At 62.9% G+C, this 54,355-nt stretch carries 53 protein-coding genes and 1 riboswitch; of the genes, 16 read left to right on the forward strand and 37 right to left on the reverse strand.

The genetic code is table 11. The features are described from left to right. Positions 1 to 100 precede the first annotated feature (100 nt). The 12 genes from rbfA to KEC16_RS16750 all read right to left on the reverse strand — a co-directional run bounded on the left by rbfA (position 101) and on the right by KEC16_RS16750 (position 12,735). The gene (rbfA, locus tag KEC16_RS16695; protein ID WP_211551031.1) at positions 101 to 538 is read right to left on the reverse strand and encodes a 30S ribosome-binding factor RbfA; all 438 of its coding nucleotides are present in this window, start codon (positions 536 to 538) and stop codon (positions 101 to 103) included. Positions 539 to 571: 33 nt separating this feature from the next. Beyond that, complete coding sequence (infB, locus tag KEC16_RS16700) at positions 572 to 3,247, reverse strand: translation initiation factor IF-2 (RefSeq protein ID WP_211551033.1); 2,676 nt, start codon at positions 3,245 to 3,247, stop codon at positions 572 to 574. Positions 3,248 to 3,312: 65 nt separating this feature from the next. After that, positions 3,313 to 3,909 carry an RNA-binding protein gene (locus KEC16_RS16705; protein ID WP_346344120.1) on the reverse strand — a complete coding sequence of 199 codons (597 nt, stop codon included), beginning with the start codon at positions 3,907 to 3,909 and terminating at the stop codon, positions 3,313 to 3,315. A gap of 15 nt (positions 3,910 to 3,924) precedes the next feature. Continuing rightward, positions 3,925 to 5,433: a transcription termination factor NusA gene (gene nusA / locus KEC16_RS16710; RefSeq protein WP_211551035.1), complete on the reverse strand. Its 1,509-nt coding sequence runs from the start codon at positions 5,431 to 5,433 to the stop codon at positions 3,925 to 3,927. Beyond that, a complete protein-coding gene (rimP, locus tag KEC16_RS16715; protein WP_211551037.1) occupies positions 5,434 to 5,952 on the reverse strand; it encodes a ribosome maturation factor RimP in 519 nt (172 codons plus the stop codon). A gap of 118 nt (positions 5,953 to 6,070) precedes the next feature. After that, a complete protein-coding gene (locus tag KEC16_RS16720; protein ID WP_211551039.1) occupies positions 6,071 to 6,460 on the reverse strand; it encodes an Hpt domain-containing protein in 390 nt (129 codons plus the stop codon). Then, complete coding sequence (locus KEC16_RS16725; RefSeq protein ID WP_211551041.1) at positions 6,457 to 6,876, reverse strand: response regulator; 420 nt, start codon at positions 6,874 to 6,876, stop codon at positions 6,457 to 6,459. Before KEC16_RS16725 ends, KEC16_RS16720 begins: the two co-directional genes overlap by 4 nt. Positions 6,877 to 6,885: 9 nt before the next feature. Further along, the gene (locus tag KEC16_RS16730; protein WP_211551043.1) at positions 6,886 to 7,353 is read right to left on the reverse strand and encodes a cache domain-containing protein; all 468 of its coding nucleotides are present in this window, start codon (positions 7,351 to 7,353) and stop codon (positions 6,886 to 6,888) included. Beyond that, positions 7,350 to 7,727, reverse strand: coding sequence for a response regulator (locus KEC16_RS16735; RefSeq protein WP_211551045.1), 378 nt, complete (start codon positions 7,725 to 7,727; stop codon positions 7,350 to 7,352). Before KEC16_RS16735 ends, KEC16_RS16730 begins: the two co-directional genes overlap by 4 nt. After that, positions 7,724 to 10,258: a sensor histidine kinase gene (locus KEC16_RS16740; protein WP_211551047.1), complete on the reverse strand. Its 2,535-nt coding sequence runs from the start codon at positions 10,256 to 10,258 to the stop codon at positions 7,724 to 7,726. The genes KEC16_RS16735 and KEC16_RS16740 overlap by 4 nt, the downstream gene beginning before the upstream one ends. Before the next feature lie 92 nt (positions 10,259 to 10,350). Further along, a complete protein-coding gene (locus tag KEC16_RS16745; protein ID WP_211551049.1) occupies positions 10,351 to 11,991 on the reverse strand; it encodes an EAL domain-containing protein in 1,641 nt (546 codons plus the stop codon). A gap of 63 nt (positions 11,992 to 12,054) precedes the next feature. Next, positions 12,055 to 12,735 carry a hypothetical protein gene (locus KEC16_RS16750; RefSeq protein ID WP_211551051.1) on the reverse strand — a complete coding sequence of 227 codons (681 nt, stop codon included), beginning with the start codon at positions 12,733 to 12,735 and terminating at the stop codon, positions 12,055 to 12,057. A gap of 206 nt (positions 12,736 to 12,941) precedes the next feature. Between KEC16_RS16750 and KEC16_RS16755 the strand changes: the two genes are divergently transcribed. After that, a complete protein-coding gene (locus KEC16_RS16755) occupies positions 12,942 to 13,274 on the forward strand; it encodes a hypothetical protein (RefSeq protein WP_211551053.1) in 333 nt (110 codons plus the stop codon). Here KEC16_RS16755 and KEC16_RS16760 read toward each other — a convergent pair. Continuing rightward, positions 13,264 to 14,136, reverse strand: coding sequence for a DMT family transporter (locus tag KEC16_RS16760; RefSeq protein WP_211551055.1), 873 nt, complete (start codon positions 14,134 to 14,136; stop codon positions 13,264 to 13,266). The two genes, KEC16_RS16755 and KEC16_RS16760, sit on opposite strands and share 11 nt — an antisense overlap. Positions 14,137 to 14,235: 99 nt before the next feature. On the opposite strand from KEC16_RS16760, the gene gcvA reads away from it, so the two are divergent. Next, a complete protein-coding gene (gcvA, locus tag KEC16_RS16765; protein ID WP_211551057.1) occupies positions 14,236 to 15,126 on the forward strand; it encodes a transcriptional regulator GcvA in 891 nt (296 codons plus the stop codon). Here gcvA and KEC16_RS16770 read toward each other — a convergent pair. From KEC16_RS16770 to purD, 3 genes are read right to left on the reverse strand one after another with little or no spacing between them, the layout of a single operon-like run. Further along, the gene (locus tag KEC16_RS16770; protein WP_346344121.1) at positions 15,123 to 15,863 is read right to left on the reverse strand and encodes a DNA alkylation repair protein; all 741 of its coding nucleotides are present in this window, start codon (positions 15,861 to 15,863) and stop codon (positions 15,123 to 15,125) included. The genes gcvA and KEC16_RS16770 overlap by 4 nt on opposite strands. Beyond that, on the reverse strand, positions 15,860 to 16,306 hold the full coding sequence (locus KEC16_RS16775; protein ID WP_211551059.1) for a hypothetical protein: 447 nt from the start codon (positions 16,304 to 16,306) through the stop codon (positions 15,860 to 15,862). The genes KEC16_RS16770 and KEC16_RS16775 overlap by 4 nt, the downstream gene beginning before the upstream one ends. 40 nt (positions 16,307 to 16,346) lie before the next feature. Further along, positions 16,347 to 17,621 (reverse strand): phosphoribosylamine--glycine ligase, encoded by a 1,275-nt coding sequence (gene purD, locus KEC16_RS16780; RefSeq protein ID WP_211551061.1) that lies wholly within the window; start codon positions 17,619 to 17,621, stop codon positions 16,347 to 16,349. 92 nt (positions 17,622 to 17,713) lie between these two features. Between purD and xseA the strand changes: the two genes are divergently transcribed. Genes xseA through truA form a run of 3 tightly spaced genes read left to right on the forward strand, consistent with a single transcriptional unit; the run spans position 17,714 to position 20,108 of the window. Next, positions 17,714 to 19,207 (forward strand): exodeoxyribonuclease VII large subunit, encoded by a 1,494-nt coding sequence (gene xseA, locus KEC16_RS16785; RefSeq protein ID WP_211551063.1) that lies wholly within the window; start codon positions 17,714 to 17,716, stop codon positions 19,205 to 19,207. Between the two features lie 6 nt (positions 19,208 to 19,213). Then, complete coding sequence (locus tag KEC16_RS16790) at positions 19,214 to 19,366, forward strand: succinate dehydrogenase assembly factor 4 (RefSeq protein WP_346344122.1); 153 nt, start codon at positions 19,214 to 19,216, stop codon at positions 19,364 to 19,366. Positions 19,367 to 19,370: 4 nt separating this feature from the next. Further along, complete coding sequence (truA, locus tag KEC16_RS16795) at positions 19,371 to 20,108, forward strand: tRNA pseudouridine(38-40) synthase TruA (RefSeq protein WP_211551065.1); 738 nt, start codon at positions 19,371 to 19,373, stop codon at positions 20,106 to 20,108. A 39-nt stretch (positions 20,109 to 20,147) separates the two neighbouring features. On the opposite strand, the gene KEC16_RS16800 is transcribed toward truA, so the two are convergent. The 7 genes from KEC16_RS16800 to KEC16_RS16830 all read right to left on the reverse strand — a co-directional run bounded on the left by KEC16_RS16800 (position 20,148) and on the right by KEC16_RS16830 (position 25,987). Next, positions 20,148 to 20,828 (reverse strand): hypothetical protein, encoded by a 681-nt coding sequence (locus KEC16_RS16800; protein WP_211551066.1) that lies wholly within the window; start codon positions 20,826 to 20,828, stop codon positions 20,148 to 20,150. 337 nt (positions 20,829 to 21,165) lie between these two features. Next, on the reverse strand, positions 21,166 to 21,939 hold the full coding sequence (locus tag KEC16_RS16805; protein WP_211551068.1) for a hypothetical protein: 774 nt from the start codon (positions 21,937 to 21,939) through the stop codon (positions 21,166 to 21,168). A gap of 65 nt (positions 21,940 to 22,004) precedes the next feature. Next, positions 22,005 to 22,655 carry an O-methyltransferase gene (locus KEC16_RS16810; protein ID WP_211551070.1) on the reverse strand — a complete coding sequence of 217 codons (651 nt, stop codon included), beginning with the start codon at positions 22,653 to 22,655 and terminating at the stop codon, positions 22,005 to 22,007. Positions 22,656 to 22,665: 10 nt separating this feature from the next. Beyond that, a complete protein-coding gene (locus tag KEC16_RS16815) occupies positions 22,666 to 23,232 on the reverse strand; it encodes a hypothetical protein (protein ID WP_211551072.1) in 567 nt (188 codons plus the stop codon). Beyond that, a complete protein-coding gene (gene dapE / locus KEC16_RS16820; protein ID WP_211551129.1) occupies positions 23,229 to 24,371 on the reverse strand; it encodes a succinyl-diaminopimelate desuccinylase in 1,143 nt (380 codons plus the stop codon). The genes KEC16_RS16815 and dapE overlap by 4 nt, the downstream gene beginning before the upstream one ends. After that, positions 24,371 to 25,213: a 2,3,4,5-tetrahydropyridine-2,6-dicarboxylate N-succinyltransferase gene (dapD, locus tag KEC16_RS16825; RefSeq protein ID WP_211551074.1), complete on the reverse strand. Its 843-nt coding sequence runs from the start codon at positions 25,211 to 25,213 to the stop codon at positions 24,371 to 24,373. The genes dapE and dapD overlap by 1 nt, the downstream gene beginning before the upstream one ends. 63 nt (positions 25,214 to 25,276) lie before the next feature. Next, entirely contained in the window at positions 25,277 to 25,987 is a 711-nt protein-coding gene (locus KEC16_RS16830) for a pyrimidine 5'-nucleotidase (RefSeq protein ID WP_211551076.1), read from the reverse strand. A gap of 115 nt (positions 25,988 to 26,102) precedes the next feature. On the opposite strand from KEC16_RS16830, the gene KEC16_RS16835 reads away from it, so the two are divergent. Further along, positions 26,103 to 27,809, forward strand: coding sequence for a sensor domain-containing diguanylate cyclase (locus KEC16_RS16835; RefSeq protein ID WP_211551078.1), 1,707 nt, complete (start codon positions 26,103 to 26,105; stop codon positions 27,807 to 27,809). A 3-nt stretch (positions 27,810 to 27,812) separates the two neighbouring features. After that, positions 27,813 to 29,087: a DUF2336 domain-containing protein gene (locus tag KEC16_RS16840; RefSeq protein WP_249209273.1), complete on the forward strand. Its 1,275-nt coding sequence runs from the start codon at positions 27,813 to 27,815 to the stop codon at positions 29,085 to 29,087. A gap of 64 nt (positions 29,088 to 29,151) precedes the next feature. Here KEC16_RS16840 and fabI read toward each other — a convergent pair whose 3' ends face one another. Then, positions 29,152 to 29,952 carry an enoyl-ACP reductase FabI gene (gene fabI, locus KEC16_RS16845; RefSeq protein ID WP_211551080.1) on the reverse strand — a complete coding sequence of 267 codons (801 nt, stop codon included), beginning with the start codon at positions 29,950 to 29,952 and terminating at the stop codon, positions 29,152 to 29,154. A 159-nt stretch (positions 29,953 to 30,111) separates the two neighbouring features. Beyond that, positions 30,112 to 30,189, forward strand: a riboswitch (SAM riboswitch). Positions 30,190 to 30,247: 58 nt separating this feature from the next. On the opposite strand from fabI, the gene metZ reads away from it, so the two are divergent. Genes metZ through folE form a run of 3 tightly spaced genes read left to right on the forward strand, consistent with a single transcriptional unit; the run spans position 30,248 to position 32,587 of the window. Continuing rightward, positions 30,248 to 31,441 carry an O-succinylhomoserine sulfhydrylase gene (gene metZ, locus KEC16_RS16850; protein WP_211551082.1) on the forward strand — a complete coding sequence of 398 codons (1,194 nt, stop codon included), beginning with the start codon at positions 30,248 to 30,250 and terminating at the stop codon, positions 31,439 to 31,441. Positions 31,442 to 31,478: 37 nt separating this feature from the next. Then, the gene (apaG, locus tag KEC16_RS16855) at positions 31,479 to 31,871 is read left to right on the forward strand and encodes a Co2+/Mg2+ efflux protein ApaG (protein WP_211551084.1); all 393 of its coding nucleotides are present in this window, start codon (positions 31,479 to 31,481) and stop codon (positions 31,869 to 31,871) included. A 53-nt stretch (positions 31,872 to 31,924) separates the two neighbouring features. Beyond that, positions 31,925 to 32,587, forward strand: coding sequence for a GTP cyclohydrolase I FolE (folE, locus tag KEC16_RS16860; RefSeq protein ID WP_211551086.1), 663 nt, complete (start codon positions 31,925 to 31,927; stop codon positions 32,585 to 32,587). Between the two features lie 55 nt (positions 32,588 to 32,642). Here the strand turns inward: folE and KEC16_RS16865 are convergent, their stop codons facing one another. The 9 genes from KEC16_RS16865 to ffh all read right to left on the reverse strand — a co-directional run bounded on the left by KEC16_RS16865 (position 32,643) and on the right by ffh (position 41,264). Beyond that, positions 32,643 to 34,073, reverse strand: a complete 1,431-nt coding sequence (locus KEC16_RS16865; RefSeq protein WP_211551088.1) for a multicopper oxidase family protein — start codon at positions 34,071 to 34,073, stop codon at positions 32,643 to 32,645. A gap of 127 nt (positions 34,074 to 34,200) precedes the next feature. After that, positions 34,201 to 35,307, reverse strand: coding sequence for a 3-isopropylmalate dehydrogenase (gene leuB, locus KEC16_RS16870; RefSeq protein ID WP_211551090.1), 1,107 nt, complete (start codon positions 35,305 to 35,307; stop codon positions 34,201 to 34,203). A 151-nt stretch (positions 35,308 to 35,458) separates the two neighbouring features. Continuing rightward, a complete protein-coding gene (leuD, locus tag KEC16_RS16875; protein ID WP_211551092.1) occupies positions 35,459 to 36,064 on the reverse strand; it encodes a 3-isopropylmalate dehydratase small subunit in 606 nt (201 codons plus the stop codon). An 11-nt stretch (positions 36,065 to 36,075) separates the two neighbouring features. Next, positions 36,076 to 37,479: a 3-isopropylmalate dehydratase large subunit gene (gene leuC / locus KEC16_RS16880; RefSeq protein WP_211551094.1), complete on the reverse strand. Its 1,404-nt coding sequence runs from the start codon at positions 37,477 to 37,479 to the stop codon at positions 36,076 to 36,078. 169 nt (positions 37,480 to 37,648) lie between these two features. Then, positions 37,649 to 38,143 (reverse strand): 50S ribosomal protein L19, encoded by a 495-nt coding sequence (gene rplS, locus KEC16_RS16885; RefSeq protein ID WP_211551096.1) that lies wholly within the window; start codon positions 38,141 to 38,143, stop codon positions 37,649 to 37,651. Between the two features lie 70 nt (positions 38,144 to 38,213). Further along, the gene (gene trmD / locus KEC16_RS16890) at positions 38,214 to 38,936 is read right to left on the reverse strand and encodes a tRNA (guanosine(37)-N1)-methyltransferase TrmD (RefSeq protein ID WP_211551098.1); all 723 of its coding nucleotides are present in this window, start codon (positions 38,934 to 38,936) and stop codon (positions 38,214 to 38,216) included. Beyond that, positions 38,920 to 39,471, reverse strand: coding sequence for a ribosome maturation factor RimM (gene rimM, locus KEC16_RS16895; RefSeq protein ID WP_211551100.1), 552 nt, complete (start codon positions 39,469 to 39,471; stop codon positions 38,920 to 38,922). The genes trmD and rimM overlap by 17 nt, the downstream gene beginning before the upstream one ends. A gap of 6 nt (positions 39,472 to 39,477) precedes the next feature. Beyond that, a complete protein-coding gene (gene rpsP / locus KEC16_RS16900) occupies positions 39,478 to 39,852 on the reverse strand; it encodes a 30S ribosomal protein S16 (RefSeq protein ID WP_211551102.1) in 375 nt (124 codons plus the stop codon). Positions 39,853 to 39,896: 44 nt separating this feature from the next. Beyond that, entirely contained in the window at positions 39,897 to 41,264 is a 1,368-nt protein-coding gene (gene ffh / locus KEC16_RS16905; protein ID WP_211551103.1) for a signal recognition particle protein, read from the reverse strand. Positions 41,265 to 41,470: 206 nt separating this feature from the next. On the opposite strand from ffh, the gene KEC16_RS16910 reads away from it, so the two are divergent. From KEC16_RS16910 to KEC16_RS16930, 5 genes are all read left to right on the forward strand, one after another. Further along, on the forward strand, positions 41,471 to 42,421 hold the full coding sequence (locus KEC16_RS16910) for a UDP-glucuronic acid decarboxylase family protein (RefSeq protein ID WP_211551105.1): 951 nt from the start codon (positions 41,471 to 41,473) through the stop codon (positions 42,419 to 42,421). A 90-nt stretch (positions 42,422 to 42,511) separates the two neighbouring features. Then, positions 42,512 to 45,031 (forward strand): bifunctional diguanylate cyclase/phosphodiesterase, encoded by a 2,520-nt coding sequence (locus tag KEC16_RS16915; RefSeq protein ID WP_211551108.1) that lies wholly within the window; start codon positions 42,512 to 42,514, stop codon positions 45,029 to 45,031. A 103-nt stretch (positions 45,032 to 45,134) separates the two neighbouring features. After that, positions 45,135 to 45,857 carry a J domain-containing protein gene (locus KEC16_RS16920; protein WP_211551110.1) on the forward strand — a complete coding sequence of 241 codons (723 nt, stop codon included), beginning with the start codon at positions 45,135 to 45,137 and terminating at the stop codon, positions 45,855 to 45,857. A 3-nt stretch (positions 45,858 to 45,860) separates the two neighbouring features. Beyond that, positions 45,861 to 46,403 (forward strand): D-glycero-beta-D-manno-heptose 1,7-bisphosphate 7-phosphatase, encoded by a 543-nt coding sequence (gmhB, locus tag KEC16_RS16925; protein WP_211551112.1) that lies wholly within the window; start codon positions 45,861 to 45,863, stop codon positions 46,401 to 46,403. Then, positions 46,400 to 47,383: a methyltransferase domain-containing protein gene (locus KEC16_RS16930; protein ID WP_211551114.1), complete on the forward strand. Its 984-nt coding sequence runs from the start codon at positions 46,400 to 46,402 to the stop codon at positions 47,381 to 47,383. Before gmhB ends, KEC16_RS16930 begins: the two co-directional genes overlap by 4 nt. An 80-nt stretch (positions 47,384 to 47,463) precedes the next feature. Here KEC16_RS16930 and KEC16_RS16935 read toward each other — a convergent pair whose 3' ends face one another. The 4 genes from KEC16_RS16935 to paaX all read right to left on the reverse strand — a co-directional run bounded on the left by KEC16_RS16935 (position 47,464) and on the right by paaX (position 53,692). Next, positions 47,464 to 49,452, reverse strand: a complete 1,989-nt coding sequence (locus tag KEC16_RS16935; RefSeq protein WP_211551116.1) for a heparinase II/III family protein — start codon at positions 49,450 to 49,452, stop codon at positions 47,464 to 47,466. Continuing rightward, complete coding sequence (locus tag KEC16_RS16940) at positions 49,452 to 51,374, reverse strand: polysaccharide biosynthesis protein (protein WP_346344123.1); 1,923 nt, start codon at positions 51,372 to 51,374, stop codon at positions 49,452 to 49,454. Before KEC16_RS16940 ends, KEC16_RS16935 begins: the two co-directional genes overlap by 1 nt. 47 nt (positions 51,375 to 51,421) lie before the next feature. Continuing rightward, positions 51,422 to 52,678 carry a glycosyltransferase family 4 protein gene (locus KEC16_RS16945; protein ID WP_211551118.1) on the reverse strand — a complete coding sequence of 419 codons (1,257 nt, stop codon included), beginning with the start codon at positions 52,676 to 52,678 and terminating at the stop codon, positions 51,422 to 51,424. Between the two features lie 66 nt (positions 52,679 to 52,744). After that, positions 52,745 to 53,692: a phenylacetic acid degradation operon negative regulatory protein PaaX gene (paaX, locus tag KEC16_RS16950; RefSeq protein ID WP_211551120.1), complete on the reverse strand. Its 948-nt coding sequence runs from the start codon at positions 53,690 to 53,692 to the stop codon at positions 52,745 to 52,747. 400 nt (positions 53,693 to 54,092) lie between these two features. Here paaX and KEC16_RS16955 point away from each other — a divergent pair. Continuing rightward, on the forward strand, positions 54,093 to 54,355 hold a 263-nt coding region (locus KEC16_RS16955), incomplete at its 3' end, for an ABC transporter substrate-binding protein (protein ID WP_211551121.1).

A 54,355-nucleotide genomic window follows, 5' to 3' on the forward strand; every position in this document is an offset into this window, starting at 1 on the left:
CCCTCCGAACTCAGCAGGAGAAGCGAATCACGATGCAGCCTCAGATGAAAGGGTTTTTCCGCAGCCTGTTAAAGCGCATCTTTGCGGTTGTATCAATGGCTTATTCGCCGTCGTCTTCGCCGTCGAAATCATCCACCGCGCGGACGGTATTTTCATTGGCACCCAAATCGCGGCGGACTTCCGGGCTGCGCAGCAAGGCGTCGATGTGGCTGGCCTCGTCGAAGCTGGTATCGGCCTCGAAGAACAGTTCGGGGGCGATGCGCAGATCGACCTGGCGGGCGACTTCATGACGCAGGAACGCCCTGGCCCGCTTCAACCCCTTGACCACCGTCGTCACCTCGCCACCGCCCAAGGGCATGACGAAGACGGTGGCGTTCTTCAAATCGGGGCTGATGCGCACTTCGGTGACGGTGATGGCGCGGCCGGCAAGATCGGGGTCGCGGATTTCTCCGCGCTCGATAATGCTGGCGATGATGTGACGCAGCTCCTCGCCCACGCGCAGCTGGCGTTGGCTCGGTGGCTTTTGGCCTCTGGGCATTGCCTTGTCCTCCGCAGGATGGGACGGCTTCCTTTACAGGACGCCGGCCACTTCCTCGATTTCGAAGCATTCGATGACGTCACCGACACGAATGTCTTCGTAATTGGTGAACGACATGCCGCATTCATAGCCTTCACGGACTTCCTTGACGTCGTCCTTGAAACGCTTGAGCTGCGCCAGATGGCCCTGATGGATGACCACGTTGTCGCGCAGCAGGCGAACGCCGGAGCCACGCTTGACGGTGCCCTCGGTGATCATGCAACCCGCAACCTTGCCGGTCTTGGTGATGTTGAACACTTCGCGGATCGAGGCGTAGCCCAGGAAGTTTTCCTTGAGCGTGGGGGCCAACATGCCCGACAGCATGGTCTTCATGTCGTCGGTGACGTCGTAGATGATGCTGTAATAACGGATGTCGACGCCATCGCGCCGGGCCATGTCGCGGGCCTGCGGGTTGGCGCGGACGTTGAAGCCGATGATGATGCCACCGGTGGCCTTGGCCAGGGTGATATCGGATTCGCTGACCGGACCGACGGCCGAATGCAGCACCCGCATCTTGACCAGATCGTTGCCGATTTTGGCCAAGGCGCCGTTGATGGCTTCGACCGAACCCTGCACGTCGCCCTTGATGACGACCGGCAGCTCCTTGACTTCCCCCGCCTTGATGGCCGAGAACATCTGTTCCAAGGTGCCGCGCGCCGCCAGCTTGGAGCGGGCCTCGCGGTCGACGCGCTGGCGATAACCGGCGATTTCACGGGCGCGGGATTCGTCTTCCACCGCGACGAAATCGTCGCCGGCGGCAGGGGCGCCGTCAAGACCCAGCACTTCCACCGGAGTGGACGGGCCGGCGAATTCGACACGATGTCCCTTGTCGTCGATCAGGGCGCGCACCTTGCCCCATTCGGAACCGGCGACGAAGACGTCGCCGACCTTCAAGGTTCCCTTTTGCACCAGCACGGTGGCCACCGGGCCACGGCCCTTTTCCATCTTGGCTTCGACCACGGTGCCCTGGGCGGTCCGGCCAGGATTGGCCTTGAGGTCCAGCACTTCGGCCTGCAACAGGATCGCTTCTTCCAGCTTTTCCAGGTTCATGCGCTTCTTCGCCGACACTTCCACCGCCAAGACGTCGCCGCCCAGTTCCTCGGTGACCAGATCGTGCTGCAGCAATTCCTGACGGACCCGCTCGGGCGTGGCGCCGGGCTTGTCGATCTTGTTGATGGCGACAATGATCGGCACATTGGCGGCCTTGGCGTGGCGAATGGCTTCCACCGTCTGCGGCATGATGCCGTCATCGGCGGCAACCACCAGCACGACAATATCCGTCACCTTGGCGCCACGGGCGCGCATGGCGGTGAAGGCTTCGTGACCGGGAGTGTCGATGAAGGTGATCTTGTCGCCCGAGCGCATGGTCACCTGATAGGCGCCGATATGCTGGGTGATGCCGCCGGCTTCGCCGGAAACCACGTCGGTTTCGCGCAACGCATCCAACAGCGAGGTCTTGCCGTGATCGACGTGACCCATGATGGTGACCACCGGCGGACGCGAGATCAACACATCGTCTTCGTCCACATCGCCTTCCAGGCCAACCAGGACGTCCGCTTCGGACACGCGCTTGACGTTATGGCCAAACTCGGCGACCACCAGTTCGGCGGTGTCGGGGTCGATGTTTTGGTTGATGGTGGCCATCACGCCCATGCGCATCAGGCACTTGATGACATCGCCGCCACGGGCGGCCATGCGGTTGGCCAGTTCCTGCACGGTGATGGATTCGGGGATGATGACGTCGCGGACCACCTTTTCGGCGCCCTTTTGCATCATCTTCTGACGTTCGCGTTCACGCGCACGCTTGACGGCGGCGAGCGAACGGCCGCGTTCGCCGCGATCATCGTCGGTCAATGCGTCGGTAATGGTCAGCTTGCCGGTACGGCGGCGCTGATCGACCCGCTTGACCGGCGGCGTCTTGTGCAAGGCGGCCTTTTTCTTGGCCCGCTCTTCCTCGTCCTCGATCTCGGCCGCGGTGCGCGGCGCGGTGCCGGCGGGAACGGCCGGCTTGGGCGGCGGCGGCGCGGTCATGCGCGGACCCTGACGCGTCTCGGCCGGAGCCGCCGGCGCCACAGGCGCGGCAGCGACCGGGGCAGCGGCCACGGGGGCGGCGGCCGTGGGGGCGGCAGCGACCGGAGCGGCGGCGGCGACCGGAGCGGCAGCCACCGGGGCGGGCTCGACCACCGGAGCGGCTTCGGCCTCGACCGCCGCGACCTCTTCCGGCTCAGGCTGCGCCGCGGCCGCTTCGGCCTCGGCTGCGGCCATGGCGGCGTCTTCCTCGGCGCGGCGAACGGCTTCTTCCTCGGCGCGGGCACGGGCCTCGGCCTCGGCCTTCATGGCGGTTTCCAGCGCCTTGGCGCGGGCAACCTTTTCGTTGCTGGTCAGGTCGTGGGCACTGGCGGCCTGCTGCGCAGCCTCGACCACCGCCACCGCCTTGGCCAATTCGACCTCAGCTGCGCCATGGGCTTCGTCACGCACTTCGTGCATGGCGCCACCGGCACCGGGGGCGAAGGTACGCTTCTTGCGCACTTCGACTGTCACCACCTTGGAGCGTCCATGCGAGAAGCTTTGACGGACCTGGCCGGTCTCGACGGTCTTCTTCAGCTCAAGCTTGCCCGGAGAGGACAGCTTCAGCGGGGCTTTGCGCTCTTGATCCTTGGAATCGCTCATGTAGTAGACTTCATCTCTTTCGCGGAACGGTCGGGCCGGCGGCCCGCCCTGGGAACAGGCTTATCTCATGGCGTTCTGTCCTGACGGAAGCCGGCCAAAAAAGCCGCCTCCGCCGCCAGCCGACGGGCCAACCCGCCCGGCGCGACACAGACATGAACCGCGTGATCGCGGCCGAACACCGCCCCCAATTCCACCGCGTCGAACTGATCGACCACGGTAACGCCGGGGGCCAGCGCTTTCAACTTTTCTCGCCCATCTTGGGCGGCATCGCCGGCTTGCACCAGCACACCAATTCTGCGGGCCTTGGCTTCCGCCTTGACCTTTTCAAACCCGCACACCGCCTGGGCGGCGCGACGGGCCAAAGCCAGGGCGTCCAAACAGCGCCGGCTCAGCAATTTCTCGATCCGGTCCGCCAAATCCTCGGGCACGGAGACCGCGCGGCGGGCAGCTTTGGCGAAAAGGCGTTTGGATACCGCCGTATTTACCACATCCCGGCGGGGGCTCAACCATATTCCCCGTCCGGGGAGCCGGCCTTCCACATCGGGAACCACTACATTATCAGGCCCGACGACGAACCTCAGCAAATTCTCTTTCGGCCCAACCGTTCCAGTGACGATACACCGACGGTTGGGGCCTTTGCGCAATTCGTCGTCTTCGTCCACGAATTCGTCCAGGATTTATTCCTCGTCGAACCAATGGGCGCGCGCGGCCATGATCACCGCGTTGGCCTGCTCTTCGTTCATTTCGTCCTTGCCGACGATATCGACCAGTTCGTCCGACGCCAAATCGCCCAGATCGTCCAGGGTCTTGATCTCGCGATGCCCCAGCTTGACCAGCATGGCCGGGCTCAGACCTTCCAGCGCCGCCATTTCGTCGGTGACGCCCAGATCCTTGCGCATGGCGTCGTAGCGTTCGTCCTGTTCGGCCAGGAAGGTCCGCGCACGTTGTTGCAATTCAACCGCGACGTCTTCGTCGAAACCTTCGATGCCGGAAAGATCATCCGGCGGCACGAAGGCCACTTCCTCGACCGAGGCGAAACCTTCGGTGACCAGCAGGTGGGCAATCACATCGTCAACGTCCAAGGCATCAATGAACAGCTTGGAGCGCGAGCGGAATTCCTCGTTACGGCGTTCCGATTCCTCGGCCTCGGTCATGATGTCGATGGACCAGCCGGTCAATTGGCTGGCCAGACGCACGTTCTGACCGCGACGGCCGATCGCCAGCGACAATTGGTCGTCGGGGACCACCACTTCCATGGTGTGGGTTTCGTCGTCCAGCACCACCTTGGACACTTCCGCCGGGGCCAGGGCATTGACAACGAAGGTGGCGTATTCGCCCGACCACGGAATGATGTCGATCTTTTCACCCTGCAATTCGGCCACCACCGCCTGGACGCGGGAACCGCGCATGCCGACGCAAGCGCCGACCGGGTCGATGGACGAATCATGGCTGATCACGGCGATCTTGGCGCGTGAGCCGGGATCGCGGGCCACCGCCTTGATTTCGATGATGCCGTCATAGATTTCCGGCACTTCCTGGGCGAACAGCTTGGCCATGAAAATGGGGCTGGTGCGCGACAGGAAAATCTGCGGACCCCGGGGTTCCTGGCGGACGTCGCCGATATAGGCGCGGACGCGGTCGCCGGTGCGGAAGGTTTCGCGCGGGATCAGTTCGTCGCGGCGCAACAGCGCCTCGGCCCGGCCCAAATCGACGATGACGTTGCCGAATTCGACCCGCTTGACCAGACCATTGCTGATCTCGCCGACGCGATCCTTGTATTCGTTGAACTGGCGCTGACGTTCGGCGTCGCGCACCTTTTGCACGATGACCTGCTTGGCGGTCTGGGCGGCGATACGGCCAAAATCGATGGGCGGCAGCGGATCGACCAAAAAGTCGCCGACGACAGCGCCGGGATTCTTTTTCAGGGCGCGCGCCAACAGCAGCTGCGTGGCTTCGTTTTCCACTTCCGCCACCACTTCGAGATAGCGGGCCAGCTGGATCTCGCCGGTCTTGCGATCGATATGGGCACGGATGTCATGCTCGTGACCGTATTTGGAACGACCGGCCTTTTGAATGGCCTGTTCCATGGCTTCCAGCACTTCGTCGCGGTCGATGCCCTTGTCGCGGGCGACGGCGTCGGCGACCTGCAAGAGTTCCGGGCGGGGCAGAGCAGCGATTCGTTCCATCTATTCTTTTCCCTGTTGGTCCGCCTGCGGGCCTTCTTCATCCCGAGTCACGGCGGCGATCAATTCGTCGGTCAGCACCAGCTTGGCGCCTTTCAGATCGGACAACGGCACCAAAACCTCGGCGCCATCAGCGATCAGGCGCACCGCCTCGCCCTCCAGGCCCAGCAGCTTGCCACGGAAACGCTTGCGGCCATCGACGCCGATCAACGCTTCCAGCTTGATCTCAAAGCCGGCCCAGGTCATGAAATCCTTGGCGCGGGTCAACGGCCGGTCGATGCCGGGCGAGCTGACCTCAAGCGCATAAGCGCCCTGAATCGGGTCTTCCACGTCCAGCAACGCCGACACGGACCGGCTGATATCGGCGCAATCATCGACCGTCATATTGCGGCCGTCCTTGCGTTCGGCCATCACTTGAAGGGTCGGGCGGCTGCGCCCCTGGAACATTACCCGCACCATTTCGTAGCCCATGGCTTCCAAAGTGGGGCCGAGCAAAGCTTCCAAACGCTGTTGAAGATCCATTCCCGAACTGTCCTGCGGCCGCAAATGGCCCCTAGAAAAAACAAAAAGTGGGCCAATGGCCCACCCTGCAATCCCAACCTCCAGCAGATGCTTCTTGGCTGGGTAAGCAAGAATGTGTCTAGGGGCGGACTATAGACGAATCAATTTCAAAGGCAAGACCAGAGTGCCCCAGCCGCCCCAGGCTGTCATTGCAGGTCGCCGCGAATTCGGGCCACAGCACGACGATCGCCGCCAAATCGCCGGTCTGGGCCAGTTGTTGCAGATGGGCACACATCTGCCCCAGGCGGAAAAACCCCAGATTGAGGGCAGCCCCTTTCAGGCTGTGAACCGCCCGCTGTGCCGGCTCGACATGACCGCCGGCCAGCGCCATGGCCAATTCGCCGGCCCGGCTGCCGATATCGACGCGAAAGGCGTCGAGAATTTGGCTCAAATCCTCGGGATCAAGGTCTCGGGCCAGTTCCGCCGCCACGGCATCCGCGACCACCGGCGCCTGGCGCCAGGCGGTCATCCGACGGCGATACCCAGCACCTTGGCCAGCGCCGCGGTGATGCTTTCACGCGAAAACGGCTTGGCGACGTAGCCATCGACGCCATGCTTGCGGGCCAAAATCACCGCCTCAGCCTCGGTCTTGACCGTCATCATGATGAATTTGACGGCGGGATAATCGGCCTTGAGCCGGGTCAGCAATTCCAACCCATCCATATTGGGCATCACCCAGTCGCACAGCACCACATCGGGCACCAAATGCTGCGCCTGGATCTTGGCCAAGGCATCGACGCCATCCACCGCCGCCACCACCCGCGTGGCCCCCAGACCGCGCAACAGACCGGCGACCAGCATGCGCGACGACGAGGTGTCCTCGACCACCAAGAGAGATTTGTTGGTCAAGGCCTCGGCGATCAGCTTTTCCAAATCCTGGTTCATGCTCTTCCCCTATGGCCGATACAGCCCGACATAGGCTATCAGATTCTTGCCGGGAACCCGTTTGACGAAGGTCAGTTTGGGCTCGATTCGATTGCTGGCGGGGTTGAGCCAGCGGTATTCCACCCAGCCCTCGCCTTGGTCTTCCGCCACCTTGATGATTTCCTTGACCAACAATTTGCCATCGCTGTCGGTGACATTAAGCACCGACTTTCCTTCATTTCTCGGCACCGGCGGATAAATCACCCAAGCGCCATTCAGATCGATCACATTGACGTAAATTTCGCCGAAACGGAACTCACCCATTGCGTGAAATTGAGGGCGTGCCGCATCGGCTCCCTGCTCGGCCAACAGCGCCGCGGCTTTCAAGGTGATCTCGCGCACGGCCAGCGGATCAGGCTTGTCGGCGGCGCGCCCCAGGCCGGGCAGCAGCAGCAACGGCGCCAACACCAACAGGCGCAGCAACAGACGGGCGCTCATTGGTCCAACCCCACACAGACCAGCATCTCCAACATCGTCGCCTTGGAAATGGGCTTGGTCAGAATGGCATCGAAGCCGCATGCCAGGAATTGCTGGCGTTCGTCCGGCATGGCGTGGGCGGTATAGGCCACCAGCTTGCCGCCTTGACACAGATGTTCGGCGCGGACCGTGCGACAGACATCCTCGCCGCTCAGCCCCGGCATCGAGATGTCCAGCAGCACCAGATCGGCGCAATTCCTGGCCATCCAGGCCAAAGCCTGGGCACCATCCTCGGCCATCTCCACATGCCAGCCGGCCTTGGTCAACAGCCGCCCGGCCAACAGCCGGTTGACCTCGTTGTCATCGACCACCAAGGCCCGTTTGCCCGCGCTCATGACCGATCCACCGGCAGCGTGAAGATGAAGACGCTGCCCCGGCCGACCACCGAGTCCAATTCCATCTTTCCTCCCATCAATTCCACCAGATGCCGGGCCAAGGTCAACCCCAGCCCCGTGCCGCCATGGGACCGGGTCAGGAAGGCGTCGCCCTGATGGAATTTCTCGAAAATCTTGCTTTGCAGATCCTCGGCGATGCCGGGACCGCTGTCGCTGACCCTTAACGCGACAGCATGATCAGCCAACAGCACCGCCGTGTGGACATGCCCCGACGGCGTGAACTTGACGGCGTTGGACAACAGATTGTGCAGCACCTGGCGCACACGGACGGGATCGATCCACAGCGTTGGCGGCAGGTCGTCAGCCAAGCTCACCTGGAAATCCAATCCCTTGGCGACCGCTCCCGATTGGTGGATGGCGGCAACCTCGGCGACCAGGGCGCGCATATCGACCGCCTCGCGCACCAAGCTCATGGCCCCAGCCTCGATCTTGGCCACGTCGAGAATGGTGTTGACCAGATTAAGCAGATGGCGGCCGCTTTTCTCGATCACCTCGGCATTCTCGCGCGCGTCCTCGTCCTCGGCGTCATCCTTGAGCAATTCGGCGAAGCCGATGATGCCATTAAGCGGCGTGCGCAATTCATGGCTCATGGAGGCCAGGAACTCGCTTTTCATCCGGCTGGCTTCTTCCGCCCGCAGCCGCGCCTCTTCCGCCCGTTGGAAGGATTCACCCACCCGGTCCGCCATGTCGTTGAACGACGACGCCAGCACCCCCATCTCGTCGGTGCTTTGCACCGGCAGGCGATAGGCCATGTCGCCATCCTCGAAGCGCCGGATGCCTTGCACCACGGTGGTGATGCGCCGAGTCAGGAACGATGCCATCCAAATGGCGATGACCACCACCACCGCCCCCATCATCACCGTCGAGGCGGTCAATTGCTGGGCCATGGTGCGGACTTGCGCCCCGACCAACGCCAGCACCGCGTCAAGCTGGGTTTGCAAATCGCGGTCATGTTCGGCGACGATGCGATCGGCCGCCTGCTTCGATTCGGTGGCGGCGCGATGGAAGTCATCCACATTGGCGCCGATGGTGACAAAGCCGAAGCCGCGCGGGCTTTGACCGTACTGGCCGGTGCGATAGGGAATGGCCGCCGCCGTGGTCAGCTTCCACAGCCCGCTCCAGAAGATATCGAACGAACCAGAGCCGCCGTTTTGGGTCAGATCCATCCAGCCGATACATTGCGGCGCGTGATTGAGATAACGGCAGTCCAGACCCAAGGTGCCGTCCTTGACCTGTTCGGCCGCCCCTTTCTTGTCCCAGGACTGATTGTCGAAAGGCGGCACCCCGGCCAGATAATCCGCGACCGGCTTGCCGCTGGCTTTCCAGCCATCGTAAAGCGCCTGATCCATCCATGGCGGCGCCGGCTCACCGGTTTCGGGGTCGTAGCCGGTGATGAAATAATGGCGGGGATGGACGATGGAACGGCCCTTGTAATCCCAGATAAAGGCGTAATTTCCCGATGTGGCGTCGGGAATGGGCGAATAACGATCGCCGGCGGGCAAGATGTGGTCGGTGAATTCCATCAAGTGGTTGTGATCCAACGCCAAGGTCACCCAACCGACGATTTTGCCGTCATGCTGTACCGGCGTGGCCCACCGAATGATGCCCTGAAAGCGTTTGCCCACCGGGTTTTCGACCCCGGCATAGCCGGCTTGCTCTGGGGCGAAGGCGATGCCGCGCTTTTGCGCCGCCGCCGGGGTATAGGGGCCGATCACCGGGGATTGCACATAGGCGCCGATGACGTCGGAGACATAAATCTCGCCGGGCTTAAGCGCCTGAAGCGCCGGAAAATAGGTTTCCGCCTTGAGGTAGGTGTTCTCGCGCCGCGAAACATCCCGCAAAAGCGGGCTCAGCTGGTCCGAGGTCACCACCTTGACCTGTTCCTTGCCGTCCAAGCCGACAAAGGTCATTTCCATGAACAGCGGCAGATCGGTCAGCACGCCAACCGTATCGGGATGACGATAGTTGAAATTACGCGCCTGCTCGGGCAGCGACGGCTGCGCCGGCGGCACATCGTAGCGCGGCGTCGCCTCGGGGCCAGGCACCCAGCCACTCCCATCGGGGGCCATCACCCAAGGGTGGGGCCGTTCCACCGCGCGGGTGCGGGCGGCGAGAAACCGCCTATATCCCCCCGCCTCGGGGGCCAGCAGCGCGGCAGAGGCGATATCGCGGTCGCGATCGTACAAAAAGGTGGCGACGGAACGGGCCACATCGGTGGTCATCCGTTCCATGGATTCGCGGGCGGCGGCGTCCAACGCCGTGATGGCGGCATTGGTGGTGGTGTTGGCCACGGCCTCCGCCGTTTCGCGCATTTGCTGGACCATGCCGACGACGCTGCCCGACACCCGTTCGGCCAGCCAGACCTGACCCTGCCAGGCGAACCACGCCAACAGCACCAGGGGAATGACCTTAATCAGGACAAAAATGCCGATCAACTTGGAGCGGATGCCAAGTCCGGAACGGGAAAGCATATCTGAAACCCCATCAGGCCCGAAGGATGGTCTGCACCCGGCAAAGGTGTAGCAAAGTCATGTAAACGCGTTTTGGGCTGGATGTGAAGGAATCACAAACCACCCATAAAACGATCCGCATAGACAAAAGGATCGAATTCCGGCTTGCCAAAATGCCAGCCCTGGCCAAAATCCACCCCGCATTGATAGACGCGGCCGGCCAACCGCTTGTCCTCGACCATTTCGGCGGCGGTCTTGACCCCCATCGAGGCGCACATGCGGGCCATGGAAGCAAGAAGATCGCTGCCTTTCTGACTGGCGGCGGCACGCTTGATCACCGGGCCGTCGAACTTGACCAAATCCACGTCCAGCGCGTTCAGATAATCGAAGCTGGCCGCCCCCGAGCCGAAATCGTCCAGGCAAAAGCGGAAGCCGCGTTGCCGAAAGGTCTGGATGGTGGCGTTGACCTCGGCCAGATGCTCGATCTTCACCGATTCGGTCAGTTCGAACATGATCTTGCGCGGCTGCACCCCCGACCGAGCCAGCAATTTGCGTAATTCGACGACGAATTGCGCCGATGACAACGACAGCCCCGACAGATTGATGGCCACCGCCGGCAATAACCCGCCCTTGCGGGTCATCTCGGCCAGGGTGCGGATGGTGGTGTCGACCACCGCCAGATCCAATTCGGCGACGATGCCCACTTCTTCGGCCAAACAGAACAGGTGATAGGGCGACACCCCCGGACGGGCATCGCGAAAACGGGTCAGGACCTCGAAATGGTGGACCCGCTCCAGCCGCATGTCGCAGACCGGCATGAAGGCCATGTCGAATTCCCGCTTCGCCACCAGCCTGCGAATATACGCGACGTTGTCGATGGTGTCGGAGACCAGCCCCTTGAGCACCTGGCCGAGGCTTTTCTTTTTGTCCAGATGGCCGGTTTCGGAAAACCGCCGAATGGTGTGGGCGATGGCCTTGGCCACCTGATGTTCGGCCAGTCCGGCCCCATCGGCGTCAAGCGTGTGGGAACTGGATTTCAGATCGGCGTTGAACAGGGATTTCGCCGCCGCCTCGATCATATTGCCGATCTCTTCGGTATCGACATCGTCGCGATGCAGATAGGAAAAGCTGTCGGCCGAGACTTGGCCGGCGGAATTGCCGCCGATGGAATGCTTGTTAAGGATATCGCCAACGGCGTTGACCACCCGCTTGCGATCAGACACCCCCAAGGCCTTGTTCAAACTTTCCAGGCCATCCACTTTCAAGACGGTCAGTTGCGGCCGGCCGCCGGCTCGCTTGAACGCCAAGGCGCGGTCGGCGGCCAAGGCGGCATACGAAGCTTCGTCCAGCAGACCGCTGTCGCTGTCGCGCTTGAGTTCGGCCTCGTCCGGACGTTCGGCCTGAAACGCCGGTTCCAGCTTGAGCGCCAGAAAGAAATGGTTGTCGAAATCAGGCACACGGTACCCGGCCAAGGCGACGTTGGGACGGCGGCGTTCGCCGTTCAAGCGCACGACCACGTCGTCAATGCGCCCCTGCGATCGCGCCGCATCCAACATCTCACCGGCTAAAATCCGATCTTCTTCCGCCACCAATTGCAGAAACGGCCGATGTCGCAACGCATCCGGCCCGGTGCCCATCAGAACCTGGGTCGCGCCGGCGGCGAACACCACGTTCATGTCGTCATCGAGTTCCAGCAAAATGTCGGCGCGGCAAAAGGCCAGGGCGACGAAGCGATCTCGCTCGCGGTCGGCCATGATATCCCCGAAATGTTCATCCCTGCCGTATGATGGAACGCAGTGACATCATTGGCAAGGATACTAAACTTTCGCCGTTACCCCTAAAGCAGTGGCGGTGCTGCGCAAGGCCGCCAGCACCATGTCGGCCTGGGCCGAACTGGGACGGGCGCCATCGACATTGACCCGCCCCATGCAGGTCAGCCAGGCCCATTGGCCGGCCGGCGATTCCAGATAGCGCATCAGCCGGTCGAGCACCCGGGACAGCACCGCCCGCGCCCGCGCGTCGGCGAAGAAAATCTCCCAGGCAAGGTCATTGCCGTGCGAGACCAGCATGTCTTGAAAAATCTCCCGCGCGCGCTGATCGTATTGCTTGCCGCGCTCCCCCAGGGCGGCGTCGACGACTTCGAAATAATGGGGGAGAAAACCGCGGGGAAAGGCCGGAACCTCTCCCTCCAGCAAGGTTTCGAAGGGGCGCACCAACAACCGGCGAAAGACGTCGTTGCGGCTGGATGCGTGCCGCACCGCCGGCTTGAAGCTGTGCCGGCATTTCCCTTCCTGCGCCGCCATCGCCCGGCTTAGGGGCGAACCGGCCCCACGCACCAAGGCCAGGATGCGGTAAACCTCATCCAGGGAAATCTGGCCGTCTCGGGCCCGTTCGGACGCCAAGGTGGCGACCAATTCGGAAAAAAGACCCAGCACGTCAAAACAGGCCTGTGGCGAGGCAACCGGCTCCGCCACAGCGACATTTCCTTCGGCCGACATTGGACACCCCCGCATACGGCACATGAGGAAATATCACTAGACCATTATGCATAGACCGCGTCCAGTGACTGATTGTGTCTATTAGCTGATCTCAGTCGCAATCGTTGCCTTGGTCGATTTTGTTGACCGCCGCGCCGAACCGCTGCACACCCTTTGTCCTGACCCGACCATGCCCCGCATGCGTTCACGTTAAGGGAATTTCCGCCATGCTTCGTCTTGCCTTGATCCTTGCCGCCGCCACGTTCGCCCTGCCCGCCCAAGCCCAGGAAAGCGAAATCCTGCGTCTGGCGTGCCGGGCCGCCGATCCGGCCCTATCGCCGCCGTTGACGTTCTCCATCAATGTCACCGCCAAGGACGCGGTCGAGGTCGCCAGCGGCACACATTACGGGGTCACCGTCTATCGCGACGGGCTGGGCCTGTTCGACCCAGCCCAAGGTCCCAGCGCCACGGTCTATCGCATCGACCGCGTCAGCGGCCGTTTCGCCCGCGTCGACCTGCCGGCGCGGTGGAACGGCAGGTGCGATCCCGTCACCCCGTAACCGTAAGCGGACGCCGCGTCGTCACCATGGGGGCGCTGACCGCCGCCAACACCACGGCGGCACCGATTATTTGCACCATGCTGGGCGGCTGGCCGCCGGCGGCGGCGATGGCCATGGTCGAAACCGGCACCAGATTCAGGAACACGGCGGTCCGCCCCGCCCCCAGCCGCGCCAGGCCCATGTTCCAGAACAAATAGGCCAGGGCGCTGCCGCCGATGGCCATGGCCACCAGGGCTTGCGCCGCCATCGGCGACGGCATCCGCACCGGCACGCCGACCACAAGGGCGGCCAGGCTCATCACCACCGCGCCCATGACCATGATCCCGGTGGTGTTGACCAAGCCGCTTTCCGCCGGCATCAACCGCCGGGACAAGACGTTGTAGACGGCCCAACTGAGATTGGCGCCCAACATCAACGCGTCTCCCGCCGACAGGCTGAGCGAAGCGCCGCCGCCCAAGACGACGATTGCGACCCCCGCCAAGGCCACCGGCATGGCCACCATTTGCCGCCGACTGAGCCGCTCGCCCAGAAACAAGGCGGCGAGAAAGGCGGTGGCCAACGGATTGACGGCCATGATCAAGGCGCCGTTCACCGCCGAGGTCATCTGCATGCCCATGAAGAACAACAGGTTGAAACCACCGATTCCGACCAGGCCAAGCATGGCATAGGCACGGAAATGCCGGATCAGCGGCACCGTTTGGCGCTGCCAGGCCACCATCACCCCCATGACCATGGCGGCCAGAACGAAACGGCCGGCCCCGGCCAGCAAGGGCGGCATCTCTTGCACCACCAGCTTGGACAGATTGAAATTGGCGCCCCACAAAATGGCGGCGACGGCGACCAGCGCCATGATGGCCCGCATGATCTTGTCCCTTTCAGAAAAACTTTCGCCTGGAAATCCTGGCTCGGCCGTGTTTCTGATACAAACGAGTGTTTCTGCGCATCGAGATTAGGAATTCTTATGGTCCGCCGCCTGCCGCCCTTGCGTTCGCTGCGCGCCTTTGAAAGCGCCGCCCGCCACCTGTCCTTTGCCCGCGCCGCCGAAGAACTGCACGTCACCCCCGCCGCCATCAGCCAACAGATCAAATTGCTGGAGGACCATCTGGGCCTGGCGCTGTTTCGCCGCGCCGCCGGCGTCACCCTGACCGAGCCGGCCACAGCCGCCCTGCCGCTGCTCAGCGATGCCTTTGACCGCATGGAGCGGGCGGTGGAGCGGCTGCGCATGGGCCGCGAGCATGGGCCTTTGGTGGTGTCGGCCCCCCCTTCTTTTGCCGCCCGCTGGCTGATCCCGCGACTGGAACGCTTTCAGGCGCTGCATCCCGAGGTCGATCTGCGCCTTGCCGCTTCGATCAAATTGGTGGATTTCGACACCGAAGACGTGGATTTAGCCATCCGCTATGGCTCGGGCCATTACGGCCCCTTGCATGTGGAACGGCTGAAAGCCGAAGCGGTGGTCGCCGTCGCCCATCCGCGTCTGGCCGCCAGTCTGCGGGCGCCGGCCGATCTGCTGACCGCCACCTTGCTGCACAACGAAGGCATGAACTGGGATTCCACCTATCCCGACTGGTCGGCCTGGCTCAAGAATGCCGGGGTGAATGTGGATCAGCCGCTGAAATTGCGTCCTTTCGGCGATGCCAATATGCTGATCCAAGCGGCCCTGTCGGGGCTGGGCGCCGCCCTGGTGTGGCAAACCCTGGTCACCCAGGAACAGGCCGATGGCCGTCTTGTCGCCTTGTTCCCGGCCCAGCCGCTGGTCAACGCCTATCATCTGGTCTGCCCGCCCAACCGGCTGAACAGCCCCAAGGTCGCCGCCTTCCGTGACTGGATCATGGCCGAAGCCGGGGGGGCCTAAAGCGAGCGCGCCGCCCGCTTCGCCACATAAGCCGGCACCTCTTCCCGCCAGGATTCCAGCACATGGCGCACCCAATCGGGATGATCCTTGGCGGCGTCGTTCAGCCAGTTGGCGACCGAATCCTGCACATAACGGTGCGTGTCGGCGCGGAGCGGCCCCAACACCGCCAGCCCCGGCGCCGGATCGGCGCGCAAGCAGCGGATATGGGCGCACCAGACGCCGCGCGGCCGCGTCGCCTCGCTGGCGAAACGGCGCAGAAAAGGGCTGGCCTCGGCCGTCCACGGCGCCAGCAGATCCAACGTCGCCAGCGGTTCGGCCACCACATGCGGACGTAAGGCCAGCCACGCCCATTCGCGCACGCCGAAATGCGGATCATCGGCCAAGGGACGGATCCGTTCCAAGCGCTGGGCCAGGGACAGCCCTGTCTCGGCGGCGATGGCGTAAGCGGCCCAACCGCGCACGGTGTCGGAACGGTGCCGGGCCAATTCCGCCACCACCGCGCCGCCCCCAAGCTCAAGGGCCAGTTCGGCCGCCAGCGCCATGCGCCGGGTAATGCCGTCATTCGCGGCCGCCCGCAGCCGGGTCGGATCGGCCGCCGGCAGCACCGCCGGCATCAACGCGGCGAAATCAACCGCCAAGCATTCGGACAAGGTCAGCGTCTCGGCGGTCCCGGCGTTGAGATCCACCAGCACCGCCGGATCGATCCCGGCACGGGAGCGGGCCCCTTTCCGAGTCACGACGCCCGCGCTTCAAGAAACGGATCATCGGCCTTGACCCGATTGCGCAGGGTGACATTGATCCGTCGCGATTCGCGGACATAGATCAAGAAGATGATCCTGATCAGTAAAGAGGGCGACATCCCCAAACCGATGGGGATTTCCATGGTATGGGCCATCCCCTGGAAAGTGATGAAAAGCGTGGCGGCGATGCTCACCGCGGCATAGAGGTAAAACAGCGGCAGGAAAACCCGGAAATTCAACACCAAGGCAAGGCTCAACGCCACGGAAAGGGCAAACATGACAGCCCATGTCAGACCGTCACCGGGAAAAATGCAGGCCACCACCCCCTCGTTCAGGCATACCAGCAGCAAAACCCAGTTCCAGCCGCCAAAGCCGTAAAGGGGATGAGTGCGCGCCTCGTCACGGCTGATTGTCACCCAGTTTATGCGCGGAAACGCCATCTCAGCCCCATCTCCCGCTCCAGCCGAACCGCGCCCCGGCCTATCGCGCCAAAGCCCGCCACGCGATATCGCGTCGGCAGAACCCTTGCGGCCAATCCAACGCGTCCACCGCCTGATAGGCCCGTTCACGCGCCTGCTTGACCGTAGCGCCAATGGCGGTGACGCCCAGCACCCGGCCGCCGGTGGCGATCACTTGGCCGTGGTCGTCCACCGCCGTGCCCGCATGCAAGACGATGACGCCGTCAACGGCGCCGGCTTGGTCCAAACCACCGATCACCGTGTTCTTCTGATAGGAACCGGGATAGCCGCATGCCGCCATCACCACCACCAAGGCGCATTCATCGCGCCAGTCCAGACTGACCTCGGCCAGCCGCCCTTCGGCGGCAGCCAACAGCACCGGCAACAGATCGGATTTCATCCGCGCCATCAGCACCTGACATTCCGGGTCGCCGAAACGGACGTTGAATTCCAGCAATTTCGGACCGGCCTGGGTGAACATCAGCCCGGCGAACAGCACCCCGGTATAGGGCTTGCCCTCGGCCGCCATGGTGCGGATGGCCGGCAGGATGCAAGTTTCCATGACCATGGCTTCGCGTTCCGGCGTCACCACCGGGGCCGGCGAATAAGCGCCCATGCCTCCGGTATTGGGGCCGGTATCGCCATCGCCGACGCGCTTGTGATCTTGCGCCGCCACCAGACCCAGCGCGGTTTTGCCGTCGCACAGGGCGAAAAAGCTGGCTTCCTCGCCATCCAAGAATTCTTCGATGACCAATTCGTCGCCGGCCTCGCCGAACACCTTGGCCCCCATCATGTCGTCAATAGCGGCCAACGCCTCGTCCAGGGTCATGGCCACCACCACGCCCTTGCCGGCGGCCAGACCGTCGGTCTTGACCACGATGGGGGCGCCCTTTTCGCGGACGAAGGCCTTGGCCTTGTCGATATCGGTAAAGCGGCCATACCACGCGGTGGGGATGCCGGCCTTCCAGACGATATCCTTCATGAAGCCCTTCGAGCCTTCCAACTCGGCCGCCGCCTGACTGGGGCCGAACACCTTGATGCCGGCCTCGACCAAACGGTCAGCCAGTCCCAGGCACAGCGGCCCCTCGGGGCCGACCACCACCAGATCGACGGCGTTGGCTTGGGCAAAGGCGACCACATTGTGGACATCCTCGGCCGCGATGGCCACGCATTCGGCCACATCCTTGATGCCGGCATTGCCCGGCGCGCACCACAGCTTGGACAGCAGCGGCGATTGGGCCAGCTTCCAACACAGCGCATGCTCGCGGCCACCGCCGCCGACCACCAAGACCTTCATGGGGCAAACTCCGCCAATTTTCATGTCGGCCGGTTTTAGCACGCCCATGCGGGTTTGCAATCATCGGCACTCTTCGCCATGATCTGGCGGCCATGACCGAACCCCGCGCCGCCACCAACGTCCCCGAATTTTCCGTCGCTGAATTGTCCGGCGCGCTCAAGCGCACGGTCGAGGAAACCTTTGCCCATGTGCGGGTCCGGGGCGAGATATCGGGCTTCAAGCGCCATTCCTCCGGCCATCTGTACTTCGCCCTCAAGGATGCCGATGCCGTGCTCGACGCGGTATGCTGGCGCGGTCAGGCGGCCAAGCTGGGCATCGCCGCCGAAGACGGCATGGAGGTGATCGCCACCGGCCGCTTGACCACCTATCCGGGGCGGTCCAAGTACCAGATGGTGGTCGAGCGCATGGAGCTGGCCGGCCAGGGGGCCTTGCTGAAACTGCTGGAAGACCGCCGCCGCAAACTGGCGGCCGAAGGCTTGTTCGAGCAAGCGCGCAAGCGCCCGATTCCGTTCCTGCCCCAGGTCATCGGCGTCATCACCTCGCCCACCGGGGCGGTGATCCGCGACATTTTGCACCGTCTGGCCGACCGTTTTCCCCGCCGGGTGCTGTTGTGGCCGGTGGCGGTCCAAGGCGACGCCGCCGCCGCCCAGATCGCCGCCGCCATCGCCGGATTCAATGCCCTGCCCGCCCACGGCGTCCCGCGCCCCGACGTCTTGATCGTCGCCCGTGGCGGTGGCTCGGTCGAGGATCTGTGGGCCTTCAACGAAGAAATCGTGGTCCGCGCCGCCGCCGCCTCGGTTATTCCGTTGATCAGCGCCGTCGGCCACGAAACCGACACCACGCTGATCGACTTCGCCGCGGATCTGCGCGCGCCCACCCCCACCGCCGCCGCCGAAAAAGCGGTGCCGGTGCGGGCCGAACTGATCGCCACCGTCGCCGATTGTTCGGCCCGATTGGTCGGCGCCATGGCCCGCGGGCTGGAAGAACGCCGTACCCGCCTGCATCACCTGTCCCGCGCCCTGCCCAATCCACGCCGGGTCATCGACGACGCGACGCTCAAGCTGGATGACCGGGCCGAGCGGCTGAAACTGGCCCTGCCCAATCTGCTGCATCGCCGGCAAGCGGAACTGGACAAGCTGTCGGCGCTGCTGCGCCACCCCCGGGAATTGCTGGCGACCAAATCCCACCAATTGGACAGCTTGTCCACCCGCTTGAACCATGCGCTGAAAAGCGCCTTGCAGGGGGAAAAGGCCCGCTTGGACCGCTCCGGCCTGAAACTGGACCAGACCGGCGGCCGCTTGGCCCCGGCCATGACCCGGCTGCTGGGCGAACAGGCCCGCCGGCTGGAAGGGGCGGCCAAGCTGTTGGAAAGTTATAGCTATAAAAACGTTTTGGCTCGCGGTTTCGCCGTAATCCGCGACGATGCCGGCACCTTGGTGTCCGCTGCCGATGCCGTGGCCGGCGCGGTGTGGAGCATTGAATTCAAGGACGGCAAGACCGAAGTGGCCGTTGGCCATTCCGCCGCCCCCCGCCTCAAGCCCAAAGGCAAGGGCGAGGGCGACGGCCGTCAGGGCAGTTTGCTGTAGGAAGCGATGATGGAAGACGACCTCAAGACCACCGAAACGCCGCCCGCCGAAACCAAGACCGCGGTCAACAAGCCGCCGGAAGAAGTTGGCGGCCCGCAAGGCCCGGAACCAACCCGCTTCGGCGATTGGGAAAAAGCCGGACGTTGTTCGGACTTTTGACGCCATGCCCCGCTACAAGCTTACCATCGAATACCACGGCACCCCCTTTGTCGGCTGGCAACGCCAAGACAACGGAACCACCGTCCAAGCCGAGATCGAGGCGGCGCTGTTTCGCTTCTGCGGGGTGGAAACCGCCATCACGGCCGCCGGCCGCACCGATGCCGGCGTTCATGCCAGCGGCCAGGTCATCCATTTCAACCTGAACCGTGATTTCAGCGCCGACCGGGTTCAAGGCGGGCTGAATTACCACTTAAAGCCGCACCCCATCGCCGTCCGCTCGGCGGAAATCGTCGATGACCAGTTTCATGCTCGTTTTTCCGCCATCGGTCGGTCTTATCTGTACCGCATCATCACCCGCCGAGCCCCGCTGGCCATTGATCGCGACCGCGCTTGGTGGGTGCGGGTGCCGTTGGATGCCGAGGCCATGGCCGAAGGGGCCAAACACCTGCTGGGTCATCACGATTTCACCAGTTTCCGCGCCACCGCCTGCCAAGCCCGCAGCCCCGAGAAAACCCTGGATGTCCTTGACATCACCCGCATGGACGAAGAAATCCGCATCGTCGCCGAGGCGCGCTCGTTCTTGCACCATCAGGTCCGCAACATGGTCGGCACCCTGAAAATGGTGGGCGAGGGCAAGTGGAGCCCCGCACACGTCAAAACGGCGCTGGACGCCCGCAACCGCGCCGCCGCCGGCCCAACGGCCCCGCCTGACGGGCTCTATCTGACCGGCGTGGTCTATTGAGCGAAAAAAGCCCCCGGACCGATTCCGGGGGCTTTCACGCTATTCCATCCACCTGTCGTCGATGACGATGGTCTGGCAATCGTCGGCGTGTTCCTCGCAAGCGGCGGTCGCCGTTTTTTCCGCCGCGGCGGCCGAAGGTTGCCCGCTGCGCCAGCCGTAAGAACCGTCCGATGCCGACACCCAGGCCTTGTGGCCGGGCGCGCTCAGATACTTGCGGAACGCCTCTTTGCCACTGGCGGCCAAGCCGTCGGGGTAACGAACCGACGACGCCGAACCGGCACTGCCCTTCTGATCGCAAAACGCGGTGCACACCTGTTGGGAGCCAACCTTGCCGCCACACATCTGCCAACACCGATTGCTGGTTTGCACGCATTCATTGCGACACGCCGATGTCGTCGATGACGACGAACATTGATAGGTGGTCAGGAAGTGATCTTCGTCATATTTGATCGGCGCATTGTTGCGGCGCTGCTCGCGAACGTATTTGCTGTATTTTGTTCGGGCATCGGCACGGGCGTCGTCTTCGCAGTCGCGCTTGTTGATTTGCGCGGCGTAATCACAATTGCGCACACAGGCGCTTCGCGTATTCTCGCACTGTGTCGTGCACACCCGGCCTTCGGCCGAAGCCGGCGGCGTGTACGAATATTGCGTTTCGTAAACCGGGCCACAGCCGGCAAGCGCCAGCCCAACAAACACCATCAATGCCGCGACAATCCGCATTTCCCCACCCCATCGGCTGACAGCAGCCATTCTTGTGAAAACGTGATCCCGGACGGATCATTCCGGCACGCCCACCCAATGGATGCCGGATAATCCCCCCTGATCCAAGGTAGAATAGCCTTCGTCGCAAGCGCAGAAAAGGCGGAATCGGCGGGCACCGCCGCCGACCACCCTTAAACGAAACTAATGGCTGAATAATGGCCCGACGGCCTTTCGGCGAACGCTAAACCAGTTTCAGCTAAAGCGGAAACTGGTCTAGATTTCAAAAGTGGCCCGTGACGGGCCGCTCCGGCGCCGCTCCGGCTTATCGCATGTCCACGCTTCGCGTGAAAATGCTCTAGCCGAAGAGGTCGAGAATGCTGTTGGTCCGCTTTTTCGCCGCCGCCGCGAAAACGCCGCCCTGTTGATCGTAACGGGCATTCGCCGCCGCCTGGGTGCTGATTGCCTTTTCCACCGAGGCCAAAGCCGAACCGGCAACCGGCGTCGCACTTTGCGCCGTACGAATTTGATCGAAAGCTTCAAGCCCCGGATTCGCACGCGTCGGGGTGATGACGCTTTTGGCCACTTGCAGATTGTAATCGATCTTTTGCGCCTTGCCGGTGGCCAGGGCCACCTGTCCCGCCGCCTGACGCAGGGATTGCGCATCGGTGATGTTCAGCGTGTCCAGGCCCAGCGCTTTGCTGTCCAATTGTTGGCTGGACACTTTGACCCGATCGCCCGAAGCCGAACTGACCGTCACCGCCGACGCCGTCGCCGCCAACAGATTGGCGCTGCCCACCTGGGCGCTTTTGCTGAGGTCATCGACCTGGGTGCGGACTTCGCTCAAGCGCTGGTTCAGCCGCGTGACCTCGTCTTGACTGATGGACGCCCCCGCCTTGGTCGCCTGGGCCAATTCCTGCCGCAAGCCGTCAACCAGGGCCAGCGCCTTGCCGGCATTGGTCGAAGCCTTGTCGATGGTGCTGCTGCTTTGTGCGGCGGTTTGCGCCGTCGCACCAGAGGAACCCGTCGCCGCAGAGGAAGACGCGGCACTGTCCGAGGCGGTAACCCGGCTGACGGTTCCGGCGCTCAGAACCGAATAGGAATCCGTGGCAATGGCCGCAATCCCCGCCATATTGGCCCCCTGGGTTAACTACCTTTGGTCATCATAGCGCAAAAGCCGAGCAAAGTAAAAACCCGTTAATTAACCACCGCCAGGATAAAGCCGTCCCAGCCCTTGCCGCCCACGGTCTGCAAGGCGGTGGCGCTGACGCGGGGTTCTGTCGCCAGCATTTCCGCCAGCCGGCGCACGCCTTGGACCTTGGCCTCGGCTTCGGGGTCCAGCACCTTGCCATCGCGGACCACGTTATCGACGATGATGACCGAACCCGGCCGGGTCAATTTCAACGCCCAGGCGAAGTAATCGGGATTGCTGGGTTTGTCGGCGTCGATGAAGACGAAATCGAACGGCCCGCGCAGAGTAGGCAGGGTGTCGAGCGCCTTGCCTTCGTGCAGCCGCACCACGCCATCCAATCCGGCCATGGCGATGTTGGCACGGGCAACCTTGGCATGGGCGGGATCGGCTTCCAGCGTCACCAATTGGCCATCGGCGGGAAGGGCGCGGGCCAGCCACAGGGTGGAATAAGCCCCCAGCGTGCCGATTTCCAAAATGCGCCGCGCCCCGCACATGCGGGCCATCAGGTGCAACAGCTTGCCTTGATTGGGGGCAACGTTGATCGCCGGCAACCCGGCGGCGGCACTGGCGGCCAAGGCGGCGTCAAGGATCGGATCAGCGGGCATCAGCGCCGCGGCGAAATAGGAATCGACATCCGCCCACAAAGCCTTGCTCATCGTCGTCTCCTTACCAAAGACCGGCCATCACCCGATCGGAAATATTTTCCAGCAACAGCGCCAACAACACATCCATGAAGGTGATGCCGATGGCGGTGCCCAGTCCCACTTCCAAGGCGATATGGGCGATATAGGCACGATAGACCAACAGCAGCACGGTCAGGATCTGAACCAGCAGCATGGCCATCGGCGATTGGGTCAGCACGGTGACCGAGACAATGGGCAGCAGCAGCCCAACCTGCACGACGCTGGCCCAATTATAGGCCGCGCCATAACGCCAATAGCGATGAAAACGGCCCAGGCTGTCGGTGACGAAAATCATCAGCAGCGGAAACGCCGTCCAGTCGATGGCATAGGCGATCAGCTTGACCGCAATCGCCCGGACTCCCGGATTCTCGCCAAAGCCGCCCGACAGGATCTCCAGCGCCATGACACCGGGAAACACCAGGGCGGCGGCCCAGAACGAATGCCAAAAGCCCAGCGGCGAATCATTGATCCATACCAATCCCTGCGGATCGCGGCGGGCCAGCCGCCACGCGCCAAAGATACCGGCATGGATTTCCGTCCAAGGGATCACGGCCGGCCGACCAGACGCCCAAGCACCCCGAGATAGATTTGAGTGAGCGCTTCCAGGTCGGCGACCAGGACGTGTTCATCCACTTTGTGCATGGTCTGGCTGACCAGCCCGAATTCCAGCACCGAACAATGGTTCTTGATGAAGCGGGCATCCGAAGTGCCGCCGGTGGTCGACAATTCCGGCCGCAGCCCCGTGACCGCCTGGGCACAATCGGCCACCGCTTCCGACAAAGCCCCCGGCGCGGTCAGAAAACTTTCGCCCGACACCTCGATGGCGCATTCGTACGCGCCGCCAACCCCGTCCAGGGTGTGGCGGATCCATTGTTCCAACGATGTGCCGCAATGCAGATCATTGAAGCGGATATTGAAGCCGGCGCGGGCCTGGGCCGGAATGACGTTGGTGGCGGCATTGCCCACATCCACCGTGGTCAGGGTCAGGGTCGAGGCCTGGAAATGCGGCGAGCCATGATCCAGCGGCGCGGCGGTCAGGGCGTTGAGCATGGCCAGCAGACGCGGAATCGGGTTGTCGGCCAGATGCGGATAGGCGGCGTGCCCTTGGGTGCCGTAAACGGTCAGACGGCCATTGAGCGACCCGCGCCGGCCGATCTTCATCATCTCGCCCAGGCGGTTGGGGTTGGTCGGCTCGCCCACCAAGCACCAATCCAGACGTTCGTCCTCGGCCACCAGCCAATCCAGCACCTTGACGGTGCCATCCACAGCCGGGCCTTCCTCGTCGCCGGTAATCAGCAGGCTGATCGACCCGGCCGCCGCGCCTTGATCGAGAAAACGGGCCACCGCCGCGACAAAGCAGGCGATGGCCCCCTTCATGTCGGTGGCGCCGCGCCCATAGAGGCGATCATTGACGATGGTTCCGGCGAACGGATCGACGGTCCAGCCAGAGGCCCCCACCGGCACCACGTCAGTATGACCGGCAAAGCAGAAATTCGGCCCGGCGGAACCCCGCCGGGCATAAAGATTGCGGATCAGCGGCCCATTGCTGGCGCTGTCGACGGCGTGACACTCGAACCCCAGGCGACGCAACCAGCCGGCCAGCAGATCGCGGGCGCCAGCGTCATCGGGGGTGACGCTGGCGCATTTAATCAGTTCGGCGGTCAGGCCGACGGGGTCGGTCAGATTAATCAATCGCGCAGCAATTCGTTGATGGAGACCTTGGAACGGGTCTGTTCATCCACCCGCTTGACGATGACGGCGCAATACAGATTGGGGCCGGGCTCGCCATTGGGCAGCGGCTTGCCCGGCATGGTGCCGGACACCACCACCGAATAAGCGGGAACGCGGCCATAGAACACGTCGCCGGTGGCGCGATCGACGATCTTGGTCGATTTGCCGATATAGACACCCATGGACAGCACCGCGCCTTCCTCGACGATGACGCCTTCGGCGACTTCGGCCCGCGCGCCGATGAAGACGTTGTCTTCGATGATCACCGGGCCGGCCTGCAACGGTTCCAGCACACCGCCGATACCCGCGCCGCCCGAAATGTGAACGTTGCGGCCGATCTGGGCGCACGAACCGACGGTGGCCCAGGTGTCGATCATGGTGCCGGTATCCACATAGGCGCCGACATTGACGAAGCTGGGCATCAACACCACGCCGGGGGCGATGAAGGCGGGGCGGCGGACGACGCAGCCGGGGACGGCGCGGAAACCGTGGGCCTGGAACATCCCTTCGTCCCAGCCTTCGAACTTGGTCGCCACCTTGTCGTACCAATGCGAACCATGGGGGCCGCCGGAAACAAGGTGCGAATCGTTAAGACGGAACGACAGCAGCACCGCCTTTTTCAGCCACTGATTGACCACCCATTCGCCGTCCAGCTTTTCGGCGACGCGGAAATGGCCGGTATCGAGCATGCCCAAAGCCATCTCGACCGCGTCGCGGACCTTGGCGTCGGCCTTGGAATTGATGGTGTCGCGGACTTCCCAGGTATCCTCGATGGCTTTTTGCAGGTCGGCGAAGCTCATGGCCGTGATCCTTGATGAGACGTGAATTCGGTTGGCGGAAACATAGCGCGTTGTCAGCTCAAGTCAACGCACCGAGGGGGTAGTTTCCACCTGCTCAAGCCAGTGGGTCAGATCATCGGTGACGTGATGGACGTGGGCCAAATCGTCATCGTCATGCATCACCACCTTGCTATCGGGATGGTCGTCCTGGCGCACCCACACCGTGGTCATGCCCAGGGCGGCGGCGGGAACGAGATTGCGGTGAAGATCCTCGACCATCGCCGCCGCGCGCGGATCAAAGGCGAAGCGCCGCACCATCAGATCATAGCATTCCGGCTGCGGCTTGGGGACGAACCGCGCGGCGGCGATGTCGAAGATGCCGGCGAAATGATGGCCCAAGCCCAGTTGCGCCAACACCTTTTCGGCGTGCCGCTCCGAGCCGTTGGTGAAGATCAGCTTGCGCCCGCCCAGCCGCCCAAGGGCCGCATCCAGGCGCGGCGCCGCGTCCAGCACCGTGTGGTCGATGTCGTGAACATAGGCCAGGAAATCGTCCGGCTCCATGCCATGCACACTCATCAATCCGCGCAAGGTGGTGCCGAATTCCCGGTAATAGCGCTTTTGCAGGACGAAGGCGTCATCAAGCTCCAGGCCCAGCCGGGTGGCGATGAACTGACGCATGCGCACGTCGATTTGCGGGAACAGGCTGGACGTCGCCGGATACAGCGTATTATCCAGATCGAACACCCAGGTTTCCAGGTCGGACAAGGGCGGGCGGTGCGTATCTATAGGGCTCATGGACCTTGTGCTACGCTTGGAGACGACAAAACGCAACTGTCCGGTTTTCTTAGTCGTTAATCCTTAGGCAATATGCTAACACCGGGACCCAGGTGGACGACGGGTGTGGATGGGAATGAGCTCGCCGCGAGATCAACAGCTGCGACAACAAGACGGCCAGGGATCGGCGCATGCCACCCTGGGAACCGCTGCCCTAAAGACCTATCCCGGCGCCGCCCTGCTGGTCGATGCCAAGGGTACGGTGATCGCCGGCAATGGTCGCGGCGAGGCGGTGCGCCTGGCCCTGGAAAGCGGCCTGCTGCCGGAAATCACCTCCTTGCTCAATGAGAACCGCGCCACCGTGGTGACGCTGCCCGCCGGCAGCGGCTCGGTGATCATCGAGCTGATCGCCTTGCCGGCCGAAAACAACCTGTTCCTGCTGCTTGGCCGCGACATCACCTTGGAACGCAATCTGCGTTCCGCTTTGGTGGAATCGCGCCAGCGCTATAAGGATCTGGTGGATATTTCCTCGGATTTCGCCTGGGAAGTCGGCGCCGACGGCCATTTCGCCTTTGTCAGTCCGAAGGGAGCCTTGGGCTATTCCGCCGATGAACTGGTCGGTCGTGATCCCGCCGATTTCATCACCGAGACCCCGCTGGAAGCCGGCGAGACCCCCTTCGCCAACGCCCTGGCCCTGGAAGACGTGGAAGTGTGGATGACCCAAGCCGACGGCACCCCCGCCTGCGTCCTGGCGTCATCGACCCCCATCCGGGGCGACGACGGCCAGTGGCTGGGGGCGCGGGGCATCTGCCGCGACATTACTCAGGAACGCCTGCGCGATGCGGCCTTGTCGCGCGCCAATAACCGCGAACGCCTGCTGTCCTATATCGTGCGGACCATCCGCGACGAAGTCGATCCCATCGACATGCTGCGCGCCGCCGCCGAGGCCACCGCGCGCGCGCTGGGCGCCACCGGCTGCCAGATTTTCCGCCTGTTGCCCGATGCGTCGGATTTCGCCCTCGCGGCCCAGTACGGCACCGGCGGCGAGGAAAAGGACGTGCTGGATTCCTTCGTCAACAGCGACCATTACGAAGAACGCATCGACAATTGGCACGTTCTGGCCACGGTCAGCCGCTATCGCCATTCCATCAACGGCACCATCTTGCTGTGGCGCGACGACCAGCGTCCGGGCTGGAGCGATGATGACCGCCTGCTCATCGACGACGTCGCCAACCAAGTCGGCCTCGCCAACGAACAGATCACCAATCACGAACGGATCTTGCGGCTGTCACGCACCGATTCGTTGACCGGCTTGTTCAACCGCCGCGCCTTTTTCGAAGAAATCGCCCGTCGTTTCCAACGCCTGAGCCGTGAGCACAAGCCGGCGGCGCTGATCTATGTCGATCTCGACAATTTCAAGGCAGTCAACGACGTCCACGGCCATCAGACCGGCGATCAGGCCTTGGTCGCCGTGCGCGATCTTTTGTTGCACCACACCCGCCCCACCGACCTGGTGGCCCGGCTGGGCGGCGATGAATTCGCCATCTGGCTGGAAGGGGCGGAAGAACACATCGCCATCCGCCGCTGCGAAGGCATGTTGGGGGCCAGTTCAACCCTGGCCCATTTTTCCGGCAGCGCCGACAAGCCGCTGCATATGTCGTTGGGCGTGGCCGTCCATGACGGTTCCAGCGCTGAAAGTCTGGATGATCTGATCGCCCGCGCCGATAAAGCCATGTACGAGGTCAAGCGCGATGGCAAGGGGGCTTGGCGGCTGGCCCCCGAGCCCGCTTCCACTTCCGCTTCCACTTCCGCTTCCACTTCCGCTTCTGGGGCACAGGGTTAAGCCATGGTGGTCGGATTGCTCAAACGCCTGTTCGGCGGCGGCCGCAAATTCTCCTACGAAGAGGCGCGCGAACTGGCCGCCCACGACGACAGCGCCGTCCGCGCCACCTTGGCCGCCCAATCGGAAGTGCGGCCGGAAATTCTGTATTTCCTGACCGAGGACCGGGACCCCGTCGTCCGCCGCAACGTCGCCGCCAATCCGGCCACGCCGCCGCAAGCCCATCCGGCCTTGGCCGCCGATGCCGATGACCAAGTCCGCGCCGGACTGGCGGCCAAGATCGCCCGCCTTGCCCCCGGCCTGAACGCCCATGAACAAGATCGCCTGCGCCGGGCGACCTATGAAGCGCTGGAATTACTGGCCCGCGACCGCATCCCCAAGGTACGCGAGATTCTGTCCGAAGCCTTGAAGGACGTGGCCAACGCCCCCCCCGACGTCATCCGCCGTCTGGCCCGCGACGCCGAAATCGCGGTGGCGGCGCCGGTCTTGCAATTCTCGCCGGTTCTCACCGACGAAGACTTGCTGGAAGTGATCGGCGGCACCCCCATTCCCGGTGCATTGGCGGCCATTTCCAAGCGAGCCGCCGTCAATGTGCGGGTCGCCGACGCCATTGCCGCCACCGACGATGTCGACGCCATCGCCATCTTGCTGGGCAACCCATCGGCGCAAATCCGCGAAGAAACCCTGGATCGTCTGGCCGACCGCGCCACCGACATCGAAGCCTGGCACCAGCCTTTGTGCCAACGCCCGGCCTTGCCGTCGAAAACCGCCGCCAAATTGGCCCGATTCGTCGCCTCGAATTTGCTGGAATCCCTGGCGGCACGCCACGATCTTGACCGCGAGGCGGCGGTGGCGGTGGCCGCCGTGGTGGCCAAGCGTCTGGACGAAATGGAAGTCTCCGGCCCGCAGCGCGCCGAGGCCCGCAAGGCCTCGGACGAGGCCTCGGCCCTGGTCCGCGCCCGCCAATTGCGGGAAAAGGGTCAGTTGGACGAAAGCACCATCGACACCGCGCTGACCGGCAACGACACCGCCTTCGTCGTCTGCGCCCTGGCGGTGCTGGCGGAACTGCCGGTGACCGTGGTGCGCAAGACCGTCGCCACCCAAAGCGCCAAGGGTATTCTCGCCATCGCCTGGAAAGCCGGCCTGTCCGTGGCCTTGGCCGAACAGATGCAATCCAAGCTGCTTCGGCTACCGCAAAGCCGCACCCTGCGCGGCCGCGACGGCGCCTTCCCGCTGACCAGCGACGAAATGGTCTGGCAATTGGAATTCCTGGCCGGCTGATCGTTCATCCGGCCGACCATTGCCGGCGGGTCGCTGAAGACGGCGACCCGCCGAAACAATCGCTTTAGCCGACGATGTGGTAGCCGCCGTCGATGAACAAGGTGGTGCCGGTCACCGACTTGGCCAGATCACTGACCAGATAGGCGGCGAACGAACCGCAATCATCGAGATCGGCCAGATGATGCGTCGGCGCCTTGGCGGCGGCGGCTTCCATCAGTTCGTCGAAACGATCAATGCCGGAAGCGGCGCGGGTCTTCAGCGGGCCGGGCGACAGGGCGACGACACGGATCCCCTTGGCCCCCAATTCGACGGCCATGTACTTGGTCGAAGCTTCCAGCGCCGCCTTGACCGGACCCATGACGTTATAATGCTCAACCACCTTACGGCCGCCATAGAACGACACGGTGATCAGGCAGCCGCCATTGGTCATCAGCGGCTCGGCCAGCTTGGCCACGCGCATGAAGGAATGGCACGACACGTCCATGGCCAGCATGAAGCCATCGCGTGAGCAATCGGTGACGCGGCCATGCAGATCCTCGCGGTTGGCGAAAGCGATGGAATGGATGACGAAATCCAACCGGCCCCAGGTCTTTTCGATTTCGGCGAAGACCGCTTCAAGCTGGCCTTCCTCGCGCACGTCGCAGGGCAGAATGATCGAAGCGTCCAGCCCTTCGGCCAGCGGCCGCACATATTTTTCCGACTTGTCGTTCAAATAGGTGACGGCCAGTTCGGCGCCGTTGGCGCGGCAATGCAGGGCACAGCCATAGGCGATGCTTTGGTCATTGGCAATGCCGATGACCAGACCTTTCTTACCCTTCAAGGACAGGGTTTCGACGTTCAGGTACGGCTTGACGGTGGCATCCATAACAGGCGGGCTCCTCGAGTTTCGCTGCGATGCAGCATAACCCCTTGGCCCGCCATAACTCAAGAGCTTGCCGGCTGATTTCCCTGAATCGTCATGTGGGTTTTACATTAGAATTTAGTGCATCAAGCGACCTTGACCTTCTGTCACGGTACGGTTATGTATTTCCCTGGTGGTGATTTGTCCGACCGGCTTGCGGCCACCTTAAACAAACGCTAAAGAGGCTCACGGCGCGACTCCGCAAAGTCTGTGTCGCCGCCTTGCCCCGGTCAGGTTCATCGTGCCGAAGGGGCCAAATATGACCAAGATCACCACCCGCACCCTGCGCCCGCGGACATTGTCCGTCCGTGCCGGCACCGCCCGCACCGGTTTTTCCGAGACCAGCGAAGCCATCTTCATGAATTCCGGCTTTGTCTATGGCAGCGCCGAGGAAGCGGAGCAAAGCTTCGACGGCACCTTGGACCGCATGGTCTATTCCCGCTTCAAGAATCCCACCGTCGCCATGTTCGAAGAACGCCTGGCCGCGATCGAGGGGGCCGAGGCCTGCCGAGCCACCGCTTCGGGTATGGCCGCCGTTCATGCCGCCATCGTCTGTCAGGTCAAGGCCGGCGATCGGGTGGTGGCGCCGCGCGCCCTGTTCGGCTCGTGCACCTGGATCATTGGCGACCTGCTGCCGCGCTTCGGCGTTCAGGCGGTCTTCGTCGATGGCACCGATCTGGATCAGTGGCGCGCCGCCCTGTCCCAGCCCACCGCTTTGGTGTTTCTGGAAACGCCGTCGAACCCGACGCTGGAAATCATCGACCTGCCGGCGGTGGCCGAATTGGCCCATGCCGCCGGCGCCCGCGTCGTCGTCGATAACGTCTTTGCCACCCCGGTCTTGCAAAGCCCGCTGCAATTGGGCGCCGATGTGGTGGTTTATTCGGCCACCAAACATATCGACGGCCAGGGCCGCTGTCTGGGCGGGGCTGTCCTCGGCAGCGCCCAATTCTGTGACGATGTGTTGGGCCCCTATCTGCGCCACACCGGCCCGGCGCTGTCGCCCTTCAATGCCTGGGTGCTGCTAAAGGGCCTGGAAACCTTGGACCTGCGGGTCGAACGTCACGCCGCCAACGCGTTGAAGATCGCCCTTTTCCTTGAAAGCCGCCCCGAAATCGCCCGTGTGCTTTATCCCGGCCTGGAAAGTCACCCGCAGCACGCTTTGGCCAAACGGCAAATGCGGGGATTCGGCGGCATCGTCGCCTTTGCCCTCAAGGACGGCAAGCAGGCCGCCTACACGTTGCTGAACGGGCTTGAGGTCATCGACATTTCCAACAATCTGGGCGACGCCAAAAGCTTGGCCTGCCATCCCTGGACCACCACCCACCAGCGTCTCAGTCCCGAAGCCAAGCTGGCCCAAGGCATCACCGAAGGGCTAATCCGGCTGTCGGTGGGATTGGAAGATGCCGATGATCTCATCGACGATCTGGCCTTGGCCCTGCAAAGCGGCCTATGATAGAGGCTTAGGTCAATCTGGGCGTGGAAGCACGATTATGTACTCTGAAACCACCCGCGGCATTCAGGTGACGGTCCGGCCGGATTATCTGGAAGACCAGTCATCGCCAACGGAAAATCACTATGTCTGGGCCTATCACGTCCGCATTGAAAATCGCGGGGCCGAGACCGTGCAGTTGAAAAGCCGCCACTGGAAGATCACCGATGCGCTGGGACGCCTGCAAGAAGTGCAAGGCGCCGGCGTCATCGGCGAACAGCCGGTGCTGCAACCGGGCGATTCGTTCGAATATACCAGCGGCACGCCGCTTTCGACCCCGTCGGGAATCATGGCCGGCACCTACCAGATGCAGGCCGCCGACGGCGCCACCTTCGATGTCGCCATCCCGGCATTTTCCCTGGATTCTCCGCATCAGGCCATCCGCTTGAATTGACGACACGGTCTTGCATTGCCCCTGGGGCAGCGCCACATGAGGGGGGCACGTTCATGACCCAGGAGCCCGATGTGAACAGCCAGACCCCGCCGCATTCCAAGGATACCGACACCCTGAGCCGGCGACGCCCCAGCCGCGCCGAAGCCGAACACGCCGTTCGCACGCTGATCGAATGGGCGGGCGACGATCCGGAACGCGAAGGTTTGTTGGGCACCCCCGATCGCGTGGTGCGCTCTTACGAAGAATTCTTCGCCGGCTATGACCTCGACCCGGTGGAGATGCTCAACCGCACCTTCGAGGAAACCGATGGCTATGACGAAATGGTGATCTTGCGCGACATCCGCCTGGAATCCCATTGCGAGCATCACATGGTGCCGATCATCGGCAAGGCCCATGTCGCCTATCTGCCCGACCGCCGGGTGGTCGGCATCTCCAAGCTTGCCCGTGTCGTCGAGGTCTTCGCCAAACGCCTGCAAATCCAGGAAAAACTGACCGCTCAAATCGCCAACACCATCAACGAGGTGTTACAGCCCAAGGGGGTGGCGGTGATCATCGAGGCGGCGCATCAATGCATGACCACCCGTGGCATCCACAAACCCGGCGTCACCATGGTCACCAGCCGCATGCTCGGCGTCTTCCGCGACCATCCGCCGACCCGTAAGGAATTCATGTCGCTGATCCAAGGCCAACACGGCGGCGGTCTGTCCAACGCCTGAGTGATCGGCTGATCCCGACCGCCGAGACCGTGATGGCTTGACTGCGCATCACGGTTTAGGTCACCCGGATATAGCCCATCATCCCGGTTTCCTGATGCTCGATGATGTGGCAATGCAACATCCAATCGCCCGGCTCACCGGCGACAAAGGCGATGCGCACCCGTTCATCCGGGGCAGCCAGGACGGTGTCCACCCATTGCCGCCGGGTCGGTCCCCGGCTGGACGATTCGACCCGGAAGGTGTGGCCGTGCAGATGGACCGGATGGGGATGCTGGGTATGGTTGGCGATCTCGGCCACGTAAGTGCGCCCGGATTTCAACTCGGCCAGGGGCGGCGGGCGCTTGTCCATGTCCATGGCCGGCCAAGCTTTGCCATTGATGGCCCAGAACAATTTGTCGCTGCGGCACAACGCCTCGTCGCCGAAGCGATTGTCCTTCAGCCAGGCATCCAGCGCCGGATCGGACACCCCGGCTTGCAGCGACAACGGAAAAACCTGGGCATCCGACAAATCCGGTTCCGGCAATTCCGCCGCCGGCAGGATCAACGGCCGATTGTCGCGCCGCCGAGCCACCCCCTCGGTCACCACCGTGGCCAGGGTGAACGGCTCTTGCCCCCAGCTATCTTGGATCAACACCTTGGTCCCGGCCTTGGTCGGCGCCGTCAGCGCCAGATCGACCCGCATGGCCGGCCCCAACCGCCAGCCCGTCACCGGGAAGGGCGGACAGGCGTTGCCGTCGGTGGCGATCACCGCCACTGCTGCTCCCGTCGCCTCTAGGGTCATGATGCGGGTGACGTCCAGATTGAGCAGACGCAAACGCAAACGCGTGCCCGGCGCCACGGTGATGACCGGCGGCGAACCGCCATTGATACTGCGCCGACTGCCGAAAGTTCCGGCACGGGCGGCGCCGCGATCGGTGACGAAGGCCTGATAGGCGCCATCCTGGCCGACCCGCCAATCCTTGACCGCCAAAGTGTGGTCCTGGTCGAACAGCCCATCCTCGCGCGGGTCTTCGACGACCAGCACCCCCGCCAGACCACGGCCCAAAGCCTCGGCGGTCATGCAATGAGGATGGAAGAAAAAGGTTCCCGGATCGGGCGGGGCGAAGCTGTACAGAAATTCATCGCCGGTCTTCACCGGGTCTTGGGTGATGTAGGGAACGCCATCCATGGCCAGCGGCACCCGGACGCCGTGCCAGTGGATGGAGGTGTGGTCCTTGAGCTGGTTGCGCAGCAACAAATGCGACATCTGGCCGCGCTTCAATCGCACTTCCACCGGCCAGCCGGCCTTGTACGACCACAGGGTTGACGGCGCCGAACAACCGGGCAGCACGAACGGCGTCTCTTGCGATTCCAGCACGATCGGCGCCGCCGCCGCCGACGCCGACGACGCTGCCAACAGCGGCGACGGCAGCAGGGAAACCCCCGCCAATCCCAGCATTTCCGTCATCAAACCGCGCCGGGACAATGTCCGGAATTGGTACCGCATGTCGTTTTCTCCCCACCACCGCATAATGTGCGAATGATAAGCAATAACAGTGCGTCCAGCAACAGGCGGCCATCAAAAAACCCGCCGCAATCGCTTGCGGCGGGTTTTCCGTTAACCTAACGATGGATCAGACCATCTTTTCCAATTCGCGGATGATGGATTCGCCCATCACCGTGGTCGATACCTTGGCCTTGCCCGGCGCCATGATGTCGGCGGTGCGCAAACCACCCTTCAAGACATTCTTGACCGCGGTTTCGATCATGTCGGCTTCCGCGTCCATGTTGAACGAATAGCGCAGGCACATGGCGAACGACAAGATGGTGGCCAGCGGGTTGGCGATGTCCTTGCCCTGAATGTCCGGGGCGGAACCGTGCACCGGCTCGTACAGCGCCTTGCGGTTGCCATTGGCATCGGCGGCGCCCAGGCTTGCCGACGGCAGCATGCCCAAGGAACCGGTCAGCATGGCGGCGCAATCGGACAAGATGTCGCCGAACATGTTTTCGGTGACCATGACGTCGAATTGCTTGGGATTGCGCACCAACTGCATGGCGGCGTTGTCCACGTACATGTGGGTCAATTCGATGTCGGGGTATTCTTCCTGTTGCAGCTTGATCATCTCTTCGCGCCACAGCACCGTGCATTCCAGCACATTGGCCTTATCGACGCTGCACAGCTTCTTGTTGCGCTTGCGCGCCAGATCGAAGGCGGCGCGGCCGATGCGCTGAATCTCGCTGGTGGTGTAGGTCAGGGTGTTGACGCCCTTACGTTCACCATTGGCCAGGGTCTCGATGCCGCGCGGCTGGCCGAAATACAGGCCGCCGGTCAATTCGCGCACGATCATGATGTCCAGGCCCTGAACCACGTCGGCCTTCAAGGTCGAGGCTTCGACCAGGGCGTCGAACACCACCGCCGGACGCAGATTGGCGAACAGACCCATTTCCTTGCGGATGCCCAACAGACCGCGTTCCGGCTTTTTGTCGAACGGCAGATCATCCCATTTGGGACCACCGACGGCGCCCAACAGCACCGCGTCGGCGGCCATGGCGGCGGTCAGGGTCTGTTCCGGCAGCGGCGTGCCATGCACGTCATAGGCGGAGCCGCCGATCAGTCCTTCGGAAATGTCGAAGGCGATATTCCGCTTCTTGCCCATCCAGTCGATGATGCGGCGGACCTGAACCATCACTTCCTGGCCGATACCGTCGCCGGGGAGGATAAGCAGTTTCTTGGCGGTCATGGGATAACCTCTTTAGAAAATTGAAGCACAGAGGCGCAGAGGCACAGAGATGCCCGGCCAGAATGACGCATCGGACCTCAGAGGCGAGAGGCGCAGCATCGAGAACGAAGACGTCCTCTCTGTGCCTCTGTGTCTCTGTGGTTAATCCACCTTACAGCCAGGGGCTGGAAATCTTGCGCGTGGCTTCGAAGGCGGCGATCTTGTCGTCCTTCATCAGCGTCAGGCCGATATCGTCCAGACCGTTCAACAGGCAATGCTTGCGGAAGGCATCGACGTCGAACTTGACCTTGGACCCGTCCGGCGCAGTGATTTCCTGCGCCTCAAGATCGATGGTGAAGGTGGCGTTGGCGCCGTTCTCGGCCTGCTTGGACAGGCTGTCGACCACGTCTTGCGGCAGCTTGATCGGCAAAATGCCGTTCTTGAAGCAATTGCTGAAGAAGATGTCGGCGAAACTGGGCGCGATGACGCAGCGGATGCCGAAATCGGCGATGGCCCACGGCGCATGTTCCCGCGACGAACCACAGCCGAAATTGTTGCCGGCGATCAGAACCTTGGCGGCGCGATAGGCCGGCTGGTTCAAGACGAAGCCAGGCACCTCGGCGCCGTCGGCGGTATAACGCATCTCGTCGAACAAATTCTTGCCCAGACCGGTGCGCTTGATGGTCTTCAGGAATTGCTTGGGGATGATCATGTCGGTGTCGATATTGATCATCGCCATCGGCGCCGCGACGCCGGTGAGTACGGTGAATTTTTCCATGATCGTTTCCCCTACAGCGACCGCACGTCGCACAACTTGCCGGTGATGGCGGCGGCGGCGGCCATGGCCGGGCTGACCAAGTGGGTGCGACCGCCGCGGCCTTGACGGCCTTCGAAATTGCGGTTCGAGGTCGAGGCCGAACGCTGGCCCGGCTTCAACTGGTCGGCGTTCATGGCCAGACACATGGAGCAACCGGGTTCGCGCCATTCGGCCCCGGCGTCGATGAAGATCTGGTCCAGGCCTTCGGCTTCCGCCTGTTCCTTGACCAGACCGGAACCGGGCACGATCAGCGCCTGGACGTTTGCCGCGACCTTGCGGCCCTTGAACACTTCGGCGGCGGCGCGGAAATCCTCGATGCGGCCATTGGTGCACGAACCGATGAAGACGACGTCGACGGCGATGTCGGTGGCCTTCATCCCCGCGGTCAGGCCCATATATTCCAGCGACCGTTCGACGGCGCGGCGCTTGTTTTCATCGGCGATATCGGCCGGGTTGGGCACGGTGCCGGTGATGGCGATGACGTCTTCCGGGCTGGTGCCCCAGGTGATCTGCGGCACCAGGGTGCTGGCGTCCAGCGTGATCTCGGCGTCGAAGGTCGCGTCGGCGTCGGTGAACAGCGTCTTCCAATACGACACGGCGGCTTCGAAGGCGGCGGCCTTGGGGGCGCGCGGCTTGCCCATGATGTAATCGAAGGTGGTCTGGTCAGGGGCGATCAGACCGGCGCGCGCGCCGGCTTCGATGGTCATGTTGCAGACCGTCATCCGGCCTTCCATGGACAGGCTGGTGATGGCTTCGCCGGCGAATTCGACCACATAGCCGGTACCGCCGGCAGTGCCGATCTTGCCGATGATGGCCAGCACGATGTCCTTGGCGGTGACGCCGGCGGGCGCGGTGCCGGTGACGGTGATGCGCATGTTCTTGGCCGGCTTTTGCACCAGGGTCTGGGTGGCCAGCACGTGCTCGACTTCCGAGGTGCCGATGCCAAAGGCAAGCGAGCCGAACGCGCCATGAGTGGCGGTGTGGCTGTCGCCGCAGACGATGGTGGTGCCGGGCAGGGTAAAGCCCTGTTCGGGGCCGACGATATGGACGACGCCCTGGCGGATATCATCCATGCGCAGATATTCGACGGCGAAATCACGGGCATTGGCTTCCAGGGTTTCCACCTGAATGCGGCTTTCCTCGTTCTCGATACCCTTGGACCGATCCGTGGTCGGCACATTGTGATCGGCCACCGCCAGGGTCAGTTCCGGGTGACGAACCTTGCGGCCGGTCAGGCGCAGACCTTCGAACGCCTGCGGGCTGGTGACTTCATGCACCATATGGCGATCAATATAGATCAGGCAGGTGCCGTCATCTTGGACATCCACCAAATGGGCGTCCCAGATCTTGTCGAACAATGTGCGCGGCTTGGACATGGGTCTTCCTTAAGACGAAACGAGGCTTCCCGATGGCAGAACGCTGCCATCACCACACCAGATATAGCAAAGTCCCGATCCTCCGCCCACCTGGGGGTTTCCCAGGGGGCGGAGACGGGACAGCAAAACACGGGAAAAGCCCCCCGCGAAGCGGAGGGGCCTGTCCTTATTACTCGCTGGCGGCCGGAGCCTCGGCGGCGGCGGCTTCGGCCACGGCGGCGGCCTTGGCGGCGCTCGCCTTCAAGGCTTCGGCCTTGGCGGCGGCGGCGGCTTCACGTTCGCCGGCGCTGACCTTGGCCGAATAGCCGGTGGTCTGCTCGGCGATACGAGCCGACTTGCCGCGACGATCGCGCAGATAGTACAGCTTGGCGCGACGGACGTCGCCACGACGCAGCACTTCGATGGAAGCGATGTTGGGCGAATACAGCGGGAAGATACGCTCGACGCCTTCGCCATAGGAGATTTTGCGGACAACGAACGACGAGTTCAGGCCGTCATTGCGACGGGCGATGACCACGCCTTCATAAGCCTGGACGCGCTCGCGGTTGCCTTCAACCACCTTGACGTTGACCTTGACGGTATCGCCAGCGGCGAATTCCGGAATGGTCTTGCCTTCGACGAGCTTGGAGATTTGCTCCTTCTCGAGCTGCTCAATGATGTTCATCTCTTCACTTCCTTGTCCTGCGACCACCCCGGGTGGGCGCATTGTTAGACCATGCGTCGGCCGAGCAACCCTAGGGTTTTTCGTTCCGCCGCCGGGCAGAGGCATACCGGTCCCAAAGATCCGGTCGGCGTGTCCGCGTTACATCCTCGGACTGGCGTTGCCGCCAATCGCGTATCTTTTCGTGGTGACCCGAAAGCAGAATTTCGGGCACCTCCCGCCCGTGCCAATCGGCGGGGCGGGTGTAGTGGGGGTATTCCAGCAAACCCCACTCGAAACTTTCCTCGGCCAGCGTGTCCTGATTGCCCAGCACCCCAGGCAACAAGCGCACCACCGCGTCCAGCAGAACCAAGGCGGGCAATTCACCCCCCGACAACACGAAATCGCCAAGGGATATCTCGACGGCCTCGTTGGCCTCTAAAACCCGTTGGTCGACGCCTTCGAAGCGACCGCACAAGATGGTCGCCCCCGGCCCCGCCGCCAGTTCCCGCACCAGCGACTGATCCATCAGCCGCCCGCGCGGGGTCATATACACCAAAGGCCCTGCCCCCCGATTGGCCTTGATCGCCGCGTCCACAACATCTGGCCGCATGACCATGCCGGCACCGCCGCCAAAGGGGACGTCATCGACGGAACGATGCTTGTCAAACGCATGATCGCGCATATTGACCGCATCCAACCGCCACGTCCCCTTGGCCAAGGCCCGCCCGGCCAAGGAAAGGCCCAGCGGTCCGGGAAACATCTCGGGGAAGATGGTCAACACCGTGGCATGCCACGGATCAGTCCGCTCTTGCACCCGCGCCCTCTTTCTCTTCGTCCTCGGCGAAGGCCGGGGGATCGACGACCACCTGACGCTTGGCCATGTCCACCACCGGCACCGCCAGTTTGGTAAACGGGACCATCAGGCTGCCTTGGCCCGGACGGATGATATCCAACAGATCACCCGCGCCGAAATTGGCCACACCCTTGACCGTGCCGATCACCTGACCATCCAGCCCCAAGGCCGTCAGGCCAACCAGATCGGAATACAGGAACTCGTCCTCTTCCACTTCCGGCAGGCGGTCGCGGGACACATAAAGCCCCGTTCCCTTCAACGCCTCGGCCGCGTCGCGATCATCGACCCCGTTCAACGTGGCGAGGACGAAGCCCTTGGCCTCGCCGGTCACCTTCAGCTTGAACTGGCGCTTCCCCGCCTCGTCCTCGACCGGGCCATAGGCGGCCACGTCAAGGGGATCGGCGGTGAAGCTTTTGACACGGATCGCGCCGCGAACCCCGTGTGCGCCAACGATGGCGCCGATGCACACGCGAGCCGGGCACACGCGGGCGGTCATCGTCACTTACTCGGCGGCCGATTCGGCTTCGGCGGCGGCGGCGGCGGCGCGCTCGGCCTCTTCCTTGGCGCGCTGCTGGGCCTTGGCCTTCGGCAGATTCTTCTTGGTCTGCTCGGCCCGAACCGGAGCGGCGACCAGGCCCTTATCGGCGAAAACGCGGATCAGACGATCGGTCGGCTGGGCGCCAACGGCCAGCCACTTCTGAATCGCTTCCACGTTCAGCAGGACGCGTTCGGCGTGATCGGTCGGCAGCAGCGGGTTGTAGGTGCCCACCTTCTCGATGAAACGGCCATCACGGGGGCAACGGGCGTCGGCCACCACGATACGGTAGAACGGACGCTTCTTGGCGCCACCGCGGGCGAGACGAATCTTCAGAGCCATATCAATTCCCTTTAGCTTACAAACTTGAACGCACCGGCCGCCGCTCAGCGGCCGAACCCTTTCATGCCCGGCGGCATCAAGCCGCCCAGGCCATGTCGCATCAGCCCCTTTTGCCCCAGCTTGCCGACTTTCTTCATGACGTCGGCCATCTGCTGGTATTGCTTGAGAAGCTTGTTCACATCCTGCACCGAAGAGCCCGAACCAGCGGCGATACGCTTCTTGCGCGACGCCTTGATCAGGTCGGGATTCTTCCGCTCGGCCAAGGTCATGGACAAGATGATGGCCTTTTGGCGGCCGACCATCTTGTCGTCGATCTTGGCGTCTTTCAGTTGGTTGGCCATCTTGCCCAGGCCCGGCAGCATGCCGATGATGCCCTTGAGATCGCCCATCTTTTCGACTTGCTTGAACTGGCTCAGCATATCGTTGAGGTCGAACTTGCCTTTTTCGATGCGCTTGGCGAGCTTTTCCGCCTCGTCCTGCTCGATGGTCTCCATGGCCTTTTCGACCAGGGAGACGACATCGCCCATGCCGAGGATACGGCCGGCCAGACGGTCAGGGTGGAACGGCTCCAGCGCCTCGAGCTTTTCGCCCAGGCCCAAGAACTTGATCGGGCGGCCGGTGACCGCACGCATGGACAGCGCCGCGCCGCCGCGGGCATCGCCATCGACACGGGTCAGCACCATGCCGGTGACGCCGACCTTTTCATTGAATTCATGCGCCAGGGTGACAGCGTCCTGGCCGATCATCGCATCGACGACCAGCAGGGTTTCCACCGGCTTGGCGATGTCGCGCACGGCGGCGACCTCGGCCATCAATTCCTGATCGATATGCAGACGGCCGGCGGTGTCGAGGATGACGACGTCGTAGCCTTCCTTGCGGCCCATTTCCAGGGCGCGCTTGGTGATGGCCACCGGCATTTCGCCCATGAGAATGGGCAAGGAACCGACTTCGGCCTGACGGGCCAGGATTTCCAATTGTTGCTGGGCCGCCGGACGATAAACGTCGAGCGAGGCGAGCAGGACCTTTTTCTTGTCCCGCTTCAGCCGCACCGCCAGCTTGCCCGAAGTGGTGGTCTTGCCCGAACCCTGCAAGCCGACCATCAAAATAACGGCCGGCGGCACCGCGTTCAGGTTCAGTTCGACACCATCGGCGCCCAAGGTCTTGATCAGCTCGTCATGGACGATCTTGACCACCATCTGGCCCGGCGTCACCGATTTGATGACGTCCTGACCGACGGCGCGTTCCTTGACCCGGCCGATGAAATCCTTGACCACCGACAGGGCGACGTCAGCTTCCAACAGCGCCACGCGGACTTCGCGCAGCGCTTCGGTGACGTCGGCTTCCGACAGCGCACCGCGACCGGTGAGCTTGTCGAATACTCCTGACAGACGTTGGCTAAGGCTTTCGAACATCGATATCCCTAATGATTCGCCCCAAACGAAAACGCGCCAGTGCGCGTACATTCGCGGACTGACGGGTCACCGTGGTGACGGTTTTCTCCAGAAAACTCCGAAGAGGTTGGGTTTTTAGGCCCGATGACGGTGATGAGTCAAGCACTCCCTTGCCCCCGGGCGCAATCGGGCCTAAGAACGCATGGTTTTGCATTTCGGGGCCAATCATGAAATATGCACGCAAGCGAGTTCTGGTGACCGGTGGCGCAGGCTTCTTGGGTTCGCATCTGTGCGAACGCCTGCTGGCTGACGGCCATGACGTGCTGTGCGTCGACAATTTCTATACCGGCACCAAGGACAATATCGCCCACCTGATCGGCAACCCCTATTTCGAACTGATCCGCCACGACGTCACCTTCCCGCTATACCTGGAAGTGGACGAAATCTTCAATCTGGCCTGCCCGGCCAGCCCGGTGCATTACCAGCGCGATCCGGTGCAGACGACCAAGACCAGCGTCCACGGCGCCATCAATATGCTGGGGCTGGCCAAGCGCATCGGCGCCAAGATTTTCCAGGCCTCGACCTCGGAAGTCTACGGCGACCCGGAAGTCCATCCGCAGACCGAAGATTATCGCGGCTCGGTCAACCCCATCGGCCCGCGCGCCTGTTATGACGAAGGCAAGCGTTGCGCCGAAACCTTGTTCTTTGACTACCACCGCCAGCACGGCCTGCGCATTAAGGTGGCGCGCATCTTCAATACCTATGGTCCGCGCATGCATCCCGATGACGGACGGGTGGTGTCCAATTTCATCGTCCAGGCGCTGGAAGGCCGCCCCATCACCATTTATGGCGACGGCAGTCAGACCCGGTCGTTCTGCTTCGTCGACGATCTGATCGAAGGCTTCGTCCGCCTGATGAACAGCCCCGACGACATCACCGGACCGATCAATTTGGGCAACCCGCGCGAGATGACCATCCGCCAGTTGGCCGAAGCGGTGATCAACCTCACCGGGGCCAAGTCAGACTTGATCATCAAGCCGCTGCCCGCCGATGATCCGTTGCAGCGCCAGCCCAATATCGGCAAGGCCCGCGAGATTTTGTCCTGGGAGCCCACCATCGCCCTGGAAGACGGCTTGATTCGCACCATCGATTATTTCCGTGCCCGCCTGCAAGGCTGAACCACTGCGCCGTTGCCTTGGCCGACCTTCACCGATACCATCGACAAAAAGCTGCATGGGCGCATGGCGCGGTAATGGGGGAGTGACGGTTTGACCGGAAAGCACAGCGCTTCGGACACGCTTCCCATCGGCGCGGCCGCCGCCACGCCGGAGCTGCTTTCCGCGCGTTTGACCGGCTTGACCGCGTCGCTGCCGGGCTTTGGCTTTCTGCGCCGGCTCAATGCCGACGGCACCATTGTTTACGATTGGTTCAGCGACAACATCCGCAACGTCTTGGGCTTCGCCCCGATGGAAATGGGTGTCAACAGCAACGGTTGTTTACACGTCATCCATTGGGCCGACCGCGACCGTCATCTCGATTCCATCCGCCATTCCGCCGCCGTCATGGCCGTGTGCACCGAAGAATTCCGCGCCATCACCCGCGATGGCCAGGTGCGTTGGCTGCGCGGCGCCTCGACTCCGCGGCTGGACCAGGGGCAGGTGGTCTGGGACGGGGTGCTGATCGACATCACCGACGGCCGCCGGGCGGAATTCCGCCTGGACATGCTGATGGAACATGCCGCCGATTCCATCTTGATTTTGGACGAAGCCGGCATCATCGACAGCGCCAACACCGCCGCCGAATTGCTGTTCGGCTGGCCGGCGGCGGAACTGGCCGGGAAATCCCTTGGCGCATTGCTTGATCACGCCGACCCGACGCCGCAATTGCTGGCCAACAGCAGCAATGGCGGACCGCACGAATTTCAGGGCATGCGCAAGAACGGCGAGCGCTTTCCCTTGGAATTGTCCACCAGCGAAGTGCGCATGGAAGGCCACCGCCTGTTCGTCGGCATCGGCCGCGACATCACCCAGCGCAAGGCGACGGAAAATGCCTTGCTGGAAAGCGAACAGCGCCTGCGCGCCATCGCCGGCAACATGCCCGGCATGGTGTTCCAGCGCATTTTGCAACCCGACGGCACCTTGCGCTTTTCCTATGTCAGCGAGGGATGCCGCATCTTCCTGGGGGTCGAGCCGGAAGAATTGATAGCCGAGCCTGAGCTGTTCCTGCATTGCATGACCGTTGATGAGCAAAAACTGTTCCTGGCGGCCCTGGCCCGTTCGGCCGAGACGCTGGAGCCGCTGGACGAGGAAATGGCCGTCTTTGGCGCCGGCCGCCGCCGCCGCTGGTTGCGCGGCCAGTCGCGCCCGAACCGCCGCGCCAATGGCGACGTGGTCTGGGATGGCGTCATGCTGGACGTCACCGAAAGAAAGACCGCCGAACAGCGACTGTCCTTTCTTGCCTATTACGACCCCTTGACCCGGCTCCCCAATCGGACCGCGTTTTTAGAGCGCTTTATCGCCGCGCGCGAAACCGCCGCCCGCTCACATCAATTGCTGGCGGTCCTGTCCTTGGGCATCGACCGCTTCGGCATCATCAACGCCACCATGGGACATTCGGTCGGCGATCAGGTGCTGACCGCCGCCGCCGATATCGTTCAGGCCGGACTGGGCCGCAACGATGTCATGTCCCGCGCTTCCGGCGACCGCTTTCTTGTCTTGCTGGCCGGCCACACCTCGCGCCGGGAACTGACCGAAGCCGTCGAACGCATCCACGCCTTGGCCCAATCCGCGGTTTTCGTCGCCGGCGACGAATTCGAAGTCTCAACCTCGGTCGGCGTCGCCTTGTTCCCGCGTGATGGCGAAGACGCCGAAACCCTGATCAAGAATGCCGAGGCGGCGCTGCAACGGGCCAAGAGCCAAGGCCCCGCCACCCTGCAATTCTTCACCAAGGAAATGAGCGCGCGGGCCAGTAAGACCCTGTCGCTGCAAAACAAGCTGCGGCGCGGCCTGGAACATGGCGAATTCATCCCCTATTACCAGCCACAGGTGGATTTGCTGACCGGCATCGTTGTCGGCATGGAAGCCCTGGTGCGCTGGAACAACCCGGAACTGGGCATGGTCGCCCCGGGTGAATTCATTCCTGTCGCCGAGGAATCGGGGCTGATCGACGGCATCTGCGAATCCATGCTCAGCCAGTGCGCCCGCCAGAACAAACAATGGCAGGATGCCGGCTATGCCCCGATCCCGGTGGCGGTCAACGTGTCGGGGCGCCAATTTCAGTATGCCCGCCGCCTGATTACCGCGCTGGAAACCAGTTTGAGCGATTCCGGCCTGGATCCCCGTTATCTGGAGATCGAGCTGACCGAAAGCTCGGCCATGCGTGACGCCGACAGCGCCATCGCCGTGGTCCAAACCCTAAAGGATATGGGGATTTCCTGCGCCATCGACGATTTCGGCACCGGCTATTCGTCACTATCGGTATTGAAGCGCTTCCCCATCAGCAAGCTGAAGATCGATCGCTCTTTCGTCATGGACGTCATCACCGACCCCAATGACGCCGCCATCGTCGACGCCATCGTCGCCATGGCCAAGGCGCTGAAGATGAAAGTCATCGCCGAAGGGGTCGAACACACCCAACACCTTGATTTTCTTCGTGCTTTGGGCTGCGATCAGATGCAGGGCTATCTGTTCTCGCGCCCCCTCGCCGCGACTGAAATGGGGCATTTGCTGGCCGAGGGCAAGCGTTTGCGCTTTGGCCCCGCCGGACGCGCCGCCTCTCGCCGCCCCTAAATCTACAAAAGAAGTTGCTGCATCCACATTTGCAGTTGACGCCGGACCGTCCCACCGCCTATTCGTTTCGTCACTGTAAGGGATAGAGGAAACTCCTCCGGTCATGGACGGCACCAAACAAGAACAAAACCCTTCCCGCTTGGCCGGGACGGTCAAGCATTCCTATACCATCGCCTGCTCCAGTCATTTCCGCGACGCCATCGAGGCCTTGGCGACTCGGCGGCACGTCAATGTCGGCGATATCGCCCGCTCGGTCTTGCTGGTGATGCCGCCGGCCAGCATCGCCGCCTTCGCCGATCCCGGCGATCCGCAAGCCGACGACCGCGAAACAGTGATCTTGAAATCCGGTCCGTCGCAGGGCCGGCCATGGCGACGCAAACCCCGTTTGCAGGTGCGCATGGTTCCCGGCTTCGACGCCGTCACCATTCGCCGCGCCTTGGGCTTGGCCCTGGTTCTTGATCGCGGCGAACTGACCTTGAAGCTGGAAGACCCCAACGCCCCCCCACCGCCGCCGCCACCGCCGGAACCCGAGCCGGAAGCGATAGTTCCGGCCCCGGACCATCACGCCTTGGCGGCGGTGAACGAGGAATTGGTGCGCCTGCAAGCCATCGTCAACGTCCTCGCCTTCGACCCCTTGCCCGATGGCGTCACCTCGCGGGCCGAGGCCTTGCATGTGCTCGGCTTCCCCCCCACCGCCCGACCCGACCGCCGCATGGTGCGGGCCCGCTTCCGCATGCTGGCCACCATCCACCACCCGGACAGCAATTACGGCAGCCACGGCCGCATGAGCCAGCTGAACCAAGCCATGGAATTCCTCAAGGAGTAAAGTGTGTCGCACTCTCGCCGCTTCGTCCTGATCGACCGCGATGGCACCATCAACGTGGAAAAGCATTACCTGTCCGCGCCGGAACAGATCGTCCTGATCCCCGGCGTTGCCGCCGCCCTGCGCCGCCTGCGTGAGGCCGGTTTCGGCATCGCAATCATCACCAATCAATCGGGCATCGCCCGCGGCTATTTCGACCTCGCCCGCTTGAACGCCATTCACGCTCGCCTGAACGAATTGTTGGCGGCGGAAGGGGCAGCCGTGGATGGGATCTATATTTGCCCGCATGGTCCCGACGACGACTGCGCCTGTCGTAAGCCTTTGCCCGGCATGGCCGAACAAGCCATGGCCGAGCATGGTTTCGATCCCAAATTATCCACGGTGATCGGCGACAAGGAAGTGGACGTGGAACTGGGCCAAGCCATCGGCGCCGCCACCTTCCTGGTGCGGACGGGCCACGGCGAAACATACGCCGCCACCAGCAAGGCCGATCACGTCGTCGCCGATCTACCGGCGGCCGTGGCGATAATTTTAGGAGAACCCGCATGAGGCACTGGCTGCTCGACCTTCTGGTCTGCCCGCATTGCGACGGTGAAAATCCGCTGACGCTGACGGTGGATTGGGCCATGGATGAGGAAATCATCGACGGCGCCCTGACCTGCTTGTGCTGCGGCAGCACATGGCCGATCCGCGACGGCGTCCCGCGCTTCGTCGGCGCCGCCCAGGATTATTGCGGCAATTTCGGCTTTCAGTGGCAACACTGGAAAGGCCTGCAAATTGACCGCCTGTCCGGTCATTGCCTGTCCGAAACCCGCTTCCTGGCCGATTCCGGCTGGGATCCGGCGTGGATCAAGGACAAGCTGATCCTTGATTGCGGCTGTGGCGCCGGCCGTTTCACCGATATCGCCGCCAAGCACGGCGCTCGGGTGATTTCCGTCGATTTGTCGGCGGCCGTTAACGCCTGCCGCGAAACCACCATGATCTGGCAAGGCCGGGTCCAACCGATCCAGGCGTCGCTGTTCGCGCTGCCCCTGCGCAAGAATGCCTTTGATGCCCTGTTCTGCATGGGGGTGATCCAGCACACCCCGGAACCGGAACGATTGATGCGCGCCTTGCCGGCACAGCTCAAGCCGGGCGGACGGCTCGCCTATAATTTCTATGAAGCCGATTTCTGGCCGAAACTGCAGCTCGCCAAATACGCCTTGCGCCTGATCACCCCACGCCTGCCGACCCCCTGGACCCTTGGTCTGTGCAAGGCCATGGTCGCCGCCCTGTTCCCGCTGTCGCGGGCGCTGGCCGGCATTCGCAAGATCCGCATCATCAACCATTTCCTCCCTATCTGCGCCAGTCATGCCCCCAGCCTAAGCCGCGACCAGCAATATGCCTGGACGCTGCTCGACACCTTCGACTGGTATGGCCCGCGACACGAAATTCGTCAGGATCACCGCGTGGTGGCGGCCTTGCTGGCCTCATGCGGATTGCAAAACGTTCACACCAGCGCCGGACTGGCGACAGCGGAAAAGCCCTGATCCAGGACGGGATAAAACAGGTGACGCTCCGGCCGAATGGCGAACCAAAGACGTGTTCGCCAATTTCCTGGCGGGGCAGCTTAAGCGCGCAGGCCATAACCGGGGGAAAACGGCAGCGTTAGCCCCCACAGCTGGTTCAATTCGTCTGGCGTGCTAACCACCTGCTCGGCCGTTTCCACCGCCGCTCCCCCCTCGGGGCCGTCCTCGATCAGGATGGCGCCGTCGGCGATGCGGACGCGTCGCCACACCGGAACAGCGAAACCGTGGTGGCGCCCGACAAAGTCCTGGTCGGCGAAACGCAGCATCTCGGCTTGGGCGGTATCGTCCAGACGGAATGGCCCCAGATTAAGCGCCGCCGGCTCCATCCCCGCCTGACGCGGGACGAAATGGGCCAAGGCCGAGCGATAGGCATTCCGCGTCGCCAAATCAGCCGTATAGGTGAAGCTGCCGGGATCGCGGGCATAGGCGATCGCGTCAATCTCGATTTCCACCGCCAACTGATCGTTATGGGCGTGGGCGCCGCGGCCATCATGCAGGCGACCGCAACGAATGGAAATGAAGCTGCGCTCATTCTTCCAGCCGTACAGACCGAAAGCAGGGGCGGCAAAAGCCGTCAGCCCCACCAAAGCCGTGGGATCAGGAACCTGAACCCGCAGACGGCTGGCCGGAAGCGGCAAGGACAAGGCGCGCGCGGCAACCGTCACCGGCTCACCCGCTTTTGCGGACAACGGCAGATGTCCGCCGGAAAGACCGCGCAAAACCATGGCATCCAGCCCATCGGCCCACAAAGAACTGACATCCAGCGGCGATTGATTCGTATCCAGAATGAAAAAACGTCCCGAATCGTTATCACCGATCTGGACGATTTCCCCCGATGGCTTGGTGACCGTCCGGGCAAAGCCCAAGGCCAAAGACAGCCGTTCCAGCGTCTGTGCCCCAAAGGGCGGCCACGCCATCGGCCCGGGGGCAAGCTTGGGCGTCAATCCCCAAGCACCGGCGTCATATTCGGCGAAGGCGGCCTTGCGGTCCTCATCCAGCCCCAAGATCAGCGCCACCGCGAACAGGACCATTTCCAGCGACAGCCGGTGATAGGCGGTCGAGGCTTCGAAATTACCCCCATCGTCAAGAAACTGATGCTGGATTTCCGCCTCAAGCTGCTGGGCGGCAAAAACCAGCCACAGATCGCTTTCCGGGCTGCGGGGCAAGGCCGCGGCGATAAAGGCAAGGCCCGTGATATCGGCAAGGTAATGATTGCCGCGATGGGCCGGCGACCATTCCAGATTATGGGCGATGTGGCGGCCATGGGCAGACAACGCCGCCGCCAGCTCTTCCTGAAACTCCAAAGTGAACGTGGCCCCATGGGCGACAAACAGATCCCAAGCCAAGACCAGATTCGCGGCCCGGATGGCCACATCCATGGCACAGGCCCATTGCACCCCCCAACCGGGCGGATTGGCCCCCAGGAAATCCAACACCTGATCGCGGAACTCGGTGGCCAAGCGCTCGTCCGGCGCGGCGGCATAGGCCAGGGCCAGATGTGGCAGATGCTGCAAGCGCCCCAATTCCCAAGGCAGCTTGACGTCCACCCCCGGCTTGTGGCCATAGGCGATGGCGCCGCCCCAGACATGGGCGGACCAGCGGTACCCGGATTTGAAATCCACCTGCCAATCCACCGGGACATAGCCCGGCGTGTCGATCATCGCCAACAATCGCGCCGACCGCTTGCGGTTGCCCCGATGATGGCCGGCGGCGATAATCTCGCGCCAATCGGGATATTGCGCCAGGGGCTGGGTCAGCTTGACCGATCCCGATCCCAGCAAATCAAACCGATGCGCCGCCGCCGCCAAGGCCCGCCGGCGCAAACGGCCATCGCCGTCGGTTACCGGCAAACGCGGTAATCGTTGCGATAGCGGAACTAAGCCATAGGACGGCGGATAGGTGCAGTGATTGCGCATCAGCGCGCCGATCAGGCGCTGCTTGAGCCGCTTGGCTAAAACAGCGGCCACCTTGGCCGCCGCCACCTTGACCGGCATCGAGCGGATGGTCTTGAGACGATGGGACAAGGACATCAGCCGGCATCCACCGTCGTCGGGGCCAAGGCCTGCGCCTCAGCCGACAGCGAATATTCCGGCACCAACCGGCCGACGATGGCCACGCCACGGTCCGGCCGGTGATTGCGACAGGCGATCTCCAGATCGTCCAAGGACAGCGCCAATTCGTTGCGATCAACCCAGCGCGGCGACGCCACCAAGATGCCTTTGGCTTCGGTTGCCACCGGCGGTTCGGAACCGTGGAAGATTTCCTCGTACAGTTTTTCACCGGGGCGTAAACCGGTGAAATCGATCTTGACGTCCAGATCAGGCCGCAGACCGGCGAGACGAATCATTTGCCGGGCAAGATCGACGATGCGCACCGGCTCGCCCATGTCGAGCACGAAAATCTTGCCGCGATAGGTCGGATGGGCGATGCCAAAGGCCGAGGCTTGCAACACCAATTCCACCGCTTCGCGCACGGTCATGAAGTAACGGGTCATCTCGGGGTGGGTGACGGTCAGTGGCCCGCCCTCGGCCAGTTGCTTTTGAAACAACGGCACCACCGAACCGGTCGAGCCCAAAACGTTACCGAAACGAACCGTGACAAAACGGGTATGGCCTTCATCGGCCATGTCCAAGGCCTGGGCGTACATCTCGCCCACCCGTTTGCTTGCCCCCATGACATTGGTGGGATTGACCGCCTTGTCGGTGGAAATCTGCACCATGACGCCAACGCCAAATGCAATGCAGGCATCGGCGACGATGCGGGTGCCAATGGCGTTGGTCAGCAGCCCTTCATCGGGGTTGTACTCGACCATGGGCACGTGTTTGAGCGCGGCGGCATGAAACACCACGTCCGGCTTGATCTCGGCCATGGCCGCCCGCACCCGCACCGCATCGCGCACATCGCCCAGCATGGGCCGGCGGGACAGCTGCGGGTGGCTCTTGGCCAATTCCAGATCGATAGCGTAAAGATTAAACTCGCCAGCATCGAACAAAGCCAAGGTTTCCGGCGCATAGCCGGCCACCTGGCGCACCAGTTCCGAACCGATGGAACCACCGGCACCGGTGACCAGCACCCGTTTGCCGGTCAACAACGCCGCCACCCCGGCCCGATCCAGCAGATTTTGCGGCCGGCCCAGCAAATCCTCGACGGCGATGGGGCGGATGGTCAGCTTGTCTTCGACCCCGTCCTTCAAATCGGTCAGGCGGGGAATGCGGGCCAAGGTCAGGCCCAGGCGATCGCATTCATCCAGCAGCCGACGCATGACCGAACCGTCCAGGCGATCATCGGTGACGATCAACCGTTGCGGCGCTTGCCCCTTGGCCCGCAATTGCTCGACCACGGCGGCGAAATCACTGATCGCCCCCAGCACATCGACGCCGTGAATATTGCGACCGACCCGGCCGACGCCTTCACTGATCAGCCCCACCGCCCGGTATTCGGCATCGGGGGCCGTGGTGGCGCGCAGGAACAACTCGGCGGCATCGCCGGCGCCGGCCAGCAATACCGGAATGCGATCCGATCCCGCCGCCTGCTTGGCATTGCGACGGCGATCCTTCCACGAGCGATACAAAAACCGGGGGCCGCCCAGCAACGCCAACAATACCAACCAATTGATGATCAGCACCGAGCGCGGCAGATCCTGCAACCGGGTGACCAGGAACATCAGCAAATAGAACGCCACCACGGTGATGGTGGCGCCACGGGCAAGGGTCAGCAGGTCGTTGACGCTGGCATAGCGCCACACCCCCTTATACATGCGCGAGGTCAGAAACGACACGCCGGCGATTCCGGTGAACAAGGCGGTGGCCAAGGCCAGCATGGCCGGATCCCAGCCGGGCACCCAGGTGCCATCCATGCGCAGGTAAATCGCCGCCAGAAAAGACAAGGCGGCCATGACCAGATCATGGATCAGGGCGATGTGCCCGCGGTGCAGGGTCAATTTAGGCATCATGACTGCAACTGTTATCGTAAGGGGGCGCGGCTGTCCAAGGGATTGCGTCAGGACTCGATGGCGCCGGCGCGGCTTGGCCCCTGTCCGGCCACCACCAGATCCAACACATCCATGTACCGCGTCGCCTGATAGGCGCGCGAATGACGCGGCGCGGCGGCCTGACTAGCCGCCGCCAGGGCATTGCGCCGCCCCCCATCATCGGCCAGGGTGCGGGCCGCATCGGCCAAAGCTTGCGGCTGGGCCGCCGGCACCCACAATCCGGCGGCATCGTCGATGACGATGCGGCTGGCCTCGCCCTCGGGGGCCACCAGCAATAGCGGCAACCCCATGCCCATCGCTTCGAATATCTTCGACGGAATGACCTCGGCGAAGGCCGGATCGTTCTTGAGATGGACCAAGGCGACATCGCACAACGACCAGATGCGCGGCATCATTTCCTTTGGCTGCATGCCCTGGAAGACGATATTGCCGAGATTGCGCCGCGCCGCCTCTGCCATCAGCATCTGCCGTTCGGCCCCGGCGCCGACGAACAAAAAGCGGATGCGGTCGTCATCGCGCAGCCGTTCCGCCGCGTCGAGCACGTTGATCAGACCATGGGCCATGCCGTGGGTGCCGACATAGCCCAGCACGAATTTACCCGATAGCCCCCAGGCGGCGGCCAGTTCCTCATCACGCGGACGCGGGGCGTAACGTGGCAAATCGACGCCATTGATGACCACAGCGATTTTTTCCGCCCCAATGGCGCGACGCACCAAATCGGCCTTGAACGCCTGAGTCAGGGCGATCACCGCCGCCGAGCGGCGATACAGGAACAATTCCAGTTTTTCCAAGGCGCGGATCACCGGGCTTGGCTTCATGGCGCCGACAGCCGTAATCGAGCGCGGCCACAAATCGCCCAGTTCGAAGACGAAGGGGCGGCCCCGGCAAGCGGCCAAAGCCCAGCCGCCAATGGCGGCGAAAAATTGCGGCGATGTGGAAATGACCACGTCGGGCCGGTCCTCGAACAGGCCGGCAGTGAAAGCGGTCACCATGAAACTGACAAAATCGGCGGTGCGCTTGGCGAAGCCTTCATTGGCCGAGATGTAGGTCTTGACCCGCACCACCCGCAGGCCGTCCATCATCTGCACCTGGCGCCACCTGTTTTCCCAGCCGTCATACACCTTGCCTTGGGGGAAATTGGGGGCACAGGTCAAAATAGTGACCTGATGTCCAGCCTTCTCCCAATACAGCGCCCGTTCGTAGACGCGGGTGGCGGCGGCATTGGTTTCAGGCGGGAAATTCTCGGTCAGGAACAAGATCTTCACGGCCGGCAGCCTGCGTAGTTACATCGGCGCCGACCATAACAGCGCCCCTGCCGCTTGCCAATCGGATCAGGCCGCCTCGCCCGGCTGGGTCAAACCGCCAAAACGGGTGAAAAAGGCGGCATTGGCTTCGGGCAATGGCCCTTCGGCGGTTTCCAGAACCCGCATCAGGTGGCGTTCCGCCGGCGCTTGGACCAAGCGGTACAGATTGCGGCACAACAGCCGCGCCGCCGCGCCCGGCCAATCGGGCGCCAACAATTCATCGGGCAACATGGGATCGCGCAACAACGCCCGGCGATAGCCGTGAATCAGCAAGCTGCGCACCAAGAAACACACTTCCGGATCGGGGTCGGCCATGCCATCCAAGCCGCGCCATAACGGGCGGAAGATATCAAGAAAGCCCAGATAATCCTGGGCCAGCCGGTCCTGGTCCCAACAGGTGCGGATAACGTCGCGCAAGGCCTCGGGCGCCACCCAATTCTCGGCCGAGGCGCGCATGACCACCGCCTGCTCGCCAGCCTCGGCATCGATCAGCGCCTGGCGCACCGCCGCCTGATCGGGATCGGGGTGCAGCATGACGCCGGGCGACAACTGACCAAAACCCAGCCAGCCAAGATCACGGCGCAAGGCGTCCCGCCGCTCCCCCTCGGTGCCGGTCAGGTTGGTGAAAACCATGGTCCATTGCTTGTCCCACGGGCGTCGCGCATAGGAATAGATGCGACGATGCGCCGCCTCGAAGCGGCGGCGGCCGGTATCGGTCAGGCTGTAATAACTGCGCCGCCCGACATGGGACGATGTCAGCCAGTCTTCCTTGGACAGGCGAAATACCGAAGTGCGGACGATGCGTTCGTTCAAACCGAAGGGTTCGACCAATCGGATCAGGCTGCCCAGCCAGGCCGAACCGCCATGGGGCAAGATCGCGTCGCCGTAAACGGTGACGATCAGCGATTTCGCTTTGGGACGAAGCTGTTCCAGAGTGGCTTGGACCATGTCGTCCAGGCGAGTTTTAGCGCTCATGCGGCGAATGCGATCAGTGTGGATGCTGAAAACCCATCCTAACCAAGCCACCCGTCGGCGCAACCGGCTTTTTATCGGCGCCGGCGCGCCGCGGCGTTTCCGCCGCCGTCCAAGCCGCGATTGACAAATTAGACTCGATTCAATATTCCTTATAAAGGAATGCATTTTGAAATGCAGAACTATCGGGGTTGGCTGCGCCGTTGACAGGTTGGAACCGATACAATATGCTTCGGAAATATTCTAAAAAAGCATCATAAAAGGTGCGCTTAAAAACGAATTATGTCCGTTCTTCCGCTGAATATCTGGTTTTTTCCTTTCGCACTTGCGTTACGGAATCACCCGATTGAAGCGGTAAAAGTGGAAACATGATGGTCATCAATGACCGCAGGGAGGAAAGACGATGCAAGGATTCAAGACCATTGCCGGGCTGGCTGTGGCTGGCTGCACGCTGGCGCTGTCTTGGGCCGCCCACGCGGCGGAACCCGTCAAGATCGGTGCGTTTTTGTCGGTGACCGGGCCGGCGTCGTTTCTGGGCGAACCGGAAAAGAAGACGCTGGAACTGTATGTGGACCGGTTGAACAAACAAGGCGGCGTTCAGGGCCGCAAGATCGAACTGACCATCTATGACGACGGCGGAGCGCCGGACAAGGCGGCGACCTTCGC

Source organism: Magnetospirillum sulfuroxidans (assembly GCF_018224925.1).
In the GTDB taxonomy this organism is placed as follows: domain Bacteria; phylum Pseudomonadota; class Alphaproteobacteria; order Rhodospirillales; family Magnetospirillaceae; genus Magnetospirillum; species Magnetospirillum sulfuroxidans.

What these genes read in the sequence shown, in the direction of transcription:
- KEC16_RS16730 (WP_211551043.1), bottom strand. Translation starts at nt 7,353, where the DNA reads ATGAGCGCCCGTCTGTTGCTGCGCCTGTTGGTGTTGGCGCCGTTGCTG.
- gcvA (WP_211551057.1), top strand. Translation starts at nt 14,236, where the DNA reads ATGGTCCGCCGCCTGCCGCCCTTGCGTTCGCTGCGCGCCTTTGAAAGC.
- KEC16_RS16800 (WP_211551066.1), bottom strand. Translation starts at nt 20,828, where the DNA reads ATGCGGATTGTCGCGGCATTGATGGTGTTTGTTGGGCTGGCGCTTGCC.
- purD (WP_211551061.1), bottom strand. Translation starts at nt 17,621, where the DNA reads ATGAAGGTCTTGGTGGTCGGCGGCGGTGGCCGCGAGCATGCGCTGTGT.
- KEC16_RS16725 (WP_211551041.1), bottom strand. Translation starts at nt 6,876, where the DNA reads ATGAACCAGGATTTGGAAAAGCTGATCGCCGAGGCCTTGACCAACAAA.
- KEC16_RS16930 (WP_211551114.1), top strand. Translation starts at nt 46,400, where the DNA reads ATGAGGCACTGGCTGCTCGACCTTCTGGTCTGCCCGCATTGCGACGGT.
- KEC16_RS16920 (WP_211551110.1), top strand. Translation starts at nt 45,135, where the DNA reads ATGGACGGCACCAAACAAGAACAAAACCCTTCCCGCTTGGCCGGGACG.
- nusA (WP_211551035.1), bottom strand. Translation starts at nt 5,433, where the DNA reads ATGGAACGAATCGCTGCTCTGCCCCGCCCGGAACTCTTGCAGGTCGCC.
- leuD (WP_211551092.1), bottom strand. Translation starts at nt 36,064, where the DNA reads ATGGAAAAATTCACCGTACTCACCGGCGTCGCGGCGCCGATGGCGATG.
- rpsP (WP_211551102.1), bottom strand. Translation starts at nt 39,852, where the DNA reads ATGGCTCTGAAGATTCGTCTCGCCCGCGGTGGCGCCAAGAAGCGTCCG.
- infB (WP_211551033.1), bottom strand. Translation starts at nt 3,247, where the DNA reads ATGAGCGATTCCAAGGATCAAGAGCGCAAAGCCCCGCTGAAGCTGTCC.
- KEC16_RS16735 (WP_211551045.1), bottom strand. Translation starts at nt 7,727, where the DNA reads ATGAGCGCGGGCAAACGGGCCTTGGTGGTCGATGACAACGAGGTCAAC.
- apaG (WP_211551084.1), top strand. Translation starts at nt 31,479, where the DNA reads ATGTACTCTGAAACCACCCGCGGCATTCAGGTGACGGTCCGGCCGGAT.
- KEC16_RS16745 (WP_211551049.1), bottom strand. Translation starts at nt 11,991, where the DNA reads ATGGCCGACCGCGAGCGAGATCGCTTCGTCGCCCTGGCCTTTTGCCGC.
- KEC16_RS16935 (WP_211551116.1), bottom strand. Translation starts at nt 49,452, where the DNA reads ATGTCCTTGTCCCATCGTCTCAAGACCATCCGCTCGATGCCGGTCAAG.
- rbfA (WP_211551031.1), bottom strand. Translation starts at nt 538, where the DNA reads ATGCCCAGAGGCCAAAAGCCACCGAGCCAACGCCAGCTGCGCGTGGGC.
- paaX (WP_211551120.1), bottom strand. Translation starts at nt 53,692, where the DNA reads ATGAGCGCTAAAACTCGCCTGGACGACATGGTCCAAGCCACTCTGGAA.
- leuC (WP_211551094.1), bottom strand. Translation starts at nt 37,479, where the DNA reads ATGTCCAAGCCGCGCACATTGTTCGACAAGATCTGGGACGCCCATTTG.
- fabI (WP_211551080.1), bottom strand. Translation starts at nt 29,952, where the DNA reads ATGGATGCCACCGTCAAGCCGTACCTGAACGTCGAAACCCTGTCCTTG.
- KEC16_RS16750 (WP_211551051.1), bottom strand. Translation starts at nt 12,735, where the DNA reads ATGTCGGCCGAAGGAAATGTCGCTGTGGCGGAGCCGGTTGCCTCGCCA.
- KEC16_RS16830 (WP_211551076.1), bottom strand. Translation starts at nt 25,987, where the DNA reads ATGAGCCCTATAGATACGCACCGCCCGCCCTTGTCCGACCTGGAAACC.
- KEC16_RS16790 (WP_346344122.1), top strand. Translation starts at nt 19,214, where the DNA reads ATGATGGAAGACGACCTCAAGACCACCGAAACGCCGCCCGCCGAAACC.
- rimP (WP_211551037.1), bottom strand. Translation starts at nt 5,952, where the DNA reads ATGGATCTTCAACAGCGTTTGGAAGCTTTGCTCGGCCCCACTTTGGAA.
- ffh (WP_211551103.1), bottom strand. Translation starts at nt 41,264, where the DNA reads ATGTTCGAAAGCCTTAGCCAACGTCTGTCAGGAGTATTCGACAAGCTC.
- leuB (WP_211551090.1), bottom strand. Translation starts at nt 35,307, where the DNA reads ATGACCGCCAAGAAACTGCTTATCCTCCCCGGCGACGGTATCGGCCAG.
- folE (WP_211551086.1), top strand. Translation starts at nt 31,925, where the DNA reads ATGACCCAGGAGCCCGATGTGAACAGCCAGACCCCGCCGCATTCCAAG.
- KEC16_RS16840 (WP_249209273.1), top strand. Translation starts at nt 27,813, where the DNA reads ATGGTGGTCGGATTGCTCAAACGCCTGTTCGGCGGCGGCCGCAAATTC.
- rplS (WP_211551096.1), bottom strand. Translation starts at nt 38,143, where the DNA reads ATGAACATCATTGAGCAGCTCGAGAAGGAGCAAATCTCCAAGCTCGTC.
- rimM (WP_211551100.1), bottom strand. Translation starts at nt 39,471, where the DNA reads ATGACCGCCCGCGTGTGCCCGGCTCGCGTGTGCATCGGCGCCATCGTT.
- xseA (WP_211551063.1), top strand. Translation starts at nt 17,714, where the DNA reads ATGACCGAACCCCGCGCCGCCACCAACGTCCCCGAATTTTCCGTCGCT.
- KEC16_RS16865 (WP_211551088.1), bottom strand. Translation starts at nt 34,073, where the DNA reads ATGCGGTACCAATTCCGGACATTGTCCCGGCGCGGTTTGATGACGGAA.
- KEC16_RS16910 (WP_211551105.1), top strand. Translation starts at nt 41,471, where the DNA reads ATGAAATATGCACGCAAGCGAGTTCTGGTGACCGGTGGCGCAGGCTTC.
- KEC16_RS16755 (WP_211551053.1), top strand. Translation starts at nt 12,942, where the DNA reads ATGCTTCGTCTTGCCTTGATCCTTGCCGCCGCCACGTTCGCCCTGCCC.
- KEC16_RS16940 (WP_346344123.1), bottom strand. Translation starts at nt 51,374, where the DNA reads ATGATGCCTAAATTGACCCTGCACCGCGGGCACATCGCCCTGATCCAT.
- KEC16_RS16775 (WP_211551059.1), bottom strand. Translation starts at nt 16,306, where the DNA reads ATGGCGTTTCCGCGCATAAACTGGGTGACAATCAGCCGTGACGAGGCG.
- KEC16_RS16805 (WP_211551068.1), bottom strand. Translation starts at nt 21,939, where the DNA reads ATGGCGGGGATTGCGGCCATTGCCACGGATTCCTATTCGGTTCTGAGC.
- KEC16_RS16835 (WP_211551078.1), top strand. Translation starts at nt 26,103, where the DNA reads ATGAGCTCGCCGCGAGATCAACAGCTGCGACAACAAGACGGCCAGGGA.
- KEC16_RS16740 (WP_211551047.1), bottom strand. Translation starts at nt 10,258, where the DNA reads ATGCTTTCCCGTTCCGGACTTGGCATCCGCTCCAAGTTGATCGGCATT.
- dapD (WP_211551074.1), bottom strand. Translation starts at nt 25,213, where the DNA reads ATGAGCTTCGCCGACCTGCAAAAAGCCATCGAGGATACCTGGGAAGTC.
- truA (WP_211551065.1), top strand. Translation starts at nt 19,371, where the DNA reads ATGCCCCGCTACAAGCTTACCATCGAATACCACGGCACCCCCTTTGTC.
- KEC16_RS16760 (WP_211551055.1), bottom strand. Translation starts at nt 14,136, where the DNA reads ATGCGGGCCATCATGGCGCTGGTCGCCGTCGCCGCCATTTTGTGGGGC.
- metZ (WP_211551082.1), top strand. Translation starts at nt 30,248, where the DNA reads ATGACCAAGATCACCACCCGCACCCTGCGCCCGCGGACATTGTCCGTC.
- KEC16_RS16720 (WP_211551039.1), bottom strand. Translation starts at nt 6,460, where the DNA reads ATGACCGCCTGGCGCCAGGCGCCGGTGGTCGCGGATGCCGTGGCGGCG.
- KEC16_RS16810 (WP_211551070.1), bottom strand. Translation starts at nt 22,655, where the DNA reads ATGAGCAAGGCTTTGTGGGCGGATGTCGATTCCTATTTCGCCGCGGCG.